Genomic DNA, 55,939 nt, shown 5'->3' with positions numbered 1-55,939 from the left:
GGCATTAGTCGCCTATGACACTCAAGCCCGCACGGAAGACCGAAAACTTACAAATGGAAAGCTCAGCTTTACAACCGTGCGAATGATGCCGCAAAACCGTTTCGTGCTGCTTCCTGACGGTCCACTAGGTAACTATTTGTGGGCTAAAACAACTGAGGAAATGATGTCCGAGATTGAACCTGTTCAGACGGGAGATATGGGTATCTACGTATTCCGTGATATCACCAAGAACCCGATCCGCCTGCGTACTGCTGGCGTTGCCTTATCCTTCCCGGCATTCGCCTGGGCAGATAGTGTAGTTTCGGCAACAGTATATTAAGGAGCTCTTTTGAAGGGCTCCTTTCCTTATTCCCAAACAAAAGTGAAAGGATGATCGAATTGGATATCAAACTGACGGGTGTCGTCAAATACAGCGGCAGGTGGCGAAATCCCGGAGAAGTATTGCGTAAGGTGGATGAAGAGGTGGCGAAAGAAGTAATTGCAGCCGATGCTGCAGTGGAAATCGAAGCGCAACCGGACGAACACGATACGGAATTGCACGAGCTCAGGGAAAGGGCGAAGGAGCTGGGCGTACAAAACGCCGGCCGTCTTGGTGAGGCCAAGCTGAAAGAAGGCATCGCCGAGAAGGAGGCTGAGCGCAAGCTCAAGGAACTGCAGGAAAAAGCGTTTGAACTTGGTATCGCGGATGCTTATGAAAAGGATGCTGTGACGCTCGGCAAAGAAATCGAAGCAGCCGAACAGAAGTAGGTGATAGGTATGGATCCTCAAGAGGTGGGCGCTTGGATCTCGGCCAATATGCTGGACACGGACGCTTGGGATCGTGCCACGGAGAAGAAGCAGGCCGTCGCTCTCGTCCAGGCTGAGCGGAAACTGGCTCGCTGGTACCCTGACATTACTCCGATGGCCGTTTCGATCGTTGCATTTCAAACGGTATGGGAGCTGCAGGGGATCGACCCAGCGCTCAAGTACCAGAAGCATAACGTCAAGACGGTGACGGATAATGGTGAGTCGATCAGCTACAAGGATGGTGAGCGTCCTGACGTTGCCCCAGACGTTCGCGCCTTGCTCGGGCCTACCGCAGACGAACTGGCCGAGGAGGCAGCCGAAGAAGCGGCGCAGCGGCAGTATGGCGGTGTCTTGATATGAGCCTGTTTGGATACCCGGCTACGGTGACGCATTGGCACGTTGGAGGTAAAGACGACTGGGGAAGGCCGCAGCCGCCTACCAGTGCCGTCAAGGCGGCGAAGGTGGTCGAGGAGCAGCGTTTGATCCGGAATGCCCGCGGCGAGGAGATTATGATCGGATACGAGATCCATCTGGAAGGCCCGCAAGCCGTCACCTTCGACGATTATTTTGAATATGAGAATGAACTCGGCATGAAGATCCGCTGCGATGTCGCTCATTTTGAAGTCAGGAAGTATCTCGGTACCGACGACGTGAAGAAGGTGATTGTTTATGGCCGACCATAACTTGTTTAGCTTCAGCCTCGAGGGGATTGAGGCAATGGTCGATCGGTTGGAGAGGATGGAGGACGATTTGGATCGCCGCTTGGAGACCGTGCTGACCCGACTGGCCTTAAAAGTAATCCATGATGCGAAGCGACTGGCCCCGATCGATGAAGGCGATCTAGAGGCTGCTCTCGTCATAGGTGAGGTCAAGCGAGCGATTACGGGGATGTACATTGACATGGGGACAAGCCCTGAAGTCGATGGATACGCTGTGGTCCAGCATGAAGGCTTCCGTCGCACGAAGAGTGGAACGGTCGTGGAAATGACGCCTGGCGAGAAGACAAGGAGCAAACCGTCTCATGGAGGCTATATGCCGGGGAAGAAGTTCCTGGAGAACGCCCTGAAGATGAATGAAGACATCATTCTGCAGGAGCTGAAGAGCGTCCTGGAGGGTGAATAAACATGCTCGCAAATGACTTGATTACGTATCTGACAGATGCCGGTTTTTCCGTATTTCCGGACCCTAACTTCATTCCGGCAGAACTGCCCGAAACCAAACTTCCCTGCCTGTTCATTTTCGGTACCGGAGGCTACGCTCCGCATGAGTATGTACCAACCGAGCGGCCGACCTTTCAGATTATTGTGAAGGGAAAGTCGTACAAAGCGTTGCCGGAAAACATGGCGGGCGCAGAGTCGCTTGCCAAGCAGCTGATCAAGCTGCTGCATCGACGGAGCAATTACATGGCCGGTAACGCGCATGTCTATTCCAGTACAGCCGTTCAGTCGAGTCCGATACCGATCGGACTCGACGACCAGGACCGGCCGATGTATTCAACCAATTTTGTATTTTATGTTAAGGAGGAACAATAACCATGAGTGATGTAAATCAGATTTACGCAGGCCCTGGTATTTTCGAATGGGGCGTGGGCGAAGACGGCTTGCTTGAACCCGACGGCATCGTCATCGATTTGACCCAAGGCGGCATCACGTTCGCCACGACGACAACCTATTTCGAGCCGACCACGGACCAGACTGGTACGGCTCCGGTCAAATCTATTTCGACGGGAACGACCGGGTCCATTGACTTTGAGACGCCAGACATGGACTTCGAAAAAGTCATCAAATACAACCCCAACTCTTCGAAGGTTGTTGACGCTACCGATCCGGATAAGGTTAAGTACCAGGTCACCGGATTAGCGGGCAAGGAACTTCCTCGTCGCCGCGCCGTGATCAAGCCGCAGGGGGTTTTGGATCCAGCACGGTATATTTATATTGAATCTGTTGGCATTAAATTCGACATGAACGCGGCCTTTGTCCTGGACAACAACCTGCGCTTGACCGTTTCGGCAATGGCTTACCCGTCGCTTACGGCAACGCCGAAAGGTCTGCTCTATACATGGGGCGACATTACAGCAACGGCATAATCGATTCTTACGCAAGGAGGGGGCTGATCATCAGGCCTTCTCCTTTTTTCTTATTTCCTGAGAGAGGAATGATCAAGGATGTTTAACCTTGGAAAAAAAGAGCATGTCATGCTTGGCAGCAAGCGGGTTATGATCCCCAAGCTAACCCGAAATCGACTCAAGAAGCTGACGGACCATATTGGTACCATTGGCGATTACCTCGTTAAGCTTTTCCTGACTCCTGAAAATGATCGAGCGGTGTTCATTGTGGCCGCCGCGGACGTTACCATAGATGAAATTTATGAATTGACTTCGCTCCTCAGTGATCTTCCCCTCGAGTATCTGGACGAGCATGCCGCCTTAGGGGAATGCACGGAGTTTCTCCGGCTGACTTGGGAAAAGAACGACATGAACGAAGCTCTAAAAAACTTGAACGGCCTGATTCCTCCGATAGCGCAGCAGTTCATTCAGAGCATCGTCAAGCGGATGGATCGGGCCGACGTTTAATAACCTACGATGAATTTGTTTTGCGCTGCTGCGCGGTGCTTGGAAAGACCCAGTACGAGGTCGAGAACGAGTACTATTTCGTCGACCTTCCTAAGATGCTGATTATGAAGGATCAGACCCGGGCGGAAGAACTGCTGATGCAGATAGACATCGTATCGTACCCTCATCTGGTAGACAAAAAGGCAAGGGAAACGATCGTTAAGCGGATCACCAGCATGCTGCCGAAGCCGCCGGCAGAGTCGCCGAAATCGGCGGAGGAACAATATCAAGCGCAGCTGGCGCGGATGAAGGGAGGCGTGTAGGATGGCTGTGGAGATCGGAGAACTGCGAGCTCGCATGACCGCGGAAGCACAGGGGCTCAAGGCCGAGATTAAAGCCGTGAAAAACGAGATTGCCGGGCTCGGTGATCAAGGGAAGAAGACGGCGACGGATATTAAAAGCATGGACACAGCTTTCAGTAAGATCGGCTCTTCTAAGGACCAAATCACCCGGCTCACGGCGGAACTGGATAATACCAACGCCAAAATTGATCTCCAGCGGAAAAAGCTCAGCGAGCTCAAAGAATCGTATGATAATACGTTTAACGAACAGCGGAAGAACAAGCTGCAGGAGCAGATCCTGAGCACGGAAGCGGCGCTATTGAAGCTGACCCAAAAATCAGACCAGACTGCGCAGAAAATATGGGATCTTGAAGATCAGGCGCAGAAGGCCGGGGATGGCTTGGAGGGATTGAATCAGGTCTTGAAAGAAATCGGTCTTAGCTCTGGCCAGATCGACAAGATCAATAAGGCCATCCAAAGCACCAATCCGGAATTGCTCGAGGAGCAATTAGAGCAGGTCCGGGAGCAGCTTCGCATGATCGGCCTGGATGCCAAGCATATCGATAAGATTGAACAGGAGCTGAAGGAAACGACCCGTGAAGCGAAAGAGACTCAGCGGGGGCTCGACGGTTTAGCAACCGGCTTAACATCCCTTGGAACTGGCATGACCACTATGAAGCTCGCACAGACCATGAAGGTATTGTCTGACGAGGCGCATAAGCTGGCACAATCTTACCAAGGCCTAACAGAAGTGTCTAAGTCGCTTAATCTCGATACAGAGCAGTCGATTGGTCTGGCCGAGGAGCTGTCGGACCGCTGGGGCCTGAGCCGAACAGCCATGGCGGATACCGTAAAGACGTATCTTACTGCCGGATTAACGCTAGAACAAACCAAGGAGATTATGACCGCCACCGCCGACGCTGCCGTATATAACCGGGAAGCGCATCTGACATGGGACGAAGCGATCCGCCAGGTTGCCCAGGGGATTAAGATGGGGAACTCCGATCTGACCGACGCGGCAGGCATTACGACGAACCTGTCCGTGATGTATGACCGATATGCTAAATCCATTGGCACAACAGCGGCTAAGCTGACCGAGGCGCAGAAGATCCAAGCGGCTTACAACGGCATTATGCAGGAATCGGCGATGTTCGCCGGCAATGCGGACTCGGCTATGACCGGTTATACAGGAACGCAGGCTACCTTTAGTCAAACGGTCGAAATGGCTCGTGTGGAGCTTGGTGAAGCATTTCTTCCGATTTTGGAACAGATCATGCAGAAGCTTACGCCGATGATCAAGGAATTTGTGACTTGGGCCGAGGCAAACAAAGAGGTGGTTGCAGGCATCGCTGCAGGTTCGGTGACAGTATTGGGTCTGGTCACGGTTTTGGGAACCTTGACGGTCGCAATCGGGGCCGTTACGGCGGCGCTACGAGCTATGAACATCGCGATGGGGCCAATTGGCTGGGTAGTAACGATATTGTCAGTGGCCGCTGCCGGCGTCGGGGCGTATAAAATGGCTGCTGATGCGGCAGCGGAGTCGGTTTTGACGTTTGCGCAGAACCAGGAAGAGCTGAACAAGAAGCTCGCCGAATCCCCGGCCAACCGAACGGCGGAAGATTTAAAGAAATTACAGAGCGATACGGAGACTCTGAATGCATTATTGGAAGAGCGGGCCAAAGCCCAGGAACGTCTGAACGAAGCTCAAAAGGCGATGCCGACAGACGTTGCTGCCGGAACCCGAATCAGCATCCCTCCCGAAACGATCAAAGAGATGAATGAGGCGAGGAAGGCGCTGGAGGAAATCGACAAGCAGCTCCGAGATATGGATTTCAGCAATGCGGAAGAAGCCGCTGAGGCCCTTAAAAAAATGAGGGAACAAGCAGAGAAATCAACGCCGGCCCTTCTTGATATGGCCAAGGCAGAAATGCAGGATGTTGCGGCCAAGAACAGCAAAATTCTTGAGATGGAGAAAACGCTGAAGCGTTACAAGGAACTGGATGCGGTGCAGAAGGTGGACGAAGCTCAGAAACAGGAGCTTGTGGCGATCACCAACACGCTGAAGAAACAGTATCCAGGCTTACATGCTCTTATGGATGAGGAGGGGAGGATCCGGATCACCAATGTGGATCTGGTCTCTCAACAGATCGACATTGAGAAGAATCTCGTATCGGCCTCCGTTGAGAGCGCCAAGGCGCAGATCTCCAATCTGAAGGAGACTGCTGCTGCTCAAAAGGCAGCTGTCGAAGCGCAAATCAAGAACTACCAGGCTCTTGCCCGGGTGATGAGTTCGATCTCTGGCAAAGCCCTGGATATTGGGATGACCGAAGGTAAGAGCTCTCTCACTCGGGTCGGTGGGATGCTTGGGGGCATCGTGGCCGCCGGCGTACAAGCTCAAGCGAATGCGGCTGCAGCGAAGATGGCGGAGGAGCAAAATAAATACGCTAACGCTGAGCTGGAGGCTGAGCGGGCGCTGAATAATTTGACCACCGGAAACCTGGACGCTTTCGCCTACAAACCGCCGAATTATGGAGGCGGCGGAGAGGCCGATGACGATAAAAAGAAAAAGAAGAAGGAGAAGAAATCGAAAGAGAAAGAAGGCAAGTCAGCAGCCGAGCTTGCGAAGGAACAACGTCAGGCTGCTTTTGACGCGGCGATGGCCACGGCAAGGTACAACGCGGAATTTTACGATCAGACAGCCGAGCAGCAGCTCAAGGCCCTCAAGAAAATCCAAGCGAATCATAAACAGCATTTGAAGGAAACCATTGAGGATCAGCGTGAGCTTAACCTGCAGATGAAACGCCTGCAGGAGGATAGCGCCAAGTCGAATTATGAAGCGTCGGCCACTTGGATCGATCGCCAAGAGCGCAAGATGGAGGAATCGTATAAAAGCGAGGTCCAAATTGCGCAGATGAAGGTAGATACCTGGACGAAAGTCCGTGATCGCTACAAGAAAGACAGCGAGTTTTATAAGTCAGCCGACGAGGAGTTATATCGAGCCCGGAAAGAATTGGCCAAAGCACAGTACGAGGCTTCCTCGGAATGGATTAGCAAAGAAGAACGACGCATGCAGGATTCCTATAAGACCGAGGTGCAGATTGCACAGATGAAAGTCGATTCGTGGACTCGGGTTAGGGACCGGTATAAAAAGGGCAGTGAAGAGTACAAGAAAGCTGATGAGGAGCTGTATCGCGCTCGGAAGGAGCTTTGGCAAGCCCAATTCGCTAACTCGGAGGAATGGATCGCGAAGGAAGAGCGTCGGATGGAAGAGGCCGGAAAAACGGAAAAAGAGATCGAGCAGATGAAGCTGGCTGCTTGGACTCGAGTCCGAGATCGGTACAATAAAAACTCGGAAGAGTACAAACGTGCAGATGAGGAAGTTTACAGGGCGCGAAAAGCGCTGATGCAGGACCTCAAGAAAGAGACGGACGACTTTTTCAATGCACAAAAGAAAAGTCTAGATGATTCATTGAGAGCCGAGCTAGATGCGATCGAAAAGCGCAAGAAGGCCTATGTCGATGCTCAGAATGAGAAGATTAAGGCAATCGACGACTTGATCGCAAAGGAGCAGGAGCTCAATGTCGACGAGGACTATGAGACTGAACTTGCCAAGAAGTTAGCCCGTCAGCAGGAATTGAGCACCGCTGTATCCCCCGAGGGGAGAAAAGCGCTCGCTGACATTACCGAGGAAATCGAGCGGATGCAGCTAGAGCGTAGCCGGGAGCTCCGCAAGCGAGACTTGGAAGACCAGAAACAGAAGCTGGTGGATGAGAAGGGCGAGCGGGAGAAAGCTTTCGACGACGAAAGGCAGGAAACCGAGGCTCGATATGAAGCGCTGAAGAATGCTTTCGAGAATCACCAGAATGACGTGCAATTTATCGAGAATGCGATCAAGGATTTTCGGATCGGTGCCAATGAATCAGCCAACCAGCAGATCCTTGCAGACCTCGATCAGTTCGTTTCGGAGTATAATGCCAAACTGTCCCGGATGGCCGAGGTTTCTGGTCAAAGTAAGACGAGCCAGGCCGAACTGGACCTACAGGAATACAATGCGAATAAGGATGCCTGGGCCGCAGCCAAGGCGCGCGGGGATACGGCGGAAATGGCGCGTCTTACAGCTCGAAACGAGGAACTCCGGAAGTTGTACGGCATTAATAAGGATACCGGCAAGCTGCAGACTTTCAAAGATGGAGGAGTTGTGCAGGGACGCCGCGGGGAGGCGGTACCGGTAATCGCCCATGCTGGCGAGATGTACTTGAACCCGGAACAACAAAACACGCTTTGGAAGTTGGTCAGCGGGCAGGCTGCAGCGCCGATGGCCAGTAAATCTGACCCCGTGGTCATGCAGACGGTCAATCACATCGATATGTCAATCGAAAGAGTTGAGGTGCAGGATCCAACGGATGCCGAGATCCTTTACACTGAACGCGAGCGGACTTACCGACGTCTCGCCATGACAGGGGGTGGGAAATAGATGGACGTATCTGTGAATGGAGAGTGGATTTCCGAAACGGGGGCGGTGCTGGTCCGCCGGAGTATCCCCGGCCTGCCGGAAGCGACGGAGAACACCGTGGAGATCGCCGAGCGGGACGGTGAGGTTGATTTTGGAAGCACATATGGAGCCCGGCCAATTGGCCTGGCTTTTTTTATTACCGGCGACTATGACACCACGGTTTCGTTGCTAATGCGACAATTCAACACCCGGCGCGGCGTTCTGGATCTCGTATTCTCCGATCGGCCGGGCAAGCATTATTTCGCTCAGTACCGCGGCACGATGAGCTGGGATGAGTCCACCGGGAACCGAGTCATTGATATTCCCCTCAAGATGTACGATCCGTTCCCTGAGAGCGATGAGCGGATCACGGAGCTGACCATCACTCGGTCGCCCCAGGTTGTTAATGTCCAGTCGATCGGGGATGAGCGGGCAAGCCCTGTTATTGTACTGACTAACATCGGAACGACCACGCTGCATAGCTTTAAGATTCGAAACGAATACCTCATGGAAGGATGAATGATGCATGAACATGTCCAATTATTTGGCCACGGCTTTGCTGAACCAGGTATTCCGGAACACTGCGTACACCCGGCCGGGCAAGGTCTATTTGGCGCTATACACCAGCAATCCGACGGCAGCTGATACTGGCCAAGAGGTTTCTGGTGGAGGGTACTCCCGCCAAGAAATTACGTTCGGCGCGCCGACTATAGAGACATACAACATCTATCACCCGACGACTGGTCAACGGGTTACGGTGTTGAAGCCGACCATGAAGAACAGCGCTGACGTCGTCATGCCGACGGCCACGGCGGACTGGGGGCAGGTATCCCACATCGGGATCCGGGATGCGGCGACCGGCGGGAACCTGCTCTACTTCGGAGCATTGGAGACACCGCGCAGCATTTTGACTAACGACATCTATAAGATGCTGACCGGTCAAATTGTGCTGACATTGGCGTAAGGAGGGTGTTGTGATGAAGACAATGTATCCGGCGCAAGTCAATAGCCCGGGGACCGAGCTGGCTGCCGCGATCGATGCGACACAGGATACGATCCAGGTCGTGGACGGCTCGGTTCTTCCGGATGCCCCAAACCTACTCACTATTGGGACAGATGAAGCTGCCGAGACGATCCTGTATACCGAAAAGACCGGGGATGAGCTCAGCGGAGTAACCAGGGGATTTCAAGGGACTGCCCAGTCCTGGGCCATGGGAACGAAGGTGGCTCGTTATTTTACCGCATATGATCACGACGCCGCGATCGGTAACATTAGTGAGCTTTCCGCCGGCTTGAACGCGCTTGGCGATGAGACCAAGGACCGGTTCGATATCGAACAGCGCGAGGACGTCGTTCTAAACGCTGGGATGCAGATCCTCAACGCACAGCGTAACGCTGCCTTTTCCTTAGGCGGAATCAAGGGGCGGACGTTGGTGAATCTGCTGGGGCGTAATGGTGGTATGGAGAGTTTAACAGGTATCGGTCTAAGCAACGCAACAGCAGCGCTGGACTCTACGAACAAGACGCAAGGGATTAATGGGTTAAGAGTCACCACGACGGTATCCTCCGCTACTAACAGCGGGATAGCGTATATCCCTATATCGGGATTAAAGGTCGACGGATACTATGTCCTAATTGCAGACGTCAAGAACGGAAATGCGAAAGAGTTATTTGCGGGATGGGGTGGAGCAATTACAGGCAGTTATGCCGGACCTGTTACTGCAAAAGATAAATTTACAACTATCTGGAGAAAGAACAGGCCCAATTCGTCGTCGGGAAATATTGACTTAGCCGTATTGGGTGACGTCAATACTTACGGTTATTACGATGCCGTACGCGTATACGAAATCAGCGCAACCGAATACGCCGCACTCGACACCATGACGCCAGAACAAGTCGCCGCCAAGTATCCATACGTCGACAGCGTTCAGCCTGTGCGGAATCCGTATGCGATCCGGTACGGGGAAAATCTGCTGCCGCCGTTTTATGAGTGGGAAACGACAACCGGGGCTAGCGATGCGCCTTATGCCCATACTATAACGGCTACATCTTCAACATCAGTTAGCGCTGTCTACAAGATGAAGCCAGTTGTCGGCCAATCGTACACATATTCAATCGGGTCGAGGGGCGGCGGCCGGATCGGGTTAGACTTTAGAGACGCGGGAGGTAACATCCTCCTCTCGTCTGGTTGGGTAGACCAAGATTTGATAACGCTTGAAGCGCCTACTGGCAGCGAAATTATGCAGATATTCGTGTCGAGCGGTGGACAGATCGGAACGTTCACTTTTAAGAACCCGATGCTGAACATCGGCACCGGTGCCAAACCGTTCGAACCACGGGAGGACTCTATGCTAGCGTTACAAACGGACTTATACGCAGATCCGCTGACAGGTTCGAATGCTGACGATGTGTTCGAGAAGGATGGGCAGTATTTTAAGCTGGCGAAGTGGAAGGGAAACGCATTAGATGGTGCATTGTCGTATGTAGTTCTTAACAACTATACCGGGTTTAAACGTGTGGCTGTTCCGGTCGGACAACTGCCTTTACCGCTAACCCCACAAAAGTATTGGGCTACTAAGTATCAAGGAAGTTTACTGAGTCTGATTGATACGTCGACGAGGGTAGATGCAGTGGACTATTCAGATACTCATGGCTGGTTGTTGTCTATCTCCAACGCAGACAGCGGATGGGGCGACAACTACACGCCGACAGCCGACGAGATTAAGGCGTATTTTATGGGATACAAGATGTATCCTGCTGGCGGAAGTGGTAGCGCTATTTACACGGGTTCGGGAACAAAAGCGTGGGTATACCGTACACCTTCAGGTTTAGATGGTTGGCAGGATGTTGGAACTACATTACCAACAAGTCCTGCTCCCATCAACGCATATTGGCAACCATATCAACTCGTATACCAACTCGCCACGCCAACGGTCGAACCTATCGTTTCCGAAGGCATGCTGACGTTTAACGAAGGCGATAATCAGGTAGAGGTTGGAACGGGGATTGTGGTTCGGGAGGCGATAAGGCTGTATGACGGCGAGCAACCGGGATACGGGGCTTATTACTATACCAATCATGCAACAATCGGCGGCGGGTCGAAGTGGAAGTATAAGCCGATGAAGGTCTTTTCGTTTTATCGAAACAGTTTAGCGGACGTTAGTTTCGATCCGCCGCCGAGCGGTTCTGATCCGTGGTACCGTATTAAGAAAAGTTTATACGATCCATCAGCTGCCTATTCCGTCACGTACCTGATGCTGGACAAGTCGCCCATCGTCCCATTCAGCGGATCGTACGCAGCTAACGAAAAGGCGATGCTGCAAGAGCTGACCGACGCCGTGCAGCAGAATGCGACCGCGGTTTCAGTGCTGATGAACAAAAAGGCGGATAAGGATCCATCTATTGTTTGGATTACGCCGACGTTACTAAATGGGTGGACTTCCTTCGGGACCAATACAGTCCAATACGGCAAAGATGCTGCCGGGAATGTTCATATCCAAGGTATGGCTGGCGGTGGAGCTGGCGAGCAGCCTATGTTTATACTTCCAGTAGGATTCCGGCCTAAGAGAACACGGCAATGCGTATCGATCGCAGTTAAGGATGGGGTCGTTTCAGCCCCAACTTACGAAATAGCAGCTGATGGCAAAGTCATCCCTTACGGTACGATTGCTCCCACTTGGATGACTCTTGATACAATAACACCATTTCCAGCCGAACGGTAAAGGAGGATCACATGAAAGCCGTACCTAAAGTGAATACAGACGGCCTCTATTTAGAGGATACGCTCGTGGACGATGCCTTTTCCGGTGTCGTCCCTTTTTATGCGGAGCCTGAGCTGCCGATCGATCAAAGCCAGCCAGAGCCAGAGGCCCCGCCGGAAGACGTGCAACCGGGAGAAGTGTCTGAGCCGGAGCCCGTTATAGCGGGGTATATCGTCGGTATCCCGATTATTCCCGGATTGTACCGTCCGCGCTTCGATCTCGTAGCGTGGGAGGCATATCAGAGCGCCATTACGTCTGCCGAAGATGCATATAACGCCGCATACGCCGAATGGTCGAAGCTGCTGGAAGAGGAGCGCGGGGAGCCGCCTATTTACGTCGCACAAGAACAACCGACGTTATGGATCGAGGGATTAACCCCCGAAGAGATCGAGGAGATCACACGGCCGCAGCAGCAGGAGCCGACCGAGCTGGAATTGCTTGCGGAGGAAGTCGAGGTGATCCGGCAGCAAACCGCTGAGCAGCAGGAGGCAATTGAATCCTCAGGAGCGGAGATTGCACAGATGAAGACGACAAGCACGGAACATCAGCTTACGATCAGCACCTTAGGGACCGAGCAGATAAAACTTGACCTCTCGACCCTTGATCTCAAACAACAAAACGCCGTATTGGGTGCAGAGCTTGTCAAAAAGGATATCGCTATTCTTGATTTGCAGTTGCAAAATCAGGCGTTAGGTCAAATGTTGGCCGCGCTGGAATTGAAACTATTAGCTAATGGAACAGGGGGAGAACCGAATGTTCAATAGTGATTTCGAGAGATTGTCTTACTACTACGAGAAAAAATGGGTGTCGGACGTGCAGCTTCGACTCTACGTCCAGTTCGGCGTTATTTCGGCGTCGGAGTTTAAGGTGATTACTGGCAAGGAATACAAGGGTTAATTCCTGACCTGAGAGGAGGAGGCGCATGTTCGGAGGACCATTTAACCGGCTGCCGTTTAATCGTCCCATAACCATGTTTGTCTTCGGCCGGGCCGTCCTCAGCGGCTGCGCCGGGCTCGTGGCTGTATCTGCTGTCGAGATGAACGGACAAACCATCATGGATGGCGAGAGTGGGATGTCTTCAGACTTTATCCGGGAGATCTCCTTTGCCGCTCGGATGGATGCGGATAGCGGAATGGCCGTGGATTTTATACGGGAGCGTCTGCAAACTGCAATCATGCACGGCATTTCCTCCCTGCAGGGCAAGGCAAGCCGGTACCATGTCGACGAGATTGAGTTCACCGGGCCGTTCGTTCCTGGAGACATTATCGTGATCGACAGTGAGAAATTCAAGATTACGCGGAACGGGGAGAATGTATCCCATTTGTACAACGGAGATTTCTTCGACTTAAACCTGGGGACAAATAACCTCACCTGGACTGATCCGGCGACCGGGCGGACGATTCTTTTCCGGATCACCCACCGAGACAAGTTTTTGTATTAGGGAGGCGATATATTGCCTAATCCAACACTGCAGGTTTTTGACAAGAACCTGAAGCGTACCGGCACGCTGATTGACGCTTACGGTATCGAACGACGAAGACGGCTCAATTCCGATTATGAGCTGTCTTTTTTAGTTCCTATGACCAGCGAGGATTATCTTGAAAAGATACAGATCAAGGGCCATGTTCGGGATGAGCGCGGGCAATATTACGTCATCAATACCCGGCAGCGGCAGCGGGATAAGAAGAAGCTCACGTCTCAGATCACTTGCACGCATGTCATGTTCAAGCTGAACGATTACAAGGTGCCGTATGACGAATACATCGATGAGGCTTATGGGATCCACATCTCCACGCTGCTGAATAAAATCAGCGCATGGACCGGCGGACGTTTTACGTTCCAGGTACATGACACCTTCGACCTTTGGGATATCAAGGACTTCGGCCGGACCAATGCGCTCGCTGCTCTGAACCAGGTCGTGAACCTTTATGGCGCAGAGATTCGTCCGGATAACTTCGTGATCCACATCCATAAGAAAATCGGATCCCAGACGGATAGGTATGAGTACCGGACGAAAAAGAACATAATCTCCGATTCGTTCAAAGACGACGGCACCGGCCTTGTGACACGAATGTTTGCTCAGATGAAGGACGGCCGGACTTGGGTCGGGATGTCTGCTGATAACCTGACGGCAGAGGAGAGGAGCCTGCTGCAATCTGTCCCGGGCGCCATCCAAAACGGGAAGGTTATGGTCAACTATCTGCTTTCTCCGTACGTCAATTACTGGGGCAGCGACAGCGTCCCGTTTTTCGACGGGGAGAACATTCAGCAGGACATCGAGGATCCCATGGAGCTGCTGAAGTCTACCCGGGAAGAGCTCCGGAAGAAGGAGATGCCGGAGCTTGAGGTGACGGTGACCGCCGCGGATCTCTACAAGATAGATCGGGAGGAACACCCGCCGGACCTTGGCGATGCGGCCACCGTATACGACCCGCAAATGGGCCTGCAGCGGCTCGGAGTCCGGATCGTGGAGCTAACGGAGTATCCATACTCTATCGACCAGCATACCAAGGTGACCCTTGCCAACTTTGCCCTGAAGGATGACATCGACCTGCTCGCCGACCTGGAGCGGTCGAGGAAGGTGATGGACAATCTGCTTTCCGGCGGGCGGATCCGGACGGAGGTATTTGAGTCTGCAGCGAAACAGGCAATCGTTGACATTAACAATAGCAAGACAGAGCTGATCTACCCGCCTGAAGGCGGCATTCTTGCCCAAGAGAAGACGAACCCTTTGGAGCAGGTCCGCCTTACATCGAAAGGGCTCGGAATTTCAACGGACGGCTGGCGAACGGTTCGGTCAGCTATCACGGCCCGCGGAATATTGGCCGAGACAATAATCGGCCAGCTCGGCAGCTTCGTTTCGATACTGATCGGTAGCGGGAATAACGTCACCCAGATCAACACGAACGGGATCGCTGCAGGGCATGCCAACTTCGGTAGTGCACCGTTTCGGGTGGATATGCAAGGGAATGTGGTGGCCAATCGGCTGACCGCCAATTCAGCGAATATCTATTCATCAAATTTCATGAATGGCGCCATTGTTGGCTCGTCCATAAATGTAGGGAACGGTATGTTTACAGTAAGCTCTGGTGGTCATATGGTCGCACAGAGTGGAGAGTTCAGAGGAAGAATATCTGCATCGACTATTGATGGAGGAACCATAAACGGTACCACTATAATCGGTGCTTCGATAAAAACTGCCTTATCGGGCGAAAGAATCGAATTAGACCCGTATGGTTTTGTTTTTTACGATATTTTTAATGCTAGACGGGTAACTCTCGGAACCAATCCTTCTGCAAATATTTCAGGACACACGTATTACAATTCTTCTAGCCAGTCTCAAGGTCTTATCTATGCAATTGATTATGAACTCCATGTGATAGGGAATAACGGATTAAGGATCGGAACGAATTTTGGTACAACCTATCTGCAGGGTTCTGTGCATTTTACAAACGGTTCTTCTGTTACAGGTTTGGTACTAAGCATCGGCCAGATATCTGGATTGCGATCACAGTTAGATTCGCTCCAATCTCAAATTGATTCGCTTAGAAGTACTTATAATAGCCACACACATACGGTGAATATCGGAACTCATAATCACGGCAATAGCCAAAACCAAAACTGGGGAGGAACATTCCCAACCTCTAGGCCTTAGGATATACTGGAGATATATTCCTAGAGTGGAGGTTCATGAAAATGAAAAAATGGACGTATCTTTTAAGCGGTGTTATTCTTGGAATCTTCCTGACCCTAAGCGGAACTGTTTTTGCTGATCAAGTCAAAAGCTTGATCGGAAAAAAGGTTACTGGAGAAATGACAGTTATCGTCAACGGGAAAGAACTGAGCGAAAAGGGAGCCGTCATCAGCGGCAGAACTAATGCACCCGTCCGTGCTGTTGTAGACGCTGTGGGAGGTGAGTTGAAATTGGAGGGAAAGACAATCCATATCACAACGGAGTCTGGACAAGATCAAAGTAATGACGTGAGTTCTTCCGATAGTAACAACAAGTATATGAATAGCTCTAAATCGGATTTGGAAGAACTAAGAAATAGCATCCAAAATAATCGAATCAAGCCAGCTGTTGAAGAGCGAGAGGGAATACTTAAAGAGATTGAAATTCTAAAAACGTCGGGAATGAACGGAGAACCATCACCAGGACTTGCCGATAAGCAAAAACAATTGGCCGAGTATGATGTAATTATCGCAAAAGCTAAAGAAGAACTACGACTAGTAGAGGAAGCCCTCGCAGTAATTAAATAACGAGCAATCATTAGAGTCCGGTAACCCCGGGCTCTTTTATTTTGCCTCGAAGGGAGGTGCCCTATGGCAAGGATGACAAAGGTGGAACTGCTTATCGATCTGACGACCCCGGTGGATGAAATAGCTGCAGTAATAAACATCATGCTTCAAGCATATCCGGACAAGCAGCTCGAAATCTTACAAGCGGTTGATCATGATATCGGCGAGGCTCTGGCCAGGTTGCAATCGTCCGACGAAGCTGAGAAAGAAAAAGGCGAGTAAGATGCCCCTGGATTTGGGGCTTCATAAATTTTTGACAGATTAGGGGGACGGGGGATGAATCAAACACAAGGGGTGGGTGACGTGCACGATGTAAATACATTGGTTAGTCTGCAAATTCAGCTTGCCCGAATTGAGGAGACGTTGAAGCCGCTGGCGGCATTGGTACCGTCTGTAGCAGATGTTAAGGAAACGTCACGGGAAGCTCTTGCTTGTGCTCAACAAGTGAAACAGAAGCTTGAAGGGCTGGAAGCGGAGTTTAACCAAACCAAGACCATTGCCGAAGAAGCGCTCAGGAAAGCGAACGCTGCACTTGAGACACAAAAGGCACAAGCCGAGGACCAGAAATGGTTTAAACGTACGTTTTATGGAGTGGTCATTACTGGTGTAACTGGTGGGATTGTCGCTGCCGTCTGGGCCGGCATTAAGCTGGCCGCACTTAATTAACGAGAGGATGAATTGTAAATGGAGTGGAACGTGATTTTTGAATTGATAGATCCACGGTTGTTTATCGTGGTGGCCGCATGTTGGGTAATCGGTATCCTTTTGAAGCAAATACCAGCTGTTCCAAACTGGATCATTGTCTATGGGGTTGTGATTGCTGCTATCCTATTAACCTTCGGTTTAATTGGTTGGAGTGTGGAAACATTGATACAGGGTATCCTTTCAGGCGCATTTGCGGTATTCGGGCATCAGGCTATGAAGCAGGCGAAGGAAGGGATTAAGTCATGAAGAAAGTATGGATTGATGCTGGGCACGGTGGGAAGGATCCGGGAGCAGTCGGAAATGGCTTAAAGGAAAAGGATATCGCTCTGACGGTATCCCTTGGCGTCAAGCGACGCCTGGAAGCAGAATACGAAGGCGTTCAGGTGTTGATGTCCCGGTCGACGGATGTGTTCCTTGAGCTGTCGGAACGGACCAATGCGGCCAACAAAACCGGCGCGGATCTCCTTGTCTCCATCCATTGCAATGCCGGCGGCGGAGCTGGCGGCTTCGAGTCCTTCCGCTATACGGATGCTTCGGCCGCCTCGCGGTCTTTGCAAAACAAACTTCACATGGAGATCATGGCAACCCTTAAGCCGCACGGCGTGATTGACCGTGGCCAGAAAGCAAAGAACCTTCACATGTGCCGTGAAAGCAGAATGCCCGCGGTCTTGACCGAGAACCTATTTATTGATGTGTCGTCGGACGCGGACAAACTAAAGCGCCAGGAAGTCATTGACGCTTTGATCGATGGACACGTAAAGGGGATCGCGAAGTATCTGGGTTTAAAGAAGAAGGAGGGTAAGTCGATTACCAAAGAAAGGGATATCAACGTTGTCAGCTCGTGGGCTGCGCCAGCGTGGGAGGAAGCTACGAAGGAGGGGCTCTTTGACGGGAGCCGTCCGGGTGCTCCATTTACTCGCGAGGAGGCAGCTGCTGTTTTACTTCGCATGGAAAAAAACATTCTGGAAAAATTGAAAACCAAGTATCAAGGTATACGAGGGGAAGGAAATACCTATAATTGTGGTGAGTGATGTACCTTTCCCCAGGGCATCTACTCTTCCTCCTCTGTTCACGAGTTAGGATCGATCTCGTATTAGAATTCGAGATCGATCCACATTATGTATAAATCGTAGCAGACTACCAAGACCCTGCTAGCCTATAACTGGCTGGCAGGGTCTTTTTGCTTTTTTAATACCCAAAAGGCAAGCACCTTATGGTAATATTTTCATTATGAGACGATATATGAAGCCGCTGACTGCGGACATACACTTTTATACCGCTATGCTCGATCAAACACCTATCGCCGTATTTATAGCGGACGAGCTGGTCGGTTGCGGCCGGATACAAGAGATCACGGAGAACAGCATCAAGGTTGGAGACGCGCGGTATATGCGAGAGAACTGCACGTTTAAATACGCAAACTAAAAGGGAGGTGAAAAAGTGCCTGATAAATATACAACTGATATTTTAGAGAGAATCAATGATATGTCTGGTTCTGACGCTCGAAAAATCCTCGCAGAAATCTTTATTGAAATTAGAAGCATTGGTGTTGGCGGAAAAACTGAACAAGATGCATTTAATGCTATTAAAGGAATTTATCGCTCAGAGGTTGTTGGATTTATTAAAGAAAAATATGATGTCTAAACAATAAACTCCACAAAAACCGGACTCCGAAGCATTCCCGCCCGCGTCCAATTCCGCATTTTCACGCGCGCACGAATTCGCGGCTCTACGTACACGAATTCGCGGCTCTACGTACACGAAATTGCGGTCCTCTCCGGTAATAAGCGGTTTAACAACGTTATAAAACGCCTTCTTATGAGTAGGATTTGCGCCTAGTTCGATAATACCGGCTGGGCGCATTTTTGCGTTATCGTAAATGCTCGCAAGCCACCCGAATTCTTCTTTCCGATATCCCGTTATAAATACGTCCGCGTACGACCAATTTATTACCTTCTGCCAATTATCCGAGCGTCGCCCCGTTTCATAACTACTATCCTTTCGCTTGCCGACAACGCCTTCCATGCCGCGAGACTCGATCTGCTCAAACAGCGCCTCACCAGCGCCATCAATATAGGGTACAATGCCGAAACTTGTAGACGGCAACGGGAGCTGCGCGAGAATTTCTTTGCGTTTCATCAGTGGCAGACGACGCAAGTCTCTACCGTTATACTGAAGTACGTCGAAAATGACGAAAGTGGCCGGTAACGATAGGGATAGTGCTGCTATCTTATCGGCCTTCTTCGCCTGGAATCGCATCATGACGGCCTCAAAGTCAGAGTTGCCGGTCGCTGGATCAACGCAAGCGATTTCGCCGTCTAAAACAATATCGTGCGGAAATATGGCACCAGCAACCTCAGGATATTGACGCGTACAATCGTTGTTATGGCGAGTGTACAAGCGGACATCTCCGTTGTGTTGTGAAAATATCAAACGATGGCCGTCGATCTTCGGCTCAAAAATAAAACGAGAGCCCGAGTATGGGCTAGGTGCTGTTGCAAGTAGCATCGGGTCAATAAACATAAAAACCCCCTTTACCGAATTATACTGCTTGGCTTTAGGGTAACGTCACGGTAAGTGTTGGTAACCCATAACTTAAAGCTAGCCTGTATCTCAAGAGATCAAAAGTTCTCACGGATTCGAAACAGGTAGGAAGAGACGATGCTAGTGATATCTATAAATAGCGTGTTAATAGGAAAATTTACCTACTAATTTTCCAATATATAGGTTACAATACAAGAAAAATAGACATGAAGCGATATTAGCAACATGTCCTTAAAAGCTTGAGTGAGATAACACTCAATATTTTTAACTGTTAATATTATAGTATACGAAATGATTGTGATATGTCTAGAGTGGAGCTTTTTTGGACTTGCCGATATCTCTTTACAAGGGAGAGATTTATCAGTTGAGGATTAACAAAATCGAGTTCACAAAAAAGGTACCTAGTGATCGTGTCAAGCATGTTATTGATCAAGAAAAAATCGAATGTAGTAAGACAAGTATTGAAACGATGTTTGATGGTATTCAAGAAAAGAAACCTCACACTCTAGAAGAGTTATATAAGGAGTATCGGTATGCCGGAAAAACAGCAGTTAATATCTTCGAGTGTACTGATTTTCCTGAAGGGTTGAAAGTAAAAGAAGGATTTCTTGTGCACTTGAAGAGAAAGTTAAACATCACTTCCGCATTGATCGGTAATGAATTAAAGCCTGAAATAACCACTGTACCTCAAATAAATCTTATAGAGGACCTTGGTGAGGCAGTCTTACTTCAGTGGGTATCTGGAGAAAAGAAGATTGGTTATGATGGATACGAGGTTGTAGAACGCATTGTACCTTCTTTTGAGTACATGATGATCAGATTTGGTGATCCAATCTTCATTGAACTACGGTCAGGTTTTTCGACACATAAAAAATATAAAGAAGCACTGAAGAGTTTATTATCGACGAGTGCGGACAATATCCCCAATATCGATTGGTTGCCAGTAACTAAAGTCACTGAGGCAGAAGCCGAGAAGATCTCAGAAATTTTAGAAGCTGGCTTACTTGAATCTGAAGTAATCGGAGAGGGATGTATTGGCAAGCTTGCTGTTAGCGCTGCGCCGGGAATAGATGACCTCAAAAAGCAAGAGCAGTATAAAAGCATGGTAGCTGGAAGAGAATATTTGGCACAAGTTTTTCATGTGGACTATCGTGAAGTTGATACAGGGTATTCTACGAAGGTGAAATTTCGCATAAACCATAAAGGGGGCTTTGAATTTAAAAGTAAAGTAAGTGAACGTATAATTAGAAGGATTTTGGATGTATTTGTAGAAGTCAGATATAGAAAAGAATCTGATCAAGGCAACAATGAAGCTGTGTCATGAAGATAAAACATTTGAAAGGTAGGTTCTTTTTATGATCATTAATACGGTAAAGATCGATGAGATTCTTGAAGGTCTAGCATATGATAATAAAAACCGTTTTAATGCTTACTTTGTTGCCTACCTTTCAGAAGAAAAAGACATTGATCGGGTTAATGACTACCTGATGATGAAAGCACAGTTTGGTGTTTTAGAGGTAAAACTCGAAACAATATGTCCAAATGATCATGTTGACCAGCAATTTGATTGGGGAAAACTACCTGATTGTGAGATTAATTGCAGGCTTTGTGATGATGATGAAAGTTATTTTCCTGATCCTGAAAAAACGAATATTGTCTTCAATTTTACAAAGGAATACGTTGAGGCATTAAAAAAAAAGCAGCAAAACAGTCAGCAACTGATAGCAATTTAATACAACCCAGACAAAGCGTACCGAACGAACCTTATACACTCGCAAGGTATATCCATAATGGGGACATTTATATAGGAGGTTATATGCAGCATAACAATGATTACTCGAGAAAAATGGACGGGGTAAGTTTCGATGGTGCGACTTTTAATGGGGTTGCAAATTTTCAAGGTGACAACAACACTCAGTCCTTTCAATCCGGCCTTGACAATCAGACAGAAAAACTTTTTACAGCACTTATAGAGGAGATTAAGAAACTTCCGGACGCAGATGAGATTAATGATAACTTAGAAGATTTAAGTAAAATAAAAGAGGCAGCTGCTAGTAAGAACAAAGAAAGAATGATCAAATTTTTCAAAAGACTGAGCTCTGTAATTCAGGTTTCAGCTGCTGGGGTGGATCTTGCCAAGAATTTAGGTATCTTGGCCTTGCTTTAATTTTCATACCGTCATCCCGACAACAAACTCGGCCCTCGTAGCGTTTGCTATGATGGGCCTTTTCTAATTCGTAATCAAATTGCTCCTCTTAAATCTTCTTAACAAATCAATGTCATTATGTGATTTCACCGTAATTCAACCAGATGACTGCATATTTCATGAGTCCCCTACAAGTTCCTCATTACATATTCTAGTTGCGTTTTTTTGTTTCCATCGTCGCCTAAGTAAAATTACAGCATAGTATAGTCCCTTCAATTTACCATTGATAATAGAACGAACGTTCGCATATAATACAAACAAATGTTCTTCTTGGAGGCGAACAAGATGAGAAATTTCATTGGCGAGGTTATCGAGCTCATTTACATAGACCGCAAAGGCAAGATTACTCAGCGTAAGATAAGACTGCAGGGGATTCGACATAATTTGATTCGTGCGACTTGTTTAAATACCAATCAGCCAAGAGTTTTCAGAATGGATAATGTCTTATCCTGGGAGCCGGCAAAGGGGGCAGGAAAAGATGCTTCCTGATTTAGAACGTAAGATTCTTAGGGTTTTGTACAATTATGCAAGCCAGCACCATAGGATACCCACAATGCAGGCCTTAGAGATAATGGCTGGACGAAAGAGTCAACAAATAAAGAGAGCTCTATTAATGCTGGAAAAAGAAAGGTACATTGAATGGGAAGACAAGTCCAGACTGGAAACGATTAAGATTGTGGAAGGGTGGGAAAGAAACCCTGAAGCACATAGTCGGACTTCACCAAAGGTGAGTGCACGGTATTGGACGGATTACTAGGTACCAATCACCAAGATTTGGCTTGCCCTTTCAAGTAAGAAGGCAGTGGATCCCGAATCGGAAGAAACTCACGAAGGTGAACATCGTATTTGACGAGTTGAATTAGAAGGAGAACACAGAAAAGTTTTTGGTTGAGAAGCTCAGCCGCTTGGCTAAGTTTGCAGCGAATCCGATCATCAGCTGTCATTATCTCAACCAACTGAAACATATGCGGGAGAGTTGCGGAGTGCCAACGCTTCATATATGCTGATAAGTGGATGCGACAAATAGAATTACAATGAAATTGTATCCTTTTGAGATGGAAGACATACTCAATCTTAAACGATTCTATATAGTTTGAACTTGATTAAGAACAAGATGCTCGATTTATTACAAAGTTACCAAATTGCCTATCTTAAGCAACAAAAGAGGGCCGATATATTACCGACCCTATCTTATAAAAAATCACATGAAAATCACGAAAATTGAAAAGTTATAAAAAGACGCACGGAGTAAAATCATAAATTATGTCCACGACCAATAAAAAACAGATATAGAGAAAGCTCGAAAAAGTTACGAATATACTAGTAGATGATGCAGTGGGTAACCCCGATGCTGCTGTAATGCCGCGTGTTTTAGCGGAGAGTAAAAGCGTTTGACTTTGTTTGTCAAATCCCCCTATAATGAAGGAAGTGACAATGACGTGCAGTGATTTCCAAGGGGGAGGGAAACGATGGAAGCGCGGATCGACAAAATTAAGCAGCAGCTGCAATCCCAAGGTTACAAATTAACGCCCCAGCGGGAAGCCACGGTTAGCGTGTTGTTGGAGAATGAAGACGACCACCTTAGCGCAGAAGATGTATTTATGCTCGTGAAAGAGAAAGCTCCGGAGATCGGTCTGGCAACCGTATACCGTACCCTGGAGCTGCTGAGTGAGCTTCATGTCGTAGAGAAGATCAATTTCGGCGATGGTGTCGCAAGATACGACCTTCGAACAGATACTTCGAAACATCATCACCATCATCTAATATGCACTCAATGTGGAAGCATGGATGAAATACGCGAGGATTGGCTCGGTCCCTTAGAGGAACGACTGGAGCGCGAATTCAATTTCACCGTGCACGACCATCGGCTTGATTTCCACGGCATATGCTACCGTTGCAAGGAGAAGGGCAAGAACGACCCTGATAAATCTTAACTTATAACCAACATCATATGGCGTGGTGATTCATCACGGCAAAGCCCTCTTTAACGCATACAGCCGGGAGGGCTTTTCATTTGGGTAGGAAATGGACATGAGTACATACTCGATTCAGGCGGGAATCGTGCCGAATTGCGCTTTGCCCCTTATCGGATGCCGGTATATATGCCGGCCCGGTATCATAGTCTTAATGTGACGAGCTTTCGGGCTCAAGCGTACAAAGAACACAAGGGGGACGCATGATCATGATTATATCGATCCGCAAAATCGCCGCATGGATCCGCTTCATTTCCATGTTCGCCCTGTTAACGATGTTTTTCTATTATATCCTTGGATGGGTGGGAGACTGGTTAACCCCATCCGACCCTTACCGTACGCCGACCGGTCATGCCGTAAAGGCATTTCAGCCGGAGAGCACGTTAGATGCTAGATATTCGCCGATGGAACGTCTCCGTTTATATTACTGGTATGGCGAGTAGATGTTCCAAAGGGCATGCAGGGTCAGGTGGAAACGATGCTTCAATATGTAGATGAATACTTAGAATATTTGGAAGAGTCAAAACGATTGTCGCCGCGAACGATTGAGTCGTACCGGACGGACATCATCAGCTTTATCGCGTTTGCGGCCGAGAGGGACGTCACGGAACCAGGGGATGTTAATCGTGCGCTGCTCGGAATATACCTTGGCCGAATGCGCCAGCAGGGGAGGGCGGCTTCGACCCAGCTGCGCTGCATCGCGTCGCTCCGGTCTTTTTTTCAGTATTTGGTCCGCCGGGCCGTCATCATCCAGGATCCCACCTTGCTGCTGGAATCGCCCAAGCCGGAGCGCAGGCCTCCTAAGGCTCTTGAGGAGCAGCAGGTAGACAAGCTGCTGGCGGCTCCGGATTGCGATTCTCCGCAAGGGGCAAGGGACAAGGCGATGCTCGAGCTTCTCTATGCCTCCGGAATTAAGGTTTCGGAGCTAGTGTCGCTGAGCCTGGCCGACGTGGATCTACGGATGCGATTTTTGCGCTGCGCGGCAGGTGAGGGTAAGGAACGGATCCTGCCGATCACAAGAACCGCTGCCCGGCATGTGGAATTTTATGTCCATGAAATGAGGGACAAGCTGCTCAAGGATGATGGGGAAGACGGACTGTTCCTGAATACGCAGGGCAAACGGCTGTCGAGGCAGGGCTTTTGGAAAATTATCAAGAAATACGGCAAGTCGGCCGGTATCGAGGAAGAGATCACGCCTCACACGCTCCGGCATTCCTTTGCGGTCCATTTGCTGCAGAACGGAGCTGACCTGCGCTCGGTACAGGAAATGCTTGGGCATTCGGCACTTTCCACGACGGGCATGTACCAATCGGCCAAGAAGAGCATGAAGGAAGTGTACGACCACTTTCATCCCAGGGCTTGAATATAGACGGCTTTGCATATGATCTGCAAATCATAATCGATAACCACACAGTTAGGGGAGAACGAGATGAGTTCAGTAAACCAAGCAAGCATTAAAGAAGCGGCGGAATATATCCGCCGGCAGCATGACGTCAAGCCCGAGGTAGGTCTCATCCTGGGTTCGGGTCTTGGCGTCCTGGCGGATCTGATGGAGAATGCGGTATCGATCAACTATCAAGACATCCCGCATTTTCCGGTATCGACGGTTGAAGGTCATGAAGGCGAGCTGCTGCTGGGAACGATTCACGGCCGGAGCGTCGTGCTGATGAAGGGCCGGTTTCACATGTATGAGGGCTACGGCCCCGAGCTGACTGCCTTTCCTGTCCGGGTCATGAAGGAACTTGGGGTGCAGAGCCTGCTTGTCACCAATGCGGCCGGCGGCATCAACACGTCCTTCGAGCCGGGAGATCTCATGCTGATCTCGGATCATCTGAATATGACGGGAAAAAATCCGCTGATCGGACCTAATGATCCGGCGCTGGGCGTCCGGTTCCCGGATATGTCCGAGGCATACAGCCGCAGACTGCGGCAGCTGGCGAAGGAAATTGCCGTGAGCCAGAGCGTTGTCCTCAGAGAAGGGGTTTACGCCGGCTTGCTGGGTCCAACCTATGAAACGCCGGCCGAAATCCGGATGCTGCGTACCCTTGGCGCCGACGCGGTTGGCATGTCAACCGTTTCCGAAGTGATCGTAGCAAGACATGCCGGACTAGAGGTGCTTGGCATTTCCTGTATCAGTAACATGGCAGCGGGAATTTTGGATCAGCCGCTTTCCCATGACGAGGTAATGGAGACCGCGGAGAAGGTACGAGAGAAGTTTCTCGGTTTGGTCATGGCGATTATCCCGAAAATGTAATCCATCTTACGGAAGAACAGAAGACCTGTACTTGCGAGGCGAATAACGCTGTCGTTTAGTACGGGTCTTTTTTTGCATCCAGCCTAAATACTGGAATAATTTGTTTCCAACCTGACGACAATGGTTAGAGAGACCCGTATACGTACGGGATGCCATTACGAGTGTCAGGAGGGGACGGAATTGAAAAAAGCGTTAATCGCTGGACTGTTTGCTTTCATTGTTGGATGGTCCAGTGCGGCAGTTCCAAGCTATGCCGAGGAAAACAGTAATACCGGCGGATTATCCCAAGGGGAGCTGGCGCCTAGTGCCCGTTCCGCCATCTTGCTTGATGCGGATACCGGAACCATCATTTACGAAAAAAACAGCCATGATAAGCTGCCTCCGGCCAGCATCACAAAAATTATGACGATGCTGCTGACGATGGAGGCGATCGACGAAGGACGTTTGAAGTTAACCGATAAGGTTCGCACCAGCGAGTATGCCGCTTCGATGGGGGGATCCCAAATCTTCCTCGAGCCCGGGGAAGAAATGACCGTCGAAGAAATGCTCAAGGGGATCGCTATGGCATCCGGCAACGACGCTTCCGTTGCGATGGCAGAGAAGATTGCAGGCACGGAGGAAGCCTTTGTCAAGCTGATGAACGAGAAAGCGGCGGAGCTCGGGATGAAGGATACGCATTTCGTCAATTGCAACGGATTGCCGGCAGACAACCATTATACTTCGGCGCATGACATCGCCCTGATGAGCCGCGAGCTGCTGAAATACGAGGGAATCACGAAGTATACCGGCGCCTATCAGGATTATTTGCGAAAGGATACGCCAAAGCCGTTCTGGCTGGTCAATACGAACAAGCTGGTCCGTTTTTACACGGGGGCGGACGGTTTGAAAACCGGCTATACCTCGGAGGCCAAATTTTGCTTGTCGGCAACGGCCAAGCGGGACGGATTGCGCACGATCGCGGTGGTGATGGGAGCTCCGGATACGAAGACGCGCAACAATGAAGTGTCCCGGTTATTCGATTATGCCTTCTCCCAATATGCGATGCATTCCATTTATAAGCCGGGTGAAGTGCTCGGGGTCCTGAAGGTACAGAAGGGCAGCGTGCCGGAGATTACCATTCAGGCCGACAAAGAGTACAACGTGCTGGTCAAAAAGAATGCGAAAACCGAGGATATCCGGCATGAGCTTCAATGGACCGAAGGTCTGAAGGCTCCGGTTGCCGCCGGGCAAGTGATCGGAAAGCTGTCGGTTTACCAAGGGGACGCGCTGGTGAAGGAATTTGAACTGACGTCACCGGTCGAGGTGAAGAAAGCCGGATTCTGGAAGCTTTTTAAACGGACGACAGGCAAGTTGTTTCATGTAGATTGATAGGAGTTTTCTTCTAGTTTTGTCGGGGAGCAGGAAAGTCTTTTTCCATTGTAGAAATCTTTGTTCATGTCAGGGAGGAGAGTGAGCAAACATGAATCTGCATGTTGATATGGAGCATCACAGGCATGTGCTGATCGTTCGTTTGTCCGGGGAACTCGACCATCATACGGCCGATTCGGTTCGTCTTCAGCTGGATGAAGCCATCCAGCGGCGGCAAACGGAGCACTTGGTGCTAAGCTTGAAGGATCTGGAGTTTATGGACAGCTCGGGTCTTGGCGTCATTCTGGGACGCTATAAATTCATCAAGCAAAAAGGCGGCAAGATGGCGGTCTGCGACGTCAAACCGCAGGTTTATCGTCTGCTTGAAATGTCGGGCTTGTTCAAGATCATGCCGATCTATGAGAACGAGGGTACGGCGCTCTCGGGTTTGGAGGTAGTGTCATGAGTGAAGGTAAGTCGCAGCATAATTTTATGACTCTGCAGTTTGCCGCCAAGTCGGAAAACGAATCCTTTGCCCGTGTTGCCGTGGCAGCGTTCATATCCCAGCTGGATCCGACGATGGATGAGCTGAGCGACCTGAAGACGGTCGTATCCGAAGCGGTGACCAACTGCATCATTCACGGATATGACAGCAATCCGGAGGGGATCGTGAAGATCGAAGCTTCGATTGACGGAGATATCATCACCCTCTGTATTGAAGATGACGGCAGAGGCATCGAGGATCTGGAAATGGCCAAGCAGCCGCTGTACACGTCCAAGCCTGAGCTGGAGCGATCCGGTATGGGGTTCACGATTATGGAGAACTTCATGGATGAATTTGAAGTGGTCAGCCAGCCGGGCAGCGGCACCTCGATCAAAATGAAAAAGAGGATCGAATCTAAGAAAGCTTTATATAATTAGGGGTTGGACAAATGGATGCCGATGTGAAAAAAACTTCGCAGACTTATTTGGACGACGCGGAGGTCAAACGACTCATTGCACTCAGCCAAAACGGGGATCATGTTGCCCGGGATACGCTTGTCAATTGTAATATTCGGCTTGTCTGGTCTGTCGTTCAGCGGTTTATGAACCGGGGGTATGAGCCGGATGATCTTTTTCAAATCGGCTGTATCGGTCTCCTGAAGTCCGTGGACAAGTTCGATCTCAGTTATGACGTAAAGTTCTCTACCTATGCCGTGCCGATGATTATCGGGGAGATTCAGCGCTTCCTGCGGGATGACGGGACCTTGAAGGTCAGCCGCTCCCTCAAGGAAATGGCCAATAAAGTCAGGAAGAAGCGGGACGAGCTGTCCAAGCAGCTCGACCGTCTGCCGACGGTGAAGGAGGTTGCCGAGGAGCTGGGGGTAACGCCGGAGGACGTGGTGTTTGCCCAGGAAGCCAACAAGCCGCCGACCTCCATTCATGAAACGGTATTCGAGAATGACGGGGATCCGATTACGCTGATGGATCAGATAGCCGATGATTCGCAGGAGCGCTGGTTCGACAAGCTGGCTTTGAATGAAGCGATCGGAAGCTTGACCGAACGGGAACGCCTTATCGTTTATTTGCGGTATTACCGGGATCAGACGCAATCGGAAGTGGCCAGCCGGCTCGGGATTTCCCAGGTACAGGTGTCGAGGCTGGAGAAAAAAATACTGCAGAGCATTCGGAATGAAATCGCGCAGTAGCGCAATTGCCGATTCCGGTATGCTGTGTGCTCGATACGAGCGCCTCTTTCGAAATGGAGAGGCGCTTTTTCGTGCTCGCGAAGAGGTATAGGCTATGCTCCTTTCTTTGTGAATGCAGCATTATTGGATCATTTGAGGGCGCAGTCTTTTTGGAGAAATGGAGTAGAATCCACAGCGATTTCCCATACTAACGGTAATTTAGCAGTAAAGGAGTGTTTTTGGATGAAGGTCAATCCCACTCCGACGGTGTTTCTGCAGCTGCGAAGCCGCATACGTATTCCGAAAGACCAAACCGTCAAGCTTGGCGATGTCGCTTTCATCGTCTGCGATCCGGAATGGGAAGAACGGCTTGCCGCCCTTCCCCTCGTGCAGCCGAAGGACATGGACGGCAATCGGATGGTGATGGACTTGATCCAGATCATACCGAGGATCCGGCAGCTCATTCCGGACGTGCATATCGAGCCGATGGGCAACCACCATACGCTACTCGAGCTCACCGGACCGGAGAGCAGAAGCTCCAGGCTGTGGTTCCCGCTCGTTTGGCTGCTGCTGTTTTTTGGGTCGGCGCTTACGATTATGAATTTCCATGCGGACGTCAATATGCTCGAGGTGCAGATCCGAATAGTCGAGATGGTAACGGGAGAAAGGGATGAGCATCCTTACCTGTTCCAAATTGCCTATTCCCTTGGTCTTGGGTTCGGCATGACGGTATTCTTCAATCATTTGTTCAAGAAAAAGTGGAACGAGGAGCCGACACCGCTGGAAGTCGAAATGTATCTGTATCAGGAAAACCTGGACCAGTATGTCGTGGCCGAAGAGTATCGGAAAATGAATAAGGCGGCAGAAGGGCGCGGGAATGAATCATGATGACCTCGATGCTCCAGGGAATATTTACGTGCGTGCTTGGCGTGGCAGGGGGGATCGCGGTCGGAGGCGGAGTCATTGCCCTGATCATCGTGCTCGATATCATCCCGCGGCTGTCCCAGTTAACCTCGACCTATCACCGGGTCCATTGGTATGAGGGAGCGCTGATTTCCGGCTCCTTTATCGGCACGCTTGCGGACTTCTGGCATTGGTCGGTTCCGCTCGGGCCGGTTGTGAGCACGATCATCGGGCTGATGTGCGGCATCTTCATCGGCATGCTGGCAGCAGCACTGACGGAAGTATTGAATGTTCTGCCAATTTTGGCGAAGCGGCTTCGTTTAACCGGTTATTTATTCGGGCTGCTGATGGCGATGGTTGCCGGAAAGGTCGCCGGCTCGCTGTTCGATTGGCTTATATACAATCAATGATAGTTACTCGATCAGGAGGTATAGAATGGACGAGAATACAACCTATAACGAAGGCATAGAACCGGACATCCCGGTAATCCCGCCATCCGAAATCAAGGAGCTGGAGGAGGAGGCGCTTAAGGAAAAGAGAAATGCGGAAACCTCGGACAGCACGGAGGAATCGGTCATATACTGGCAAGGCGAGGATCGGGTGCCGGAGAAGATCAGCGTCCTGAAAGAGACGCTGAAGGAAGTGATGGGCTACGGCGTTTCCTTTGACGTCATCATCCGCGAGATGACCTTTGCGGGAAGGCCGGCAGCGCTCTTGTTCCTAAACGGCTTCACGAATGATGTCATCGTTTCCGAAATATTAACCCGTCTTACCTACCTGACGCCCGAGGATGTCAGGGACGGCCACGCGCTGAACGATATGATGAAGGCGTATATTCCTCATGTCCAGGTTGAACAGGTGTCGAAGCTGAGCAAGGTGATCAATGACGTGTTATGCGGAATTTGCGCGTTGTTCATCGAGGGCGCTAGCACCGCCATCCTGCTGGATACCCGGAAATATCCCGTGCGCGGGCTTGAAGAGCCGGCGGTTGAACGCGTCGTTCGTGGAGCTAGGGACGGGTTCACGGAGACGATCGTAACCAATATCAATCTCGTGCGGCGGCGGGTCCGCGACCCGGGGCTTCATGTGGAGACGATGAAGGTAGGAAGACGGACCAAGACGGATGTGAGCCTGCTCTTTATCGACGATATTGCCGATCGCGTGCAGGTAGAAGCGATTCGCCGGAAAATAAAGCAGCTTGATCTCGAAGGGCTGCCGCTCGGCGACAAGCAGCTGGAGGAAGCAATCGTGAATAAGGGCTGGCATCCGTACCCGCTCGTCCGATACTCGGAGCGGCCGGACGTGGTAGCCTCACACCTTCTGGAGGGACGGATCGTCGTCATGGTCGATACATCGCCCAGCGTAATGATTATGCCGACGACCTTCTTCGATTTATGCCAGCATGCCGAAGAGAACCGGCAAACCGCGTTTATGGGCACCTATTTAAGATGGATCCGCTTTGGCGGCATCTTCGCCTCGATGTTCCTGCTTCCGCTCTGGATGCTGCTTGTCGTCCATCCGGAGCTGAAGCCGCCGGCGCTGGATATCCTTGGGCCGCAGGAGAATGCCAAGATTCCGATTATCGGGCAATTTCTGATCGTCGAATTCGGCGTCGATCTGCTGCGTTTGGCGGCCGTTCATACGCCGACGCCGCTCGCCTCGGCCATGGGCTTGATCGCTGCGATTCTGATCGGCGATATTGCCGTCAAGACCGGGCTGTTCGTCAATGAGGTGGTGCTTTATATGGCCGTTGCAGCTATCGGCATGTTCGCCACGCCGAGCTACGAGCTCGGGCTCGCCAACCGGATGGTCCGGCTCGTCCTGCTCGTAGCGACGGCGCTGTTTGGTGTGAAAGGGTTCGTGATCGGCAGCACGCTGCTGATTCTATCCTTGACGACGCATCGCTCCTATAACTCGTCGTACTTATGGCCGTTTATACCATTTAGTGCAAAGGCCATGGGCGAGATTTTATTCCGTAAACCGCTGCTGACGTCAACGAGACGCCCGGCGCTCAACAAGACGAGGGATCACACCAAAATGGGGACTGAAATGAATTCCAAAGGAAGGCATTGATAATAACACAAATGATGTGTTGAAAAATCCATTTTGCTTACGTTTCGTTGTCTGCTATACTGTGAACAATTATTCGATTATCCTATTTTTGATAAAGCGATCGGAGGAATTGTAAGCATGTTTCTACACGGTACCAGCAAGATTAACGAACAGGGACGTTTGGAGATCGGCGGATGCGACACATCCGAATTGAAAGCCCAGTACGGTACGCCTCTATATATTGTGGACGAGCAAGCGGTCCGGAATCGCTGCCGGGAATATATTGAAGCCTTTAAGGCTTCCGGTTTGAAGTTTCAAGTCGCGTACGCCAGCAAAGCGTTCTGCGTGATGGCCATGTGCCAGCTCGCTGAGGAGGAAGGGATGTCGCTGGACGTCGTTTCCGACGGGGAGCTGTACACGGCGCTGCAAGCCGGCTTTCCGGTACAGCGGATCCATTTTCACGGCAACAACAAGACGCCTGAAGAAATCGAAATGGCCATTGATGCCGAAATCGGCTGCTTCGTCGTGGACAATGTAGTCGAGCTGCATATGCTGCAGGCGATCGCGGCCGAGAAGAACCGGAAGGTGAACATTCTCCTTCGTTTAACGCCGGGCGTTGAGGCGCATACCCATGAATATATCTCGACCGGCCAAACCGATTCCAAATTCGGATTCGATATCGGAAACGGCTCGGCGTTTGAAGCGGTGAAGCTGGCAGCGGCACAGAATAACATTCAATTGATCGGCATCCATTCCCATATCGGCTCGCAAATTTTCGAAGTCGAAGGATTCCAGATGGCCGTTGGGCGCGTTGCCGAATTTGCGGCGAAGGTCAAAGCAGATCTGGGCATTACCTTCAAGGTAGTCAATCTTGGCGGCGGATTCGGAATTCGCTATGTCGACGGAGATACCCCGCTGCATGTTTCCGACTACGTTAAAGCGATTACGGATGCGGTGAAGACCCATTTTGCCGGCATTGGCAGCGAGCTGCCTGAGATTTGGGTAGAGCCTGGCCGCAGTATCGTGGGTGAAGCAGGCACCACGCTGTATACGGTAGGGACCAGCAAGGACATTCCGGGCGTGCGGAAATACGTGGCCGTAGACGGCGGAATGACTGACAACCCGAGACCGGCCCTGTACGAATCGAAATATGAGGCCATTCTGGCCAACCGTGCAAACGAGAAGCCAGAGGAGACGGTTTCGATTGCCGGCAAGTGCTGCGAGAGCGGTGACATGCTGATCTGGGACCTGGATCTGCCTAAGGTTAACACGGGAGACCTGCTGGCCGTATCCTGCACAGGCGCTTATAACTATTCCATGGCAAGCAACTACAACCGCATCCGCAGACCTGCCGTCGTTTTTGTTAAGGATGGCCAGAGCCGGCTTGTCGTTCGCCGCGAGTCGCTCCAGGATATTATCAGCAATGACGTCGTTTCTGCCCGGATTGCCAAAGAAACCGTTACAAGCTAAGTTGTTTCGATCGGCAGAACCAACACCTTACAGGGTGTGAGCCAGGATTCGACGATTCCTTTAAAAGCCCGCCAGACCGCTTGATCGGTTTGGTTGGGCTTTTTTACAGACCACGGAGCCTTCGCGGACGATGGACGCTGAAAGCATCTAAGCGTGAAGCCCCCCTCAAGATGAGATTTCCCAGTATGTAAGACTAAAGATGCGGGTTCATTTTGCGTCCCAAGTTATTTCATAGTAAACTAGAACTTGCATGTTTTATGAAATGCGTATCTTAGGGAATGTACATCGAAAGGAGATATTCGATATGGCAAAAAAAGCGAGAATCACACTGGAAAACGGCAAAGAGGTACTGCTCGATCTGTTTGAGAAGGATGCGCCGAACACGGTTGCTAATTTTGAAAAGCTTGCGAATTCCGGCTTCTATAACGGTCTAGTATTCCACCGCGTCATTCCGGGCTTCGTCGCTCAAGGCGGCTGCCCGAACGGAACAGGTACAGGCGGACCGGGCTACACGATCGATTGCGAGATCAACCCGAACAAGCATGAGCGTGGAAGCCTGGCTATGGCGCATGCCGGACGCAACACGGGCGGAAGCCAGTTCTATGTATGCTATGAGCCGCAGCCTCACTTGGACGGACAGCATACCGTATTCGGCAAGGTCGTTGAAGGCATGGAGCATATCGATGCTTTTAAAGGCCGCGACAAGATGGAAAAAGTCGAAGTATTCGAAGCGTAACATGTAAGTGTTGGATGGACAGGCCACTCTTGTGGGGGCCTGTTTTTTTATGCGTGGGGTTCGGCCATGTATGGAACTTCCTGGCGGACAGCATGTGCGCGGCTGTCCAATACCTAGCCGTCGGTGATAGACTGCTCATGAGAGGTGCAAAGCCGGTGTACTAGGGTTACTGCAACACGGAGACACCCTTAAAAGGCAGAAATCAACGGAGCAGGCGGAATTCCTCAGAAGAAGCGAAGCGTGCCCCTATATTCCCGGATTTCGGCATTGGGAAGTCAATTCAACGAAATCCGGGAATAACAGGGATCGTAGGAGGGATCCGCATGCGGAATTTTGAGTTACCCAGAGGCCTTGAAGGGTTATCCGCAAGCATAGCCGCTAATTAGTTTACTCCAGATCAAGACGAAGCCGGTAGAAACAACGCCCGCAGTTCTTCCGGAACCGGTCGGCTCTTGCGGGTGCGGATATCGATCGTCACGATCGTTACAGCGGCATCGGCGCAAAGCTCCCCGTCCGTGTTATGGATCTGCTGAAGCAGCACAAAGCTGCTTAGTCCAAGCTTGTGAGACTCGGTTGAAATGTTCAGGCGCTCTCCCTGCCTGCATTCCTTCCTGTAATTAATATTAATGTTGACCGTGACAGTCTGCACACCCAATCCTTTCAGTACATCGTAGTGCAGATTCCCCGCCTCGTACCATTCTTCTCTTCCCCATTCCAGGTACTCCAGATATTTGGCGTTATTCACATGACCATTCACATCGATTTCCGTCGGTCTTACGATGATGTTAAGCGAGGTTTTCATTTACATGATCTCCTTTAACCTATACAATTCACGGTTTATCCTCCGCATTACTTGGTTCTCGTTGAGCGCACCGATTTCCTCCCGAACCTGCAACGGATATGAATTTATACAACCAAAAAGTTACTGACTAAATAAAAGTGAGTTAATTATCTTGCTTTTTTGCCTATGGAGTGTTAAGATTCATCGTAAGCAACAGCTAATTTCATATTGAATCCTTCGGGGCAGGGTGAAATTCCCTACCGGCGGTGATGATTGCAGCTCCGGCTGCGACTTAGTCCGTGACCCGGATACGTTATCGTATGCGGTGGACCTGGTGAAATTCCGGGACCGACAGTATAGTCTGGATGGGAGAAGGAACGAAAGTGGACTTGAGAGCATGTACAATAGCTATCTCTTGTCTTAGCTTTCTGATGTCATGCGTTATGTGAGGCTTTTCACATATGACGATTCTAGAGCGGGTGTGCTTTTTAAAGCGCCGCTTCTTTGGACGTTATATGAGAACCTCGGAACTAACGGTTATTTATGATGTCGTAAAGTGAACTGGTTTATTACGCCCTGTTTTGGATGAATCGCTTATCCTGAAACAGGGCTTTTTTATTCTGGAAAGGGGCTTGGGTAGCATGGAAGTCGTCAACGATGAATTTTATATGTCGCTTGCGCTGGATATGGCGGAACGCGCGCAAGGCCAGACCGGCATTAACCCCGTCGTCGGCTGTGTCGTCGTGAAGGACGGTGCTCTTGCGGGCGTCGGCGCCCATCTGGAGCGGGGAACGCCGCATGCTGAGGTCCATGCACTGAATATGGCCGGGAGCAAGGCGGCCGGAAGCACCGTGTATGTAACCCTTGAGCCCTGCAGCCATTACGGAGCGACTCCTCCATGCAGCGAGAGGCTCATAGCGGAAGGTGTTAAACGGGTCGTTGTCGCCTGCCAGGACCCCAATCCGCTGGTTGCCGGCCGTGGTCTGCAGATGCTGCGGGCAGCGGGCATTGAAGTGACGACAGGCGTCCTCGAAGAGCGGGCCGTCCGGTTGAACGAAGCCTTCAACAAATTTATTACGACCGGACTGCCGTTCGTCACCTTGAAGACAGCCAGTACGCTGGACGGGAAAATCGCCTCAAAGACCGGCGACAGCAAGTGGATATCCAATGAGGTGTCCCGGGAGCTGGTGCACACTCTCCGGCATCGACACCAGGGAATCATGGCAGGGGTTGCCACCGTTATTGCGGACGATCCGTCGCTGACGACGAGACTCCGCGTTGAAGGTCTTCAGCCCGTACGAATCATCGTGGATTCGCAGCTTCGCATCCCTTTGAATTGTCGTGTAGTCAGTGATGGCGCTGCCAAAACAGTCGTGCTGGCCACGGAGCTGGCCGACAAGGCGAAGCGGACCGCGCTGGAAGAACGGGGGGTGCAGATTCTGGTCTGCGGTCCCGGCCCGAGAGTCGACCTGCAGGCTGCGCTTATGGAGCTTGGTCGCATGGGCATCGCCTCCATCCTGGTTGAAGGAGGAGGAACCTTAAGCGGAAGCTTGCTGGAGAACAAACTGGTGGATCGCATCATCCAATTCATTGCCCCGAAGATTATTGGAGGGTTCGATGCACCGGGAAACTATATGTTCAGCGGGTATGAGCTGATGAGCGAAGCGATTGAGCTGACAGGACTCGAGACCCAAAGACTTGGCGACAATATTTATGTGACCGGCCAGCCGGTATGGAAGTCGTAAACGATTGAATGAAAGGAGGGATAGGATATGTTTACAGGGCTGATTGAAGAGATCGGCGAGATGAGACGAATCGGCCGCCAAGGCGAAGCGATGGTGCTCAGCATTTCGGCAAGCAAGGTCCTGGATGATCTAAAGCTAGGCGATAGTGTTGCTGTCAACGGGGTTTGCTTGACCGCGACAACGATCGATAAAGACAGCTTTACCGTCGATGTCATGCCGGAAACGTATCGAAACACCAATCTGAAGCAGCTACAACCGGGAAGCAAAGTCAATCTGGAACGGGCCATGGCAGCCGGAGGACGATTCGGCGGTCATATCGTACAGGGACATGTGGATGGGGTCGGCGTGATTCGAAGCGTGAGATCCGATCAGAATGCGGTCGTCTATGAAATTGCCCCGTCGAACGACGATGTGTTCAAATATATCCTTCCGAAAGGGTCCGTAACGCTGGACGGAATCAGTCTGACCGTCGTTCGAACGACGGATCATTCCTTCACCGTCTCCATCATTCCCCACACGCTTGCCGAAACGGTGCTGGCTTATAAGGGACCGGGGGATACGATTAACATCGAGTGCGATATTTTGGGCAAATACGTCGAGCATCTGCTGAATTACGGCAGTGAAGGAAACAGCTCCAGAAGAAGCAAAGCGGGGATCAGCCGGGATTATCTAGCCGAGCACGGATTTGCTTGATCGAAGCATCAGATTGACCCGAACGTTTAGACTTACGAGAAGGAGGAGTAGGAATGGAAGAGCGATTTTCTTTTCATACCATAGAAGAAGCTTTGCAGGATTTGAAGGAAGGGAAGATCGTTATCGTCGTTGACGATGAAGACCGCGAGAATGAAGGGGATTTTATCGCTCTAGCCGAAAAGGCAACCCCCGAGGTGATCAATTTCATGATTACGGAAGGGCGTGGATTGGTGTGTCTCCCGATGACGCCCTCGCGGGCTCAGGAGCTGGATCTGAAACCGATGGTTAGCCAAAATACGGACTATCATGGAACGGCCTTCACCGTTTCCATTGACCATAAAGATACGACAACCGGCATATCGGCCTATGAGCGCTCCGTAACGGTTCGCGGCATTATGGACCCGAATGCGACCGCAGCGGATTTCCGCAGACCGGGCCATATGTTCCCGCTGATTGCCAAAGAAGGGGGCGTCCTTCGCCGGGCAGGTCATACGGAGGCGGCTGTCGATCTTGCGAAGCTGTGCGGCTCTTACCCTGCCGGTGTCATCTGCGAAGTCATCAAGGAAGACGGAACCATGGCGCGTCTGCCGGATCTGATCGAAATATCGAAGAAGCACGGGATGAAGCTGATCAGCATCAAGGATCTGATTCATTACCGCAATGAGAAGGAGAAGCTGGTGCAGCGGGAAGTGGCGGTGCGGATGCCGACGGATTACGGGGTATTCCAGGCGGTGGCTTACACGAACGATGTCGACAACAAGGAGCATGTAGCGTTGGTCAAAGGCCAGATTAACGGCGATGAGCCGGTGCTGGTTCGCGTCCATTCGGAATGCCTGACCGGGGATGTCTTCCACTCCCACCGCTGCGACTGCGGCCCGCAGTTCGAGGCCGCACTGCGGCAGATCGAGGAGGCCGGCAACGGCGTGCTGCTGTACATGCGCCAAGAGGGACGCGGCATCGGCTTGATCAACAAGCTGAAGGCATATAAGCTGCAAGAGGAGGGCTTCGATACGGTCGATGCCAACCTGAAGCTGGGCTTCCCGGCGGATTTAAGAGATTACGGCATTGGAGCGCAGATACTAAAGGATCTCGGCATTCGGAAGATTCGGCTGCTTACCAACAACCCGCGGAAGATCAAGGGCCTGGAGGGATATGGGCTTGAAGTTGTGGAGCGGGTGCCGATCCAGATGCCGGAGAACGAGGACAATACCGGATACCTGCATACAAAGCAGGCTAAGCTTGGGCATATGCTGAAGTTCGACGATTTGGAGCAGAACGAGAGCGCTAATTCGTAAAGGGAAATGCCCCGGCGGAAACGATTTTCAAATAATCGCTCTCTGCTTCAATCGATGATGCCTCCGTCGCATCGGCCAAAAGTTCGAAGCAGCTGCCCGCGCCCCCATCGTTGAATGGACCCAGCGGAGCGGCGGGATGCAGCAGGAGAAGCGAAGCGTTCGCCTTTGCCTCCGGATTCCTACCTTGTGTGTGTAAGTCATCCAGGGAATCCGGTGGCAACAGCGATCGGAAGAGCATCCGGTGCGCAGCGGACAATTCGAAACGCGCCCACCAATTTAGGGTGGGCACGAATCTCCAACTCCGCAAGCGTAATGGTCCATGATGCATTCGCCAACGCCGACGAGCCTCGAAGCAGCAGCCCGCATTTGCTACAAGAATGGACCCAGCGGAGCGGCGGAATGCAGCAGGAGAAGCGAAGCGTTCGCCTTTGCCGTCGGATTCCTACCTTGTGTGTGAGTCATTCGGGGAATCCGGAGACAACAGCGATCGGAAGCTGCATCCGACGCGCAGCGGACAATTCGAAACGCGCCCACCAATTTAGGGTGGGCACGAATCCCCAACTCCGCAAGCGTAATGGTCCATGATGCATTCGCAAACGCCGACTAGCTCGAAGAGTCAGCCCGTATTTGCTACCTGAATGAACCCAGCGGAGCGGCGGAATGCAGCAGGAGAAGCGAAGCGTTCGCCTTTGCCGTCGGATTCCTACCTTGTGTGTGAGTCATTCAGGGAATCCGGTGGCAACAGCGATCGGAAGCAGCATCCGGTGCGCAGCGGACAATGCAAGAATCGCATCAACGAGCGCTCATCGAGCGCAAAGTGCAGCATGCATCGACAATAACAATACTCCCATTTGAAAGGATGACCATAACCATGGCAAACATTTTTGAAGGCAATTTAGTATCGGAAGGCTTGAAATACGGAATCGTAGTAGGCCGGTTTAATGAATTTATTACCAGCAAGCTGTTAAGCGGTGCGCTCGACGCGTTGAAGCGTCACGGCGTGCAGGATGATGAGGTGGATGTAGCATGGGTGCCGGGCGCATTCGAAATTCCGCTGATCGCCCAAAAAATGGCAGAAAGCGGCAAATACGACGCCATCATTACCTTGGGCACCGTCATTCGCGGATCGACAACCCACTACGATTACGTGTGCAATGAAGTGGCGAAGGGCGTGTCGGCGATCAACCTGAAGACCGGCGTGCCAACCATCTTCGGCGTCGTGACGACGGAGAACATCGAGCAGGCCGTTGAACGCGCCGGAACGAAGGCTGGCAACAAAGGCTGGGATTCCGCGATGGCGGCGATCGAAATGGCAAACTTGACGAAAAGCTTAAAATAGTGCTTATTTAATGTAGTGCTCTTTTTCATCAGAGCACTGCATTTTATTTTTATGGCGGGAGGATTCACCGTGAGCGTATTATATAAGCTGGAGACGTTTGAAGGACCGCTCGATCTGCTGCTTCACCTGATTGATAGAGCGGAAATCGACATCCAGGATATCCCCGTCAGCGAGATTACCGAACAATACATGGCCTATCTGCACAACATGCAGGAATTGGAGCTTGAAATTACAAGTGAATTTCTGGTGATGGCGGCGACGCTGCTGTCTATTAAATCGAAGCTGCTGCTTCCAAAGCCTCCGGTTATCGAGATGGACGAGTTTGATTTTTACGAAGAGGAAGATGTGGATCCGAGAGCGGAGCTCGTTCAGCGGCTGATCGAATATCGTAAATACAAGGGAATTGCTCAGCATCTCCATGAGAGAGAATGGGAGCGGAGCATGATTTACTCGAAAGAGGCGGAGGATTTAACGCCCTACATGCCGGAAGCCCAGGAAAACCCGGTCGAAGGGCTCCACGTTGCCGATTTGATCCGCGCATTCCAAAAAGCCTTAAGCAAAGCCGTAAGACGAACTTCATACGCACGGATACAGCGCGATGAAATATCGGTTAAGGATCGGATTCGCCAGGTGATCGATACGCTCGAGCAAGCGGGGCCGGGAGGAAGGGTGTTGTTCTCCAAGCTGCTTCATGAGGAGATGGAGCGGCATGAAATCGTGGTTACCTTCCTGGCGATTTTGGAATTGATGAAGATGAAGCAGATCGTTTGCTATCAGGAGCGGCTCTTCGAGGATATTGTGATGGAATGGAGAGGGGAAGAACGCATTGATGGATTATCCGAAGCTGAAATCGATTATTGAGGGACTGCTGTTCTTGGCGGGCGAGGAAGGCCTGTCGGTCAAGCAGGTCGCTGAAATTACGGAACAGTCCACGGGGCTGGTGGAAGAAGCGCTTGAGGATATGAAGGAGGAATGGGCGCGCCAGGAGCGGGGATTGCAGATCGTCCAAATCGCCGGCAGCTACAAAATGGCGACGCTTGCGGAGCATGCGCCATATTTCGAACGTCTGGCATACTCGCCTTCGCGCTCCTCCCTGTCCCAGGCGGCGCTCGAAACGCTATCCATTGTCGCTTACAGACAGCCGATCACGCGGGTTGACATCGAGGAGATCCGGGGTGTCAAATCCGAGCGGGCGATTCATACGCTGACCACCAAAGGCTTGATTGAAGAGGTGGGCCGTGCGGAAGCGATCGGCAGACCGATTTTGTATGGCACGACGAAATTATTCCTCGATTACTTCGGGCTCGCCAGCATTAAGGATTTGCCGGAGCCGTCCCAATTTGAGGATGCCGAGTCGCTCGAGGAAGAGACGCAAATGCTGTTTGATAAGCTGGATGGTCATCAGCTGACATTTGATGATGTGGAGAATTGATCGATAAACGGATGTTCTATACGAAAATTCGAATCCCGAGCGGAGGTTGGCTCGGGATTTTTTTGCGTTGCATAGGTTCCTTTCCAATTAGCACCCCGTTCGATCTGCTCCACCACCATCCTAGATTAATGGCTAAGGGAAGCACAATCCATTCATTATCCCCGGTGACAGGAGAGGACGAAGGTGAGCGGGTTCGCATTATTTACCTGGCGATTTGCCATACTAAGCCAAGCGGATGTATTATATCAAGCTCGTTGCTGGGGGTTACGTTGTGAGCATTTGGATTTATCTTGCGATCGGACTTGTAGTACTGCTCATTGTGCTGGCTGTCATCGTGTTGAACTCGGCCGTGACGGTCAGGCTGGATATGGTCATGCGAAAAAATGAATACAAGCTCCATGCCGAGGTAAAGATGGTCTATGGCATGATCAAGCGGATCTATGATCTGCCCTTTCATCTGGCGAACGGCGGCATTGAATTCAATCAAGAATCGGTCTTCAAGCAGGGGATGACATTTGGACAGGATGAACAGGCGGATCAGAGACAAAAAAGTCGTACCATTCGGTTTCGGCAGTATTCAACAGCTATAATGGCCACCAAAGGATTTAAGAAATGGCTGCGGCAGACGTTGGCAAACGTCCATCTCCGGGACATCCGGTGGTCGACGGAGGTGGCCCTTGAGCATGCCGCCGATACGGCCGTCGCTTCCGGGCTGCTGCACGCCGTTAAACATACCCTGCTCGGCTGGTTGTCCTATCGCCTGATTATGGAGGAAAAACCGGCCGTCGATGTCGTACCCCGCTTTAACGGACCGCCGCATTTTTCCACAGAGCTGAACTGCATAGCGAAAATCTCCTTCGGAAAAGCTATGGTTGCTGGACTGGTATTCATAGTTCGCGTGTTAAAGGTGAAAGGAGGAGTTAGATCATGGCAGAACACCCTATTCAAGGCTTGATGCAAACCGCGATGGAGAACATCAAGGGAATGGTGGACGTGAATACGATCGTTGGCGATCCCGTAAACACACCTGACGGCAGCGTAATTTTGCCAATCAGTAAAGTGGCGTTTGGCTTTGCGGCCGGCGGAAGCGACTACAACATTGAAGCCGGAGGCACCCGCCATCCCGCAGACGGGACGCATGGCCATTCATACACGCACCCGTTTGGCGGCGGAAGCGGCGGCGGCGTATCCATCAGACCGATTGCGTTCCTTGTCGTAGGCAAGGAGGGCGTCCACATCGTTCCGCTCGACAATCAGACGCATCTGTTCGAGCGCATTATCGATGCGACCCCGTATTTGCTGGAGCAGATCCAAGCGATGTTCCAATCAGGCAGCAACGCCAATGCCAACGGTGGCGGTAACGGGTCGACGTACTAAGCGCTGCATAGCAAATCCCCTCTCGCATGAAGCGATCTGGGGATTTTTGCATGTGGACATACTTTCTGGAGGGACAACATATACTTGTACAAGATTTCTGAACACCGGAGGATAAAATAATGAAAATGAAACGGACGAATTGCAAGTCCTTGTTATCCATATTGCTGGTGGTTTGTCTGATGGCCGCGGCCGGCCCTGCCTATGCGGATCATGAGAAGGGGCCGGCGAATCACGCCCAGGCGGCCGCGTTGATCGATGTTACATCGGGCAGGCTGTTGTACAGCAAAAATGGGGACGAGCGGCTGCGGATCGCCAGCCTTACCAAAATCATGACGGCGATTGTAGCCATCGAGCACGGCAAGCTGAACGACCGGGTCACGGTTTCGAAGAACGCATTTGCCAAGGAAGGCTCCTCCCTCTTCTTGAAGCTTGGCGAGGAGATGACCTTGGAAAACCTGCTCTATGGCTTAATGCTCCGTTCGGGCAATGACGCCGCCACCGCCATTGCGGAGCATGTGGGAGGGACGGAGGAAGGCTTCGTCCTGCTGATGAATCAGAAGGCCCAGGAGCTCGGGTTAACCAACACGCATTTTATGAATCCGCACGGGCTGGATCATGACGAGCACTATTCCTCCGCCAATGATGTTGCCAGGATGACCGCCTATGCGCTTCAGAACCCGACGTTCAAAGAAATCGTGAAGACACCGACCAAGCGGGCGCCGAACCCGAACGAGTCCTGGGATTACAAATGGGATAATAAAAATAAAATGCTGCGCCTCTACGAAGGAGCTGACGGCGTTAAAACCGGTTTTACGAAGAAAGCGTTCCGCTGCCTGGTCAGCTCGGCCACGCGGAACGGTCAGCAGATCGCTGCGGTTACGCTCAATGACGGCAATGATTGGAATGACCATGCCAATATGCTTGATTACGGCTTCAACCATTTTCCGCTGAAGCAGGTTATCGAGAAAGGGCAAAAAATACAAGGCTACTCGCTCGTTACCGGAAGCACGTTTAAGTATGCATTTACCCATGACGAGGAAACCCGGCTAGTCAAAAGGCTCGTTCTTCACAAGCAAGGCTCGCCGGATGTGTCCTTCGGACTCAGAGGACACATCGAGCTGCTGCTGAACGGTGTCAGCATCGGCAAAGTTCCTGTATACGAGCAAGGCGCCAGACTTCCTGAGCCGCCGTCCGCCTTGCAGAAGTCCAGGAGCGCCTCCGCGCAGGGAGCTGCCTTGTCGTTATGGCAATCGGCCGCCGAAGTGTTCAAGCATCTGGTGCGTGCCAATCATCATTAGATTTCGCTAAGAGGGGAACTCCTCTCGATACGGCGAGTCAAAGAACGGGGGCGTAGAAGAGCTATGATCAATATGATTTGGATGGGGATGATCCTGATCGGGTTTGGCTTTGCGGCGGTGAACGGAAATATCGACGCGGTGACCAAAGCCGTGTTTGATGGAGCTCAAACAGGCGTTACCGTGTCCTTCGGGCTGATCAGCATCCTGGTCTTTTGGCTTGGCATGATGCGGATTGCCGAGGATTCGGGGCTTCTGAAGAAGGTTGCCGTCATGCTTGGACCGGTCGTACGGTTTCTGTTCCCCGACGTGCCGAAGGACCATCCGGCGATAGGGTATATCTTATCGAATATGAGCGCGAATTTGTTCGGTCTCGGCAATGCGGCAACGCCGATGGGAATCAAAGCGATGCAGGAGCTGCAGAAGCTGAATCCGGATAAAGACACCGCGACACCGGCCATGTGCACGCTGCTGGCGCTTAACACAGCCAGTATTACGCTGATTCCGACAACGTTGATAGCCATCCGCTTGAATTACGAATCGGCAAATCCGGCCGAAATCGTAGGAACGACGCTGCTGGCTACGGCCATTGCGACAGCGGCAGCCATTCTCGCCGACAGATGGTATAGAAGGCGTACGATTCGGCGGAAGCAGCCGTCCGGAATCGGGGCTGGAAGGAATCCGGATATGAAAGGGTGATGAACATTGCTGTCATGGATTAGCGTCATCTCGGCCTGGTCTATTCCCATTATGGTCGCGTTCATCCCGCTTTATGCCTATACCCGCAAAGTACCGGTATATGAATCGTTTGTGGAAGGAGCCAAGGACGGCTTCTCCACTGCAATCGGCATCATCCCCCATTTGGTGGGGATGATGGTGGCGATCAGCGTCTTCCGATCATCCGGGGCGCTGGAGTTCTTTGTGGGATGGACGGGCCCGTTTCTGCAGTCCCTCGGGGTCCCGGGCGAAATTTTGCCGCTCGGCCTGCTTCGTCCGCTGACTGGGACGGGATCGCTCGCTTATACAACCGAGCTGATCCGCGCTTATGGGCCGGATTCGATGATCGGCCGGATCGCTTCCACGATCCAAGGAAGCACGGATACGACTTTGTACGTGCTGACTGTCTATTTCGGCGCGGTTGGCATCCGCAACGGCAGATATGCGCTAAAAGTCGGACTGTTTTCGGATCTGGTCGGGTTTATTGCCGCAATCGCCGTATGTCTGCTCGTATTTGGATAGTGACATTGCAATTATACCAGCTTCATTTCCCCTATTTCGTGCTTATGACTGCGCGGTAATCGGGGATTTTTTGTTTTGATAAGGGAACACGCGCCTATACCGCCGGGGCCGCAATGTCATATACTGCTGAATCAAATTTGTGCGGCAGAGGTGATGATGATATGGAATTCGAAGGCTTTGTAATCCATCATTCCGAATGCGAGCAGGAGCCGCGGGTGAGGTTCGATTTTACAATACATGCGGACGGATCGGTCACGTCTTCCCCGATGCTTCTGCATCATAAACTGATTCATATCTGTCTGGAAGGCAATTTCAACCGTCGCTACGAGCTCATGAGCCTTGAGCAGAAGAGCCAGCTGTTTACCGCCAGCAAAATCATTATGGAGCTCTCGAGACTGCATGATATTTCCCCGTTATATCTGTTTCCACATGCAGAGAGCTGCCCTGGAGCGGATTTTCCGTGGAACGCGCTTGTGATTTATCCTGTCGATGGTTATCATTAGGGATGAGGTGACCTATCGAACATGGAGAGATTACAGAAAATTATGGCACAGGCCGGAGTCGCATCCCGCCGAAAGTGCGAGGAACTGATTCTGGAGGGCAAGGTGCAGGTGAACGGGGAGACCGTTACCGAGCTCGGCACGAAGGCCGACCCCGACCAAGATATCATTACGGTTTCAGGGAAACCGATCAAGCATGAGAAAAAGGTCTATTTAATGTTGAATAAGCCAAAGGGAGTTATTACGAGCGCATCGGATCCGGAAGGCCGGAAGATCGTATCGGACTATCTCAAGGGCGTAAAGGAGCGCGTCTACCCGATCGGCCGTCTGGATTACGATACGGAAGGGCTGCTGCTGCTGACCAATGACGGCGAATTCGCCAATCTGCTCAGCCACCCCAAGTATCATGTGCCGAAAACCTACCTGGCAACGGTGAAAGGGGTGCCCCACGGAACCGAGCTGGACAAGCTGCGTCAGGGCATCATGCTGGAGGACGGAATGACCGCTCCGGCCGAAGTCGAATACCGCGACGTGGACCCGGACAACAAGCAGTCCGTCATCACCATTACGATTCACGAGGGACGCAACCGCCAGGTGCGGCGGATGTTCGAGGCGATCAATCATCCGGTCATCCGGCTTAAGCGGATCGCGTACGGCGATCTGCTGCTTCAGAATCTGAAGCGGGGCCTGTACCGTCACTTGACGCCAAGTGAAGTCAATGAGCTGCAGCAGATGGCCAAGGCGGCGAAACCAGGCGGTAAACCGAAGAAAAAACGGTAACCCGACACATAATATTCAAAATGGCGAGCGGCGTTTATGACGAATTTCGTTATAATTGTTCATAGGATGTTCACACCCGCCTGCACATTTATGATGAAAGTCATAGAAAGGAAGCTGCTGCACTATGGGCAAATCGAAGAAAAGCATTCAGATCGTTATCCTGCTTGCCATCGTTCTAATCGGCGTGTACGCCGTTGCAACCGTTGTATTCGGCTCCGACGAGGTGCCTAAGGTCGGTGAGAAGGCGGCGAATTTCGAGCTTCTGGGCATGGATGGCAATGTACATACCATGAGCGAATACGAAGGCAAAGCCAGAGTTATCAATTTCTGGGGGACCTACTGCCCGCCTTGCGTCCGGGAGATGCCGGCGCTGCAGGCACAGTGGGAGAAGTGGAAGGATCAAGGGGTCGAAATCGTTGGGATCAATGTGGGCGAGAACAAAATGACGGTTGAAAATTTTGTGGCTCAAACCGGCGTGAAGTTCCCGATCCTGATGGATCCGGACCGGGATGCGGTGGCCAGCTACGGCGTTGGCCCAATGCCCACGACCTTCTTCGTGACGGCTTCCGGGAAGATTCACCATATTCGTATCGGCGAGCTGGATCTGGACACGCTGGATAAACAAATTGAACAGTTGGTGAAAGCAAAATGAGTGAAGGTTCCAAGCCTTTGATCCAAAACACGAAATGTGAATGCGGACATCAGAATCCGCCCGGAACCGTCCTGTGCGAAGCCTGCGGGAAACCGCTGACAAAGGAAGCGGAAGCCCAGCAGATCCTGGAAATGCGTTACGACGGGGTGGCCCGCCGCTCGCAGAAAGCCAACCCCGGCTTCATCGACAAAGTCTGGAATTTCTTCTCCTCGGTGAAGGTTGCGATCTATTTGATCCTGCTGACGCTGATCGGCTCGTCGCTCGGAACCATCCTGCCGCAGGAGAGCACATTCCTTAACATTGACCCCTCTGTCTACTACAAAGAGGAGTACGGACAGCTGGGGCATATTTATTATCTGCTCGGGCTGTCCCATACATATACATCCTGGTGGTTCGTGCTTCTGCTGGTCATGATCGGCGCATCCTTGGTCATCTGCAGCCTGGACCGCGTCCTGCCGCTGTACAAGGCGCTAAGCAGACAGCGCATACCGAAGCATATGTCGTTTCTGACCCGCCAGCGGGTGGTGTACCAGGGGACGGTTGAACAAGACGGTGCCGAGTGGGTTGAGCGGGTGAAGCCGCTGATCAAGAAAAAAGGATACCGCGTCCGCACGGACGGGGGCACGCTGCTTGCGGAGAAGCAGCGGTTCAGCCGATGGGGGCCGTATGTGCTCCATATCGGCCTGATCATTTTTCTTTTAGCTGTCCTTGGACGGAATTTGCCGGGCCTTCATATGGACGAGCATATGGCATTTCCCGAAGGGGAGCCCGTGCACATCAAGAACACGAGTTATTATCTGATGAATGACGGATTCAAGGTAGAGTTCTATACGGAAGAGGATATGCCGAATGAATTCAAAGGCAAGGGCAAGGTGCTGCCTAAGAAATTCGAAACGGAGGCGATCCTGTATGTGTGCGAGTCCAATTGCAATACACCGGGCCAAGAGCCGCAGCTTAAGGAGGTCACCCGCCATAACATCGAGGTGAACCACCCGCTTAACTACAAGGGGCTGAAGGCGTATCAATTCGATTATGATTTGACTCCGATTCTCCGAACCGTATCCCCGATGTTGATTGACAGCAAAACCGGGGAACAATATGGAAAGATCGATCTGTCGATCAAGGATCCCGTAAGAGAGTACAAGGCAGGGGATTACACCTTGACGCTTACGCAGACGTTTACGGATTTCGGCCTCGGTGACGACGGGAAGCCGGTCAATCTGTCGCCGAACCCGAACGCACCCGCGTTCCTGTTCCTGATCAAGGGACCGAACCTGCCGGCGGACGGCATTCAATATTTCTACTTCCCGAAACAGGTCGACAAGGAGCGGTTCCAGCAGGATGCGATCAATGCGCAGCTTGCCGGAGGCGAGAATCTCGTAACGCTGGACGTACTGAGCATGGATGACGTCGACTTTGCGGAGTCAACGACGTATTTGAACATCCGCGTGGATAAGGCGATGCCTTTCATCTGGGTGGGCGCATTTATCGGCATGATCGGACTGGTTATGGGCTTCTATTTCCATCATCGCCGGATTTGGCTGCGGGTCGATGACGGAACGCTGACGCTCGGTGCCCACACGAACAAGAACTGGTTCGGTCTGCGCAGGGAAGTCGCCGCCATCCTGAATCAGATGAATATCGAGGTCGACGAAAAGTCGCTGGAGAATAACAGGGGGAGTCAAGCATGAATCTAATCGATTTTAGCGGTGATGCATTTGTTGTGTCCTTTTTGCTATATTGCGCATCGTTTATCATGTATGCCATTGCGGTGATGGGACGCCGCTTCCGGAAGCGGGAGCCCGAGGCCCATCTTGCCAAATGGGGCAAGATCGCATTCGTGACAGCATCGATCGGCCTGATCGGCCATCTGCTGTATTTCTTCACCAGATGGGCAGGCTCCGGGCATGTGCCGGTGAGCAACATGTACGAGTTTATGTCGTTCCTGTCCATGGCGATCATGATTGCATTTCTGGTGCTGTATTTTATTTACAAAAAATCGCTGCTCGGCCTGTTCGCGCTGCCGCTCGTCATTCTCATTATGGCGTATGCGGCCGTGTTCCCTCAGGAAGTGCAGCCGTTGATTCCTTCGCTGCAGTCGTATTGGCTCGGCATTCACGTCACACTAGCCGCGCTCGGCGATGCGTTCTTCGCCGTCGGCTTTATCGCTGGTCTGATGCACCTGCTGCGGACGGTCAACTTCACCGCTACGGATAAAGGCGCGCGGAGGGAGCAGCGCTGGCTCGAGCTCTGCATGTTCGCGATCGTCGTCCTGCTCGGCTTCATTTTGTCGGTCTACAGCTTCCGCACAGCCGGTTACGAAGCCGTGTTCAATCAGACGCAGATTGACCCTAAAACGGAAACCAGTAAAATAGTAAAAGTGGAGTACAATATGCCTCCGATTGTAGCCCCGTATCAGAGCGAGACGGAAAGCATGCAGTCATTCCTGGGCATGAAATCCCCGCTGTTCGAAGCTCCGTCATGGATGCATGGCGTGAACGCGGGGAGGAAGCTCAACACTGTGATCTGGTCGCTGGTGAGCGGCATCATCCTGTATGGATTGCTGCGGCTGTTCATCCGTAGACCGATCGCGAAGTTCATTCAGCCTGCGCTGAACAAGCTGAATCCGGATGACCTGGACGAAATCAGCTACCGTGCGATTGCGATCGGGTTCCCGGTATTTACGCTGGGCGGGCTCATCTTCGCCATGATTTGGGCGGAGATTGCATGGGGTCGCTTCTGGGGCTGGGATCCGAAGGAAGTATGGGCGCTGATAACGTGGCTCTTTTACAGCGTGTACCTGCATTTGCGGTTGTCCCGCGGATGGCAGGGCAAGTACTCGTCCTGGCTGTCGGTTATCGGATTTATCGTCGTGATGTTCACGCTGGTTGGCGTCAACCTGATCATTGCCGGTCTGCATTCCTATGCCGGAACGGATTAAGATGTAGTTTAATAGCAATGGATTAGAAAATCAGGAGGGCCCTTACGATGCGAGGGCCGTTCTGATTTTCCCCTATAACAATGAAGGAGCTGCTGTCAATGTCTGAGCATGGTAACCGCATACTCGTAGTCGATGATGAAGAGCGTATTCGGCGTTTGTTGAAGATGTACCTGGAGAAGGAAGGATATGAGATTGAAGAGGCTGAAGACGGGGAGACTGCCCTTCGCAAGGCAACCGGTGAGGATTACGGACTTGTCATATTGGATGTGATGCTGCCGGGTATGGACGGAGTCGAGGTATGTACGCGTCTTCGTCAGGTGAAGTCGACGCCGATTCTGATGCTGACTGCCAAGGGAGAAGAAATCAACCGTGTTCAAGGCTTCGAGGTCGGCGCGGACGATTATGTCGTCAAGCCGTTCAGCCCGCGGGAGGTCATCTATCGGGTCAAGGCGATTCTGCGCCGCTCTTCGGCAACGGCTTACCTTAGCAAAGAATCCAACCCGAGCAACAGCATTGTCTTCCCTCATCTTGTCATTGAGCACGACGCCCATCGGGTAACGGCGGGGGGACAGGAAATCAGCCTTACGCCGAAGGAGTATGAGCTGCTGCATTATTTGGCCTCGTCGCCGGATAAAGTCTTTTCCCGGGAAGAGCTCCTGAAGGATGTTTGGAATTATGAGTTTTTCGGTGATCTGCGCACCGTCGATACGCATGTGAAGCGGCTGCGGGAGAAGCTGAACAAGGTATCGGCGGAAGCTGCCGCGATGATCACAACCGTATGGGGAGTAGGCTACAAGCTGGAGGTTCCGAAGTAACGTGAACTTCTGGAGATCGCTTGTCGGCAAGCTGTGGATCACGATTACGTGCTTGGTTGCCTGCGTGCTGTTGACGCTAGGATTATTTTTGCTCCCCTACATTGATACGACCTTCACCAATTCCAGTGCAATCAAACGTTTGTTTACGTATGTGTCGATCATCGGATTCTCGATGACGACCTTTTTCGGGCTTTTCCTGTTAACGAAAATCACTCAGCCGATGCAGCAGCTGATCGAGGCTGCCAATGACATCCGCAAAGGCAAGTACGGAACCCGTCTCAATCTGGTGACGAGCGATGAAATCGGCGAGCTTGCGAATACGTTCAACCATATGGCCGCCGAGCTGGAGACGAATATCCGCAATCTTAATCACGAGAAGGAGCATTTGTCCAGCGTGCTTCGAAGCATGAGCGACGCCGTGATTACGTTTGACAACCACGGGCAGGTTATTCTCGTCAATCCCCCCGGACAGGAAATTATGAAGACCTGGAAGGGACTTGAATGGGATGATGATCTGCAAGGGGGCGGCTGGGCTGCGGACGTGATGCCTAAGCCGCTGAGCGAGCTGTTCTACAGCACGGTGAACGAAGGCCGGGATCAGAGCGCGGATCTGCATGTGAACCAGGGGATCTGGTCGGCCCACATGGCACCGCTCTATTCGGATGACGTGATACGGGGCGCTGTCGTCGTGCTCCGGGATATTACCGAACAGGTTAAGCTGGAGAAGATGCGGACCGATTTCATCGCCAACGTATCGCATGAAATTCGCACCCCGCTCTCGATGATGCAGGGATACAGCGAAGCGCTGCTCGACGGGATGGCTGCTTCGCCTGAAGAAGGCCGGGAGCTGATCCAGGTCATCCATGAGGAATCGCTGCGCATGGGCCGTCTGGTGAAGGACTTGCTGGATCTGACGCGAATGGAGGCGGGACACGCCGAGATGTCGCTGCGGCAGGTTGATGCAGGCGAACTGTGCGAGCGTGTCTACCGTAAGTTCTCCGTAAGAGCCAAGGAACAGGAGATTGATCTGCAGCTATCCCTGCATTCGGACCTCATCCTTGAATCTGCTGACGAGGATAAGCTCGAGCAGGTGCTGACCAACCTGTTGGACAACGCTTTCCGGCATACGCCGTCCGGCAAGCAGGTGAAGATCCAGGCACACCGGGTCAAAGCGCCGAAGGGCGATGCGCTGCAGGTGATCGTCTCCGACCAAGGCGTCGGCATACCTGCAGGGGATTTGCCATTTGTGTTTGAACGTTTCTATAAGGCCGATAAAGCCCGCGTCCGCGGCGAAACCGTCGGAACGGGGATCGGTCTGGCTATTGTCAAAAACATCGTGACTGCCCATCACGGCACGATTACAGCAGCTAGTGAGGTAGGGAAAGGCACCGTGTTTACGGTGACGATTCCTATCAATGCGGCAGAATCTTAGGAAAAGAACGCCTAAAAGACAAAACACGCTCCAATCGGAGCGTGTTTTTTGTTGAAATTCGTGGGCTAATCTTGTTCAACGTGGAACATAGGGATTAGCTGAGCACGATTTGTTGAGCTGTATTGAGTTCTGGAAGACCGGTCAGCTTCACGAGCACTTCCTTAGAGACGTCCTTGTCAACGGTCAGACACATGATGGCTTCGCCGCCGATGACCTTCCGGCCAACCTGCATCGAGGCGATATTCACGTCGTTCTCACCGAGCAGGGTGCCGACGCGCCCGATAATGCCTGGCTTATCGTTGTGCGAGATCAAGATCAGATGGCCTTCAGGCGCAACGTCGACCGGGAATTTGTCGAGACGCACGATCCGTTCGCCGTATCCGAGAAGCAGGGTGCCTGCAACGATGCGTTCCTGCCCGTTTTGCGTTTTTAGCGTTACGGTAACGAGGTTCGCAAAGTCCTTTGTTTTCGGAGTTTGAGAAACGACAACATGAAGATCGCGGCTCTTTGCCAAGTGCATCGAATTGACGATGTTCACTTCGCTGCCGAGATGACGCTCCAGCACGCCTTTTACAATGTAGCGGGTGAGTGCTTGGGTATCGACTTCCGCCAGCTCGCCTGCATAATCGACATGAATCTCTTTCACGGCATGAGCGGTAATTTGAGCCGCTACGCTGCCCAGCTTCTCGCCGAGAGAGAAGTATGGCTGCAGCTTGTTCATGACGCTAGCCGCGACAAGCGGGAAGTTGACGGCATTTTTGAACGGCTCGTTGCGCAAAATATGAAGGACCTGCTCCGATACGTCAATGGCCACGTTCTCTTGGGCTTCGATGGTGGATGCGCCAAGATGCGGAGTGACGATGACCTTCGGATGGCTAAGGAATGGATGGTCGCTTTCAGGCGGCTCATGCTCGAACACGTCAAACGCGGCTCCAGCCACAATGCCTTCGTCGATCGCTTCGACCAATGCGCGTTCGTCGATAATCCCCCCGCGCGCACAGTTCACGATGCGCATGCCGCGCTTCATGACCTCGAATTGCGGGCGGGCGATCATATGACGGGTTTCCGGAGTCAGCGGCGTATGAACCGTGATGAAATCGGCGCTGCGGATAATGCTGTCTACGGATGCGAGCTCAACGCCGAGCTTGTCGGCGCGTTCCTCGGTCAGGAACGGGTCGAATGCCATGATATTCATGCCGAATGCCTTCGCACGCTTTGCGACTTCGCTGCCGATCCGGCCCATCCCCATAACGCCCAAGGTTTTGTTGCGCAGCTCCACTCCGAGGAAGGATTTGCGGTCCCATACGCCGTTAATCGTCTTGGCATAGGCCTGCGGAATATGGCGGGCCAGAGCGATCATCATGGCAAACGTATGCTCAGCGGTCGTGATCGTGTTTCCGTCTGGAGCATTGATAACAACAATACCGCGCTTCGTGGCGGCTTCGAGGTCGATATTATCCACTCCGACTCCGGCGCGGCCAACCACTTTCAGCTTCGTTCCGGCACTCATAATACGCTCGGTTACGCGGGTCTGGCTCCGGACCAGAAGGCCGTCGTACTCTCCGATTATGGCAGTGAGCTCATCTTCGCTGAGCCCTGTCTTTTTGTCTACCTGCACATCGGCTGCATCCATCAATTGCTGGATCCCCAAATCGCTGATCGGATCCGATACCAAAACTTTAAACATGGTTTCACTTCCTCCTTAAATTCTCTATAAATAGTGCTGCAAATATTGAATAAGGAGCGCGCCGGTTAACGCGCATCCGTTATACCGTTGGTTTGGTAAGGCTTGGTTTCTTATAGCAATTGACGCGGTGTCGTAGCAAAGGACCGGGAAATATAAAAACTCCCGACTCCGCATACTACCTCCGTAGTAAGGGACGAGAGTTATTCGTGGTGCCACCCTTATTCGCTGTCCGTAAACTCGAACAGCCTCAAGCGGTCTTATCAGACCATGATTGGTAACGGAATCATCCGATTTGCGCCTACTATTGATTTCAGCGAAATATCTCAGGAACGCTCAAGAATAACCTTCCGCCGCCGATTCTCACCAACCATCGGCTCTCTGCAGGCGTAACAGCTTCTTATTTCCATCATCGGTTTTGTACGAGATTAATTTTTTCATAATGTATCATGGCTTTTACATTGTGTCAATAGGTGGCGATCATCGGTATAATAGGGCAATAAACGGTCTTATGCTTACGGCAGCCTTGAATGTCATGCCAAGAATTTGCTATGATGCATATGCCCGCCATATTTCGCATTAGCCCTGGATTTGTCGGATTTAGGGTGAAGAAGCATCGAACCGTTCAAATACAAAGATGAAAGACAGGCACAACTTCTATGAAAAAATTTAAAATAAGAGTGAAAAGAATCGAAGCTCACCAGCTAAACGACCGACTTCTTCTTATTAATTTGTACCTGACCCAAGCGCTCACGCTCATTGTCGGCCTGATCTGGATTTTGTTCCAGGGCCGGAACCCACTGGCGCTTCTCGCTGTGCCGAAGGAGCTGGAGTTTCTGTATTGGGGGCTGGGGCTCGCAGCGGCCATGCTTGTTGTGGATTTGATACTATCCCGCTTTGTGTCCGAGGACAGTATGGATGACGGGGGAATCAACGAGATGCTGTTCCGGAATCGGCCAGTATGGCATATTCTCGTTATAGCGATCGTCGTTTCCGTATGCGAGGAGCTTCTGTTTCGGGGAGCGATTCAGCATGCATTCGGGCCATATTGGACCAGCATTTTATTTGCATTGATCCATGTCAGGTATCTGAAGCATTGGCTTCCGACCGGCTGGGTATTCTTGAGCAGCTACGGTCTTGGTCTTGTCTATATTTATACGGGAACATTATGGGCACCGATCCTGTGCCATTTCCTGATCGATTTCATTTCGGGAATGCTGATTCGATTTCGGAGGAAAGAGGAGAATGAACGAACTTAGCAGAATGGAAAGACACCGGAGCCGAAACAAAGGCCGGAAGAACAAAGCATCTTCTGTCTCGCCTCCATCGCCGGCAGCAAAGCCGACAAGACAGGATGCTGGTGAATATACCGAATATACCGGGCTTAGCCGGTCCAAGCCGAGGATGGCCGAAGAGCGGCGGACATACACAGCCAGCGCGGAAGAAGGGCTATCACGGTCCCGCAGAAAGCAATCGGCCACCCAGGACAACATGGAGGAAGCCACAGCTCCGCGGCGAACGCATACATATTCTTCCTACCGTGTCCGGATGAGCAAATGGTTTGTGAACTCATTAATCGTCATATTTATTTTATTGATGGCCAGCTTGCTGTGGTGGGGGCTGATCGGGGCGCCGCCCGTAAGCGAGCTGATAAAGGAGTTATTATGAGCATATGGTTGTGGCTGTCGGGTGCTGCGGCAGCGGGAGTCGGTGTTCTAGGCTGGATGAGCGCCGAAGCGAAGGGCTACCGGGTCCGCGAGGAAGAAGTGGTGACGGAGCGAATCCCGGCGTCCTTCGACGGATTCAGAATTCTGTTCCTGACCGATATCCATCGGAGGGAGTTGTCGGAACG

66 protein-coding genes, 1 riboswitch and 1 other annotated feature (2 of these 68 cut by a window edge) are annotated in these 55,939 nt (G+C 51.5%); of the genes, 62 read left to right on the top strand and 4 right to left on the bottom strand.

Going from position 1 to position 55,939, the window contains the following annotated elements; all coding sequences use genetic code 11:
* From J2Z18_RS10275 to J2Z18_RS10160, 24 genes are all read left to right on the top strand, one after another.
* On the top strand, positions 1-319 hold the final stretch of the coding sequence (locus J2Z18_RS10275) for a major capsid protein (RefSeq protein ID WP_210094645.1). It extends 821 nt beyond the left edge of the window; 319 of the gene's 1,140 nt are visible here — the last part of the coding sequence; its start codon lies off the left edge, out of view; it ends in the stop codon at positions 317-319.
* Positions 320-378: 59 nt separating this feature from the next.
* The gene (locus tag J2Z18_RS10270; protein WP_210094644.1) at positions 379-747 is read left to right on the top strand and encodes a hypothetical protein; all 369 of its coding nucleotides are present in this window, start codon (positions 379-381) and stop codon (positions 745-747) included.
* Between the two features lie 9 nt (positions 748-756).
* Complete coding sequence (locus tag J2Z18_RS10265) at positions 757-1,146, top strand: hypothetical protein (protein ID WP_210094643.1); 390 nt, start codon at positions 757-759, stop codon at positions 1,144-1,146.
* The gene (locus tag J2Z18_RS10260; RefSeq protein ID WP_210094642.1) at positions 1,143-1,469 is read left to right on the top strand and encodes a hypothetical protein; all 327 of its coding nucleotides are present in this window, start codon (positions 1,143-1,145) and stop codon (positions 1,467-1,469) included. Before J2Z18_RS10265 ends, J2Z18_RS10260 begins: the two co-directional genes overlap by 4 nt.
* Complete coding sequence (locus J2Z18_RS10255; RefSeq protein ID WP_210094641.1) at positions 1,456-1,908, top strand: HK97 gp10 family phage protein; 453 nt, start codon at positions 1,456-1,458, stop codon at positions 1,906-1,908. Before J2Z18_RS10260 ends, J2Z18_RS10255 begins: the two co-directional genes overlap by 14 nt.
* A 2-nt stretch (positions 1,909-1,910) precedes the next feature.
* Positions 1,911-2,318 carry a minor capsid protein gene (locus J2Z18_RS10250; RefSeq protein WP_210094640.1) on the top strand — a complete coding sequence of 136 codons (408 nt, stop codon included), beginning with the start codon at positions 1,911-1,913 and terminating at the stop codon, positions 2,316-2,318.
* 2 nt (positions 2,319-2,320) lie between these two features.
* Positions 2,321-2,872: a hypothetical protein gene (locus tag J2Z18_RS10245; protein WP_210094639.1), complete on the top strand. Its 552-nt coding sequence runs from the start codon at positions 2,321-2,323 to the stop codon at positions 2,870-2,872.
* Positions 2,873-2,950: 78 nt separating this feature from the next.
* Positions 2,951-3,358 carry a hypothetical protein gene (locus tag J2Z18_RS10240; RefSeq protein WP_210094638.1) on the top strand — a complete coding sequence of 136 codons (408 nt, stop codon included), beginning with the start codon at positions 2,951-2,953 and terminating at the stop codon, positions 3,356-3,358.
* Positions 3,359-3,378: 20 nt separating this feature from the next.
* Positions 3,379-3,660 (top strand): hypothetical protein, encoded by a 282-nt coding sequence (locus J2Z18_RS10235; protein WP_245255923.1) that lies wholly within the window; start codon positions 3,379-3,381, stop codon positions 3,658-3,660.
* A gap of 1 nt (position 3,661) precedes the next feature.
* A complete protein-coding gene (locus tag J2Z18_RS10230; protein WP_210094637.1) occupies positions 3,662-8,152 on the top strand; it encodes a hypothetical protein in 4,491 nt (1,496 codons plus the stop codon).
* Positions 8,153-8,689, top strand: a complete 537-nt coding sequence (locus J2Z18_RS10225) for a phage tail domain-containing protein (protein ID WP_210094636.1) — start codon at positions 8,153-8,155, stop codon at positions 8,687-8,689.
* Between the two features lie 7 nt (positions 8,690-8,696).
* Positions 8,697-9,134: a phage tail fiber protein gene (locus J2Z18_RS10220; protein WP_210094635.1), complete on the top strand. Its 438-nt coding sequence runs from the start codon at positions 8,697-8,699 to the stop codon at positions 9,132-9,134.
* Between the two features lie 13 nt (positions 9,135-9,147).
* Complete coding sequence (locus J2Z18_RS10215) at positions 9,148-11,892, top strand: hypothetical protein (RefSeq protein WP_210094634.1); 2,745 nt, start codon at positions 9,148-9,150, stop codon at positions 11,890-11,892.
* Between the two features lie 11 nt (positions 11,893-11,903).
* Positions 11,904-12,695, top strand: a complete 792-nt coding sequence (locus J2Z18_RS10210; RefSeq protein ID WP_210094633.1) for a hypothetical protein — start codon at positions 11,904-11,906, stop codon at positions 12,693-12,695.
* The gene (locus tag J2Z18_RS10205) at positions 12,685-12,828 is read left to right on the top strand and encodes an XkdX family protein (RefSeq protein ID WP_210094632.1); all 144 of its coding nucleotides are present in this window, start codon (positions 12,685-12,687) and stop codon (positions 12,826-12,828) included. Before J2Z18_RS10210 ends, J2Z18_RS10205 begins: the two co-directional genes overlap by 11 nt.
* A gap of 25 nt (positions 12,829-12,853) precedes the next feature.
* The gene (locus tag J2Z18_RS10200) at positions 12,854-13,372 is read left to right on the top strand and encodes a phage distal tail protein (protein WP_210094631.1); all 519 of its coding nucleotides are present in this window, start codon (positions 12,854-12,856) and stop codon (positions 13,370-13,372) included.
* A gap of 12 nt (positions 13,373-13,384) precedes the next feature.
* Positions 13,385-15,586: a phage tail protein gene (locus tag J2Z18_RS10195; protein ID WP_210094630.1), complete on the top strand. Its 2,202-nt coding sequence runs from the start codon at positions 13,385-13,387 to the stop codon at positions 15,584-15,586.
* A 41-nt stretch (positions 15,587-15,627) separates the two neighbouring features.
* Entirely contained in the window at positions 15,628-16,191 is a 564-nt protein-coding gene (locus tag J2Z18_RS10190) for an MDR/zinc-dependent alcohol dehydrogenase-like family protein (RefSeq protein WP_210094629.1), read from the top strand.
* A gap of 63 nt (positions 16,192-16,254) precedes the next feature.
* Entirely contained in the window at positions 16,255-16,452 is a 198-nt protein-coding gene (locus tag J2Z18_RS10185; RefSeq protein WP_210094628.1) for a hypothetical protein, read from the top strand.
* Between the two features lie 54 nt (positions 16,453-16,506).
* Positions 16,507-16,896: a hypothetical protein gene (locus J2Z18_RS10180; protein ID WP_210094627.1), complete on the top strand. Its 390-nt coding sequence runs from the start codon at positions 16,507-16,509 to the stop codon at positions 16,894-16,896.
* An 18-nt stretch (positions 16,897-16,914) separates the two neighbouring features.
* Complete coding sequence (locus J2Z18_RS10175) at positions 16,915-17,181, top strand: phage holin family protein (protein ID WP_210094626.1); 267 nt, start codon at positions 16,915-16,917, stop codon at positions 17,179-17,181.
* Positions 17,178-17,966 carry an N-acetylmuramoyl-L-alanine amidase family protein gene (locus J2Z18_RS10170; RefSeq protein ID WP_210094625.1) on the top strand — a complete coding sequence of 263 codons (789 nt, stop codon included), beginning with the start codon at positions 17,178-17,180 and terminating at the stop codon, positions 17,964-17,966. The genes J2Z18_RS10175 and J2Z18_RS10170 overlap by 4 nt, the downstream gene beginning before the upstream one ends.
* Before the next feature lie 211 nt (positions 17,967-18,177).
* On the top strand, positions 18,178-18,360 hold the full coding sequence (locus J2Z18_RS10165) for a hypothetical protein (RefSeq protein WP_210094624.1): 183 nt from the start codon (positions 18,178-18,180) through the stop codon (positions 18,358-18,360).
* A 15-nt stretch (positions 18,361-18,375) separates the two neighbouring features.
* Positions 18,376-18,579 carry a hypothetical protein gene (locus J2Z18_RS10160; RefSeq protein ID WP_210094623.1) on the top strand — a complete coding sequence of 68 codons (204 nt, stop codon included), beginning with the start codon at positions 18,376-18,378 and terminating at the stop codon, positions 18,577-18,579.
* On the opposite strand, the gene J2Z18_RS10155 is transcribed toward J2Z18_RS10160, so the two are convergent.
* The gene (locus tag J2Z18_RS10155) at positions 18,538-19,458 is read right to left on the bottom strand and encodes an ATP-dependent DNA ligase (RefSeq protein WP_446686409.1); all 921 of its coding nucleotides are present in this window, start codon (positions 19,456-19,458) and stop codon (positions 18,538-18,540) included. The two genes, J2Z18_RS10160 and J2Z18_RS10155, sit on opposite strands and share 42 nt — an antisense overlap.
* A gap of 385 nt (positions 19,459-19,843) precedes the next feature.
* Between J2Z18_RS10155 and J2Z18_RS10150 the strand changes: the two genes are divergently transcribed.
* From J2Z18_RS10150 to J2Z18_RS10070, 17 genes are all read left to right on the top strand, one after another.
* Positions 19,844-20,803, top strand: a complete 960-nt coding sequence (locus J2Z18_RS10150; RefSeq protein ID WP_210094622.1) for a hypothetical protein — start codon at positions 19,844-19,846, stop codon at positions 20,801-20,803.
* 31 nt (positions 20,804-20,834) lie between these two features.
* Entirely contained in the window at positions 20,835-21,212 is a 378-nt protein-coding gene (locus J2Z18_RS10145) for a hypothetical protein (protein ID WP_210094621.1), read from the top strand.
* Between the two features lie 83 nt (positions 21,213-21,295).
* Positions 21,296-21,646, top strand: coding sequence for a hypothetical protein (locus tag J2Z18_RS10140; RefSeq protein ID WP_210094620.1), 351 nt, complete (start codon positions 21,296-21,298; stop codon positions 21,644-21,646).
* Positions 21,647-21,970: 324 nt separating this feature from the next.
* The gene (locus J2Z18_RS10135; RefSeq protein ID WP_210094619.1) at positions 21,971-22,174 is read left to right on the top strand and encodes a hypothetical protein; all 204 of its coding nucleotides are present in this window, start codon (positions 21,971-21,973) and stop codon (positions 22,172-22,174) included.
* Between the two features lie 980 nt (positions 22,175-23,154).
* Complete coding sequence (gene fur, locus J2Z18_RS10130; protein ID WP_007129758.1) at positions 23,155-23,619, top strand: ferric iron uptake transcriptional regulator; 465 nt, start codon at positions 23,155-23,157, stop codon at positions 23,617-23,619.
* Between the two features lie 248 nt (positions 23,620-23,867).
* Positions 23,868-24,101 carry a YqzK family protein gene (locus J2Z18_RS10125; protein ID WP_007129759.1) on the top strand — a complete coding sequence of 78 codons (234 nt, stop codon included), beginning with the start codon at positions 23,868-23,870 and terminating at the stop codon, positions 24,099-24,101.
* Between the two features lie 35 nt (positions 24,102-24,136).
* Complete coding sequence (locus J2Z18_RS10120) at positions 24,137-25,021, top strand: site-specific tyrosine recombinase (RefSeq protein WP_007129760.1); 885 nt, start codon at positions 24,137-24,139, stop codon at positions 25,019-25,021.
* A gap of 66 nt (positions 25,022-25,087) precedes the next feature.
* Positions 25,088-25,912 (top strand): purine-nucleoside phosphorylase, encoded by an 825-nt coding sequence (locus J2Z18_RS10115; RefSeq protein ID WP_007129761.1) that lies wholly within the window; start codon positions 25,088-25,090, stop codon positions 25,910-25,912.
* 180 nt (positions 25,913-26,092) lie between these two features.
* Positions 26,093-27,280, top strand: a complete 1,188-nt coding sequence (locus J2Z18_RS10110; protein ID WP_007129762.1) for a D-alanyl-D-alanine carboxypeptidase family protein — start codon at positions 26,093-26,095, stop codon at positions 27,278-27,280.
* Between the two features lie 91 nt (positions 27,281-27,371).
* Complete coding sequence (gene spoIIAA, locus J2Z18_RS10105; RefSeq protein ID WP_007129763.1) at positions 27,372-27,725, top strand: anti-sigma F factor antagonist; 354 nt, start codon at positions 27,372-27,374, stop codon at positions 27,723-27,725.
* A complete protein-coding gene (spoIIAB, locus tag J2Z18_RS10100) occupies positions 27,722-28,180 on the top strand; it encodes an anti-sigma F factor (RefSeq protein WP_007129764.1) in 459 nt (152 codons plus the stop codon). Before spoIIAA ends, spoIIAB begins: the two co-directional genes overlap by 4 nt.
* Before the next feature lie 11 nt (positions 28,181-28,191).
* Positions 28,192-28,947: an RNA polymerase sporulation sigma factor SigF gene (gene sigF, locus J2Z18_RS10095; protein ID WP_007129765.1), complete on the top strand. Its 756-nt coding sequence runs from the start codon at positions 28,192-28,194 to the stop codon at positions 28,945-28,947.
* Positions 28,948-29,169: 222 nt separating this feature from the next.
* Entirely contained in the window at positions 29,170-29,814 is a 645-nt protein-coding gene (locus tag J2Z18_RS10090) for a stage V sporulation protein AA (RefSeq protein ID WP_007129766.1), read from the top strand.
* Positions 29,811-30,239 (top strand): stage V sporulation protein AB, encoded by a 429-nt coding sequence (locus J2Z18_RS10085; protein WP_007129767.1) that lies wholly within the window; start codon positions 29,811-29,813, stop codon positions 30,237-30,239. Before J2Z18_RS10090 ends, J2Z18_RS10085 begins: the two co-directional genes overlap by 4 nt.
* A 25-nt stretch (positions 30,240-30,264) precedes the next feature.
* Positions 30,265-31,902: a spore germination protein gene (locus tag J2Z18_RS10080; RefSeq protein ID WP_007129768.1), complete on the top strand. Its 1,638-nt coding sequence runs from the start codon at positions 30,265-30,267 to the stop codon at positions 31,900-31,902.
* 117 nt (positions 31,903-32,019) lie between these two features.
* On the top strand, positions 32,020-33,351 hold the full coding sequence (lysA, locus tag J2Z18_RS10075; RefSeq protein ID WP_007129769.1) for a diaminopimelate decarboxylase: 1,332 nt from the start codon (positions 32,020-32,022) through the stop codon (positions 33,349-33,351).
* A 304-nt stretch (positions 33,352-33,655) separates the two neighbouring features.
* Positions 33,656-34,087: a peptidylprolyl isomerase gene (locus tag J2Z18_RS10070; RefSeq protein ID WP_007129770.1), complete on the top strand. Its 432-nt coding sequence runs from the start codon at positions 33,656-33,658 to the stop codon at positions 34,085-34,087.
* A 397-nt stretch (positions 34,088-34,484) separates the two neighbouring features.
* On the opposite strand, the gene J2Z18_RS10065 is transcribed toward J2Z18_RS10070, so the two are convergent.
* Entirely contained in the window at positions 34,485-34,889 is a 405-nt protein-coding gene (locus J2Z18_RS10065) for an acyl-CoA thioesterase (RefSeq protein ID WP_007129771.1), read from the bottom strand.
* Between the two features lie 208 nt (positions 34,890-35,097).
* Positions 35,098-35,249, top strand: a riboswitch (FMN riboswitch).
* 260 nt (positions 35,250-35,509) lie between these two features.
* On the opposite strand from J2Z18_RS10065, the gene ribD reads away from it, so the two are divergent.
* The 3 genes from ribD to J2Z18_RS10050 are packed head-to-tail and all read left to right on the top strand — an operon-like array spanning position 35,510 to position 38,601.
* The gene (gene ribD, locus J2Z18_RS10060; protein ID WP_007129773.1) at positions 35,510-36,613 is read left to right on the top strand and encodes a bifunctional diaminohydroxyphosphoribosylaminopyrimidine deaminase/5-amino-6-(5-phosphoribosylamino)uracil reductase RibD; all 1,104 of its coding nucleotides are present in this window, start codon (positions 35,510-35,512) and stop codon (positions 36,611-36,613) included.
* Positions 36,614-36,640: 27 nt separating this feature from the next.
* The gene (gene ribE / locus J2Z18_RS10055; protein WP_007129774.1) at positions 36,641-37,306 is read left to right on the top strand and encodes a riboflavin synthase; all 666 of its coding nucleotides are present in this window, start codon (positions 36,641-36,643) and stop codon (positions 37,304-37,306) included.
* 53 nt (positions 37,307-37,359) lie between these two features.
* Positions 37,360-38,601 (top strand): bifunctional 3,4-dihydroxy-2-butanone-4-phosphate synthase/GTP cyclohydrolase II, encoded by a 1,242-nt coding sequence (locus J2Z18_RS10050; protein WP_007129775.1) that lies wholly within the window; start codon positions 37,360-37,362, stop codon positions 38,599-38,601.
* On the opposite strand, the gene J2Z18_RS10045 is transcribed toward J2Z18_RS10050, so the two are convergent.
* Positions 38,591-38,890, bottom strand: a complete 300-nt coding sequence (locus tag J2Z18_RS10045) for a hypothetical protein (RefSeq protein ID WP_144866776.1) — start codon at positions 38,888-38,890, stop codon at positions 38,591-38,593. The genes J2Z18_RS10050 and J2Z18_RS10045 overlap by 11 nt on opposite strands.
* Positions 38,891-39,472: 582 nt before the next feature.
* On the opposite strand from J2Z18_RS10045, the gene ribH reads away from it, so the two are divergent.
* The 15 genes from ribH (at position 39,473) to J2Z18_RS09970 (ending at position 52,403) form a co-directional block, all read left to right on the top strand.
* Positions 39,473-39,940 (top strand): 6,7-dimethyl-8-ribityllumazine synthase, encoded by a 468-nt coding sequence (gene ribH / locus J2Z18_RS10040; RefSeq protein WP_007129777.1) that lies wholly within the window; start codon positions 39,473-39,475, stop codon positions 39,938-39,940.
* 69 nt (positions 39,941-40,009) lie between these two features.
* Entirely contained in the window at positions 40,010-40,801 is a 792-nt protein-coding gene (locus J2Z18_RS10035; protein ID WP_007129778.1) for a segregation and condensation protein A, read from the top strand.
* The gene (gene scpB / locus J2Z18_RS10030) at positions 40,770-41,372 is read left to right on the top strand and encodes an SMC-Scp complex subunit ScpB (protein WP_007129779.1); all 603 of its coding nucleotides are present in this window, start codon (positions 40,770-40,772) and stop codon (positions 41,370-41,372) included. Before J2Z18_RS10035 ends, scpB begins: the two co-directional genes overlap by 32 nt.
* 271 nt (positions 41,373-41,643) lie before the next feature.
* The gene (locus J2Z18_RS10025; protein WP_210094618.1) at positions 41,644-42,327 is read left to right on the top strand and encodes a DUF2953 domain-containing protein; all 684 of its coding nucleotides are present in this window, start codon (positions 41,644-41,646) and stop codon (positions 42,325-42,327) included.
* Positions 42,300-42,749 carry a GerW family sporulation protein gene (gene ytfJ, locus J2Z18_RS10020; protein ID WP_007129781.1) on the top strand — a complete coding sequence of 150 codons (450 nt, stop codon included), beginning with the start codon at positions 42,300-42,302 and terminating at the stop codon, positions 42,747-42,749. Before J2Z18_RS10025 ends, ytfJ begins: the two co-directional genes overlap by 28 nt.
* Positions 42,750-42,868: 119 nt before the next feature.
* On the top strand, positions 42,869-44,047 hold the full coding sequence (locus tag J2Z18_RS10015; RefSeq protein ID WP_007129782.1) for a D-alanyl-D-alanine carboxypeptidase family protein: 1,179 nt from the start codon (positions 42,869-42,871) through the stop codon (positions 44,045-44,047).
* Positions 44,048-44,110: 63 nt separating this feature from the next.
* Complete coding sequence (locus J2Z18_RS10010) at positions 44,111-44,743, top strand: nucleoside recognition domain-containing protein (RefSeq protein WP_007129783.1); 633 nt, start codon at positions 44,111-44,113, stop codon at positions 44,741-44,743.
* A gap of 6 nt (positions 44,744-44,749) precedes the next feature.
* Positions 44,750-45,283: a spore maturation protein gene (locus J2Z18_RS10005; RefSeq protein ID WP_007129784.1), complete on the top strand. Its 534-nt coding sequence runs from the start codon at positions 44,750-44,752 to the stop codon at positions 45,281-45,283.
* Between the two features lie 161 nt (positions 45,284-45,444).
* Positions 45,445-45,786, top strand: a complete 342-nt coding sequence (locus tag J2Z18_RS10000; RefSeq protein ID WP_007129785.1) for a hypothetical protein — start codon at positions 45,445-45,447, stop codon at positions 45,784-45,786.
* Between the two features lie 21 nt (positions 45,787-45,807).
* Complete coding sequence (locus J2Z18_RS09995; protein WP_007129786.1) at positions 45,808-46,563, top strand: pseudouridine synthase; 756 nt, start codon at positions 45,808-45,810, stop codon at positions 46,561-46,563.
* Between the two features lie 124 nt (positions 46,564-46,687).
* The gene (locus J2Z18_RS09990; RefSeq protein ID WP_007129787.1) at positions 46,688-47,215 is read left to right on the top strand and encodes a redoxin domain-containing protein; all 528 of its coding nucleotides are present in this window, start codon (positions 46,688-46,690) and stop codon (positions 47,213-47,215) included.
* A complete protein-coding gene (locus tag J2Z18_RS09985) occupies positions 47,212-48,906 on the top strand; it encodes a cytochrome c biogenesis protein ResB (RefSeq protein WP_007129788.1) in 1,695 nt (564 codons plus the stop codon). The genes J2Z18_RS09990 and J2Z18_RS09985 overlap by 4 nt, the downstream gene beginning before the upstream one ends.
* Positions 48,903-50,156, top strand: coding sequence for a c-type cytochrome biogenesis protein CcsB (ccsB, locus tag J2Z18_RS09980; RefSeq protein ID WP_007129789.1), 1,254 nt, complete (start codon positions 48,903-48,905; stop codon positions 50,154-50,156). The genes J2Z18_RS09985 and ccsB overlap by 4 nt, the downstream gene beginning before the upstream one ends.
* A 98-nt stretch (positions 50,157-50,254) precedes the next feature.
* Positions 50,255-50,971, top strand: a complete 717-nt coding sequence (locus J2Z18_RS09975) for a response regulator transcription factor (RefSeq protein WP_007129790.1) — start codon at positions 50,255-50,257, stop codon at positions 50,969-50,971.
* A 1-nt stretch (position 50,972) separates the two neighbouring features.
* Complete coding sequence (locus tag J2Z18_RS09970) at positions 50,973-52,403, top strand: HAMP domain-containing sensor histidine kinase (RefSeq protein ID WP_007129791.1); 1,431 nt, start codon at positions 50,973-50,975, stop codon at positions 52,401-52,403.
* A gap of 94 nt (positions 52,404-52,497) precedes the next feature.
* Here the strand turns inward: J2Z18_RS09970 and serA are convergent, their stop codons facing one another.
* Complete coding sequence (serA, locus tag J2Z18_RS09965) at positions 52,498-54,090, bottom strand: phosphoglycerate dehydrogenase (RefSeq protein WP_007129792.1); 1,593 nt, start codon at positions 54,088-54,090, stop codon at positions 52,498-52,500.
* Between the two features lie 186 nt (positions 54,091-54,276).
* Positions 54,277-54,509 (bottom strand) — a binding site (T-box leader).
* A 237-nt stretch (positions 54,510-54,746) separates the two neighbouring features.
* Between serA and J2Z18_RS09960 the strand changes: the two genes are divergently transcribed.
* The 3 genes in view from J2Z18_RS09960 to J2Z18_RS09950 are tightly spaced (each overlapping or abutting the next) and all read left to right on the top strand, a layout consistent with a single transcriptional unit that may run on beyond the window.
* The gene (locus J2Z18_RS09960) at positions 54,747-55,346 is read left to right on the top strand and encodes a CPBP family intramembrane glutamic endopeptidase (RefSeq protein WP_007129793.1); all 600 of its coding nucleotides are present in this window, start codon (positions 54,747-54,749) and stop codon (positions 55,344-55,346) included.
* A complete protein-coding gene (locus J2Z18_RS09955; protein ID WP_007129794.1) occupies positions 55,333-55,755 on the top strand; it encodes a hypothetical protein in 423 nt (140 codons plus the stop codon). The genes J2Z18_RS09960 and J2Z18_RS09955 overlap by 14 nt, the downstream gene beginning before the upstream one ends.
* Positions 55,752-55,939 carry the beginning of a metallophosphoesterase gene (locus J2Z18_RS09950; protein ID WP_007129795.1) on the top strand. 628 nt of this gene lie beyond the right edge of the window, so the window shows 188 of its 816 coding nt (coding positions 1-188); the start codon lies at positions 55,752-55,754; its stop codon lies off the right edge, out of view. The genes J2Z18_RS09955 and J2Z18_RS09950 overlap by 4 nt, the downstream gene beginning before the upstream one ends.

The organism is Paenibacillus lactis (genome assembly GCF_017873605.1).
Classification (GTDB): domain Bacteria; phylum Bacillota; class Bacilli; order Paenibacillales; family Paenibacillaceae; genus Paenibacillus_AQ; species Paenibacillus_AQ lactis.
Note: the sequence above shows the minus strand (reverse complement) of the source record. Positions and strands in the feature narration are given on the sequence as shown.

Excerpts from the sequence above, each read along its gene's own strand:
- J2Z18_RS10265 (WP_210094643.1), top strand. The coding sequence starts at position 757 with ATGGATCCTCAAGAGGTGGGCGCTTGGATCTCGGCCAATATGCTGGAC.
- J2Z18_RS10260 (WP_210094642.1), top strand. The coding sequence starts at position 1,143 with ATGAGCCTGTTTGGATACCCGGCTACGGTGACGCATTGGCACGTTGGA.
- J2Z18_RS10255 (WP_210094641.1), top strand. The coding sequence starts at position 1,456 with ATGGCCGACCATAACTTGTTTAGCTTCAGCCTCGAGGGGATTGAGGCA.
- J2Z18_RS10250 (WP_210094640.1), top strand. The coding sequence starts at position 1,911 with ATGCTCGCAAATGACTTGATTACGTATCTGACAGATGCCGGTTTTTCC.
- J2Z18_RS10245 (WP_210094639.1), top strand. The coding sequence starts at position 2,321 with ATGAGTGATGTAAATCAGATTTACGCAGGCCCTGGTATTTTCGAATGG.
- J2Z18_RS10240 (WP_210094638.1), top strand. The coding sequence starts at position 2,951 with ATGTTTAACCTTGGAAAAAAAGAGCATGTCATGCTTGGCAGCAAGCGG.
- J2Z18_RS10230 (WP_210094637.1), top strand. The coding sequence starts at position 3,662 with ATGGCTGTGGAGATCGGAGAACTGCGAGCTCGCATGACCGCGGAAGCA.
- J2Z18_RS10225 (WP_210094636.1), top strand. The coding sequence starts at position 8,153 with ATGGACGTATCTGTGAATGGAGAGTGGATTTCCGAAACGGGGGCGGTG.
- J2Z18_RS10220 (WP_210094635.1), top strand. The coding sequence starts at position 8,697 with ATGAACATGTCCAATTATTTGGCCACGGCTTTGCTGAACCAGGTATTC.
- J2Z18_RS10215 (WP_210094634.1), top strand. The coding sequence starts at position 9,148 with ATGAAGACAATGTATCCGGCGCAAGTCAATAGCCCGGGGACCGAGCTG.
- J2Z18_RS10210 (WP_210094633.1), top strand. The coding sequence starts at position 11,904 with ATGAAAGCCGTACCTAAAGTGAATACAGACGGCCTCTATTTAGAGGAT.
- J2Z18_RS10205 (WP_210094632.1), top strand. The coding sequence starts at position 12,685 with ATGTTCAATAGTGATTTCGAGAGATTGTCTTACTACTACGAGAAAAAA.
- J2Z18_RS10200 (WP_210094631.1), top strand. The coding sequence starts at position 12,854 with ATGTTCGGAGGACCATTTAACCGGCTGCCGTTTAATCGTCCCATAACC.
- J2Z18_RS10190 (WP_210094629.1), top strand. The coding sequence starts at position 15,628 with ATGAAAAAATGGACGTATCTTTTAAGCGGTGTTATTCTTGGAATCTTC.
- J2Z18_RS10185 (WP_210094628.1), top strand. The coding sequence starts at position 16,255 with ATGGCAAGGATGACAAAGGTGGAACTGCTTATCGATCTGACGACCCCG.
- J2Z18_RS10180 (WP_210094627.1), top strand. The coding sequence starts at position 16,507 with ATGAATCAAACACAAGGGGTGGGTGACGTGCACGATGTAAATACATTG.
- J2Z18_RS10175 (WP_210094626.1), top strand. The coding sequence starts at position 16,915 with ATGGAGTGGAACGTGATTTTTGAATTGATAGATCCACGGTTGTTTATC.
- J2Z18_RS10170 (WP_210094625.1), top strand. The coding sequence starts at position 17,178 with ATGAAGAAAGTATGGATTGATGCTGGGCACGGTGGGAAGGATCCGGGA.
- J2Z18_RS10165 (WP_210094624.1), top strand. The coding sequence starts at position 18,178 with ATGAAGCCGCTGACTGCGGACATACACTTTTATACCGCTATGCTCGAT.
- J2Z18_RS10155 (WP_446686409.1), bottom strand. The coding sequence starts at position 19,458 with ATGTTTATTGACCCGATGCTACTTGCAACAGCACCTAGCCCATACTCG.
- J2Z18_RS10145 (WP_210094621.1), top strand. The coding sequence starts at position 20,835 with ATGATCATTAATACGGTAAAGATCGATGAGATTCTTGAAGGTCTAGCA.
- J2Z18_RS10140 (WP_210094620.1), top strand. The coding sequence starts at position 21,296 with ATGCAGCATAACAATGATTACTCGAGAAAAATGGACGGGGTAAGTTTC.
- J2Z18_RS10135 (WP_210094619.1), top strand. The coding sequence starts at position 21,971 with ATGAGAAATTTCATTGGCGAGGTTATCGAGCTCATTTACATAGACCGC.
- fur (WP_007129758.1), top strand. The coding sequence starts at position 23,155 with ATGGAAGCGCGGATCGACAAAATTAAGCAGCAGCTGCAATCCCAAGGT.
- J2Z18_RS10125 (WP_007129759.1), top strand. The coding sequence starts at position 23,868 with ATGATTATATCGATCCGCAAAATCGCCGCATGGATCCGCTTCATTTCC.
- J2Z18_RS10120 (WP_007129760.1), top strand. The coding sequence starts at position 24,137 with ATGCTTCAATATGTAGATGAATACTTAGAATATTTGGAAGAGTCAAAA.
- J2Z18_RS10115 (WP_007129761.1), top strand. The coding sequence starts at position 25,088 with ATGAGTTCAGTAAACCAAGCAAGCATTAAAGAAGCGGCGGAATATATC.
- spoIIAA (WP_007129763.1), top strand. The coding sequence starts at position 27,372 with ATGAATCTGCATGTTGATATGGAGCATCACAGGCATGTGCTGATCGTT.
- spoIIAB (WP_007129764.1), top strand. The coding sequence starts at position 27,722 with ATGAGTGAAGGTAAGTCGCAGCATAATTTTATGACTCTGCAGTTTGCC.
- sigF (WP_007129765.1), top strand. The coding sequence starts at position 28,192 with ATGGATGCCGATGTGAAAAAAACTTCGCAGACTTATTTGGACGACGCG.
- J2Z18_RS10090 (WP_007129766.1), top strand. The coding sequence starts at position 29,170 with ATGAAGGTCAATCCCACTCCGACGGTGTTTCTGCAGCTGCGAAGCCGC.
- J2Z18_RS10085 (WP_007129767.1), top strand. The coding sequence starts at position 29,811 with ATGATGACCTCGATGCTCCAGGGAATATTTACGTGCGTGCTTGGCGTG.
- J2Z18_RS10080 (WP_007129768.1), top strand. The coding sequence starts at position 30,265 with ATGGACGAGAATACAACCTATAACGAAGGCATAGAACCGGACATCCCG.
- lysA (WP_007129769.1), top strand. The coding sequence starts at position 32,020 with ATGTTTCTACACGGTACCAGCAAGATTAACGAACAGGGACGTTTGGAG.
- J2Z18_RS10070 (WP_007129770.1), top strand. The coding sequence starts at position 33,656 with ATGGCAAAAAAAGCGAGAATCACACTGGAAAACGGCAAAGAGGTACTG.
- J2Z18_RS10065 (WP_007129771.1), bottom strand. The coding sequence starts at position 34,889 with ATGAAAACCTCGCTTAACATCATCGTAAGACCGACGGAAATCGATGTG.
- ribD (WP_007129773.1), top strand. The coding sequence starts at position 35,510 with ATGGAAGTCGTCAACGATGAATTTTATATGTCGCTTGCGCTGGATATG.
- ribE (WP_007129774.1), top strand. The coding sequence starts at position 36,641 with ATGTTTACAGGGCTGATTGAAGAGATCGGCGAGATGAGACGAATCGGC.
- J2Z18_RS10050 (WP_007129775.1), top strand. The coding sequence starts at position 37,360 with ATGGAAGAGCGATTTTCTTTTCATACCATAGAAGAAGCTTTGCAGGAT.
- ribH (WP_007129777.1), top strand. The coding sequence starts at position 39,473 with ATGGCAAACATTTTTGAAGGCAATTTAGTATCGGAAGGCTTGAAATAC.
- scpB (WP_007129779.1), top strand. The coding sequence starts at position 40,770 with ATGGATTATCCGAAGCTGAAATCGATTATTGAGGGACTGCTGTTCTTG.
- ytfJ (WP_007129781.1), top strand. The coding sequence starts at position 42,300 with ATGGCAGAACACCCTATTCAAGGCTTGATGCAAACCGCGATGGAGAAC.
- J2Z18_RS10015 (WP_007129782.1), top strand. The coding sequence starts at position 42,869 with ATGAAAATGAAACGGACGAATTGCAAGTCCTTGTTATCCATATTGCTG.
- J2Z18_RS10010 (WP_007129783.1), top strand. The coding sequence starts at position 44,111 with ATGATCAATATGATTTGGATGGGGATGATCCTGATCGGGTTTGGCTTT.
- J2Z18_RS10000 (WP_007129785.1), top strand. The coding sequence starts at position 45,445 with ATGGAATTCGAAGGCTTTGTAATCCATCATTCCGAATGCGAGCAGGAG.
- J2Z18_RS09995 (WP_007129786.1), top strand. The coding sequence starts at position 45,808 with ATGGAGAGATTACAGAAAATTATGGCACAGGCCGGAGTCGCATCCCGC.
- J2Z18_RS09990 (WP_007129787.1), top strand. The coding sequence starts at position 46,688 with ATGGGCAAATCGAAGAAAAGCATTCAGATCGTTATCCTGCTTGCCATC.
- J2Z18_RS09985 (WP_007129788.1), top strand. The coding sequence starts at position 47,212 with ATGAGTGAAGGTTCCAAGCCTTTGATCCAAAACACGAAATGTGAATGC.
- ccsB (WP_007129789.1), top strand. The coding sequence starts at position 48,903 with ATGAATCTAATCGATTTTAGCGGTGATGCATTTGTTGTGTCCTTTTTG.
- J2Z18_RS09975 (WP_007129790.1), top strand. The coding sequence starts at position 50,255 with ATGTCTGAGCATGGTAACCGCATACTCGTAGTCGATGATGAAGAGCGT.
- serA (WP_007129792.1), bottom strand. The coding sequence starts at position 54,090 with ATGTTTAAAGTTTTGGTATCGGATCCGATCAGCGATTTGGGGATCCAG.
- J2Z18_RS09960 (WP_007129793.1), top strand. The coding sequence starts at position 54,747 with ATGAAAAAATTTAAAATAAGAGTGAAAAGAATCGAAGCTCACCAGCTA.
- J2Z18_RS09955 (WP_007129794.1), top strand. The coding sequence starts at position 55,333 with ATGAACGAACTTAGCAGAATGGAAAGACACCGGAGCCGAAACAAAGGC.